A 50,663-nucleotide genomic window follows, 5' to 3' on the forward strand; every position below is an offset into this window, starting at 1 on the left:
ACCGATGCCGAGAAGTTTGGCACCGCAACCTCCTGGCAGATTCTGCTGGCTGATTACGTGACCACCACCGATGGTACCGGCCTGGTACACCAGGCACCTGCCTACGGTGAAGAGGACCAGAAGGCCTGCGAGGCTTACGGTATTCCCGTGATCCTCTCTATGGACGAAGGCGCTAAGTTCCTTGACCTGTTCGCCGACCCCAGCCTGGCTGAGGGTGCGCCCCTGGCAGATATTGCCGGTGTGCAGATTTTTGATGCCAACCGCACCATCATCAACGTACTCAAGGCCGACGGCACCCTGATTCGTGAGAAGTCCTACGTGCACTCCTACCCGCACTGCTGGCGCTGCCGCACCCCGCTGGTCTACCGCGCCATCACCTCCTGGTATGTGCGCGTCACCGACTTCAAAGACCGCATGAGCCAACTGAATGAGAATATCAACTGGATCCCCGAGAACGTCAAGCACGGTCAGTTCGGTAAGTGGGTAGAGAACGCCCGCGACTGGTCAATTTCACGTAACCGCTTCTGGGGCTCACCAATCCCTGTGTGGGTTTCCGATGACCCCAACTACCCCCGCACCGACGTTTACGGTTCACTGGCTGAGCTAGAGGCAGACTTCGGTCGCCTGCCCCTGAACAAGGACGGCCAGGTTGACCTGCATCGCCCCTACATTGACGAGCTAACCCGCCCAAACCCCGATGATCCCACCGGTAAGTCCACCATGCGCCGTGTAGAGGACGTACTGGATGTTTGGTTCGACTCCGGCTCCATGCCTTTCGCCCAGTTCCACTACCCCTTTGAAAACAAGGAGTGGTTCGAGGCTCACTACCCGGCTGACTTCATTGTGGAGTACATCGGCCAGACCCGCGGCTGGTTCTACACCATGCACATTCTGGCAACCGCGCTCTTTGATCGTACTGCCTTTGAGAACGTCATTGCTCACGGTATAGTGCTGGGCTCAGATGGGCAGAAGATGTCTAAGTCCCTGCGCAACTACCCCGATGTGTCCGAGGTGCTGGACCGCGATGGCTCTGACGCTATGCGCTGGTTCTTGATGTCTTCCCCCATTCTGCGCGGTGGCAACCTGATTGTGACCGAACAGGGTATCCGTGAGGGGGTCCGCCAGGTCATGCTACCCCTGTGGAACGTCTACCACTTCTTTGCTCTCTACACCAACGCAGCTCACCAGGGCACTGGCTACGAGGCAAAACTGGTCTCCGAGGCCGAGCACGTCATGGACCGCTTTATCCTGGGCAAGACCCGCCAGCTGGTCGCCCAGGTCACCGAGGCAATGGACGCCTACGATGTGTCTGCCGCCTGCGATGCTCTGCGTTCCTACACCGATGCTCTGACTAACTGGTATGTGCGCCGTTCCCGCGAGCGTTTCTTCAACGAAGATACCGCAGCCTTTGATGTGCTTTACACCGCCCTGGTCACTATGGTCAAGGTTGCCGCCCCCTTGCTTCCGCTGACCAGCGAGGAAATCTACCGTGGCCTGACCGGCGAGCGCTCGGTTCACCTGACCGATTTGCCCACCCCTGGGGACTTCAAGAACGAAGAGGACCTGCTTGCTCTCATGGAGACTACCCGGGCAGTTGCTTCTGCCGGTTCGGCTTTGCGTAAGGCTAAGAAGTTGCGCGTACGCCAGCCCCTGGCTCACCTGACTGTTGCTGTTGCTGGCGGTAAGGAACTCGCCGGAACCTTCGAGAGCATCATCGCTGATGAGCTAAATATCAAAACCGTTGAACTGATGGATGCCGCAGAGGTGGCCCCTGCTGACTTCGGTATCTCTCAGCAACTCAAGGTCAATGCGCGTGCCGCTGGGCCCCGCCTGGGCAAGCAGGTTCAGGTCGCTATCAAGGCTTCCAAGAGCGGTGACTGGAAGGTTGCCGAGGACGGTACTGTGGTCGTTGGCTTCCATGCTGTTGAGGGTGGTATGGCTCTTGAGGCCGGTGAATATGAGCTTGAAACCGTGGTCGCTGAGGCCGATGGGGCCGCCGAAGGCGCGGTTTCTGTTCTGCCCGGTGGAGGATTCCTAGTTCTTGATACCGCCCTGACCGATGAGCTCCTTGCAGAGGGCACTGCCCGCGATGCAATCCGCGCAATCCAGTCCGAGCGTAAAGAAGCCGGCCTGAACGTCGCTGACCGTATCAAGCTCACCGTCTTGGCACCTGCTGCTGACCTTGAAGCGATTCGCGCCCACGAGCAGCTGGTTGCAGGTGAGACTCTGGCAGTGAGCATCTCCTACGCTGAGGGAACTGAGTTCTCAGCCATCGTAGAGAAGGCCTAAATGACGGACCAGTCCCTGAATATAGATCCTGTCTTCACCGAGGTTCAGGCTCAGGGCGTCCTTGCGGATGACGCCCCCGGCCTGGCAACGGTCTACGCGGAGCTTCTTGGCCGTGCGCCCGAGAACAAGATGGAACCCCGTCTTGATGCAGTGCGTCGGGCTGTGGATATCCTGGGGGAGCCTCATCGCTCTGCCCCGGTGATTCATGTGACCGGAACGAACGGGAAGACCTCTACCGCCCGCATGATTGAGCGTCTGCTCATGGCCCACGATATCCGTACCGGCCGGTACACCAGCCCTCACCTGGCACGGGTCACCGAGCGCATCAGTATTGACGGTGCGCCGGTGGCAGATAGCACTTTTGTGCGTATCTGGGGCGAAATCAAGCCCTACCTGGATATTGTGGATGCTGAGCTTGAAGCCGCAGGTCAGCCCCGTATCACCTACTTTGAGGCCTTGACCATTCTGGCTTTCGCTATCTTTGCCGATGAGCCGGTTGACGTCATGGTTCTTGAAGTAGGTATCGGGGGCACCTGGGATGCCACCAATGTCGCCGATGCTACGGTTTCAGTGGTGACCCCCATCGGCCTTGACCACACCGACATACTGGGGGAGACCCTGGCCGAAATTGCCGCTGAAAAGGCCGGCATCATCAAACCTGATGGTTTCCTGGTTTCTGCCGTTCAGGACCCGCAGGCGGCACAGGTCTTACTTGAAGCAGCCCAGGCCCAGAACGCCGACTACCGTTTCGAGGGTGTTGAATTTGGGACGACCCAACGAACCGCAGGTGTGGGGGGCCAGCTCATCACTATTGAGGGCCTAGCTACCCGTTACGATGACATTGCCCTGCCACTCTTTGGTGCCCATCAGGCTCAGAACGCCTCGGTGGCCCTGGCAGCGGTGGAAGCATTCTTAGGTGGTGGGCAGAAAGAACTGAACCTTGAGCTGGTTAAACTGGCTTTTGGTGAGGTTCGTTCACCCGGTCGCCTGGAACTTGCCCGTACTGAGCCGCCCGTGGTGCTTGATGCGGCCCATAATCCTCACGGTTTGCTTGCATCGGCTACCGCTTTTAAGGAGTCCTTCAGCTTCCAGGAACTGCATCTGGTGGTAGGTATTCTGGGTGAGAAGGATGCTGCTGGCATGTTCGAGATCTTGCTCAGCGAGTACGTCGATCGTCAGGACTTCCGCACTGTTCTGCACCTGACTGCCTCTGATTCGCCGCGTGCAATTGCCCCGGAGGCTCTTGTGGAGCTGGCCCTTGAAGCAGGCTTTGATGAGGATAAGGTCGAGACCCACGAAAATGTGGCCGATGCTCTTGCTGCTGCTGCTGTCACTGTTGCGGCTGATGTTCCCAACCTGAACTCTGCTGTGCTGGTCACCGGTTCTATCACCGTAGTGGGCCAAGCCAGCACCCTGCTAGGTCTGTAAGGAAAGGAATACCGATGGCTCGTATGACACGCGCTCAGCGGGAGTGGAAGCCCGGGCAAGCCCCCAAACGGCGGTCTATCAAGGTTTTGTTTACCTCCATGGTGCTTTCTTTGGAAGCTCTGGTTGCTTTCTTTGCGACCCTGGCTATTTTTGGCCACCATTTCAATGACCCTACCTGGATCAAAGTCCTGATCTGGGTGCTGGGTCTTTTCCTGGCAGGTGCCCTGGTACTTACTCCGGCTCTGCTCCGTAAACCCTGGGGCTACCATCTGGGGTACCTCCTACAGGTCCTGCTGATTGCGGTTGGCTTTGCTCTGCCTTCCATGTTCTTGGTGGGTGCCGCTTTTGCGGTGGCCTATTGGTTTGGAGTGACTCGCGGTAGCCGCCTTGACGCGGAAAACGAGATTCGTGCCCGCGAACAGGAAGAATGGGAGAAGGCTCAGCGAAATAGATAAAGACTGAAACCTCTTCTAGCTACAACCTTTTCAAGCGGCCCGGTGCCCTCGCCCGCCCTGTGCGGTTCGGGGGCACTGCGCTTATGTCTGGTAACTCTAAGATTGATCCTCCTACTCTGGTAGGGTGAGAATAAACTTTTCCCTGACTACTAAAGGAGATCTTCATGTCTGAGCGCACCCTAATTTTGGTTAAGCCCGATGGCGTAGAACGCAACCTGACCGGTGAAATTTTGGCCCGTTTTGAGCGTAAGGGCTACCGCCTGGCTGAGCTAAAGATGCTGGTCCCCTCCCAGGAGCTTTTGGCCCAGCACTATGCAGAGCACGAGGGCAAACCCTTCTACGAGCCGCTGGTTTCTTACATGGGTTCCGGGTCTGTTGTTGCTCTGGTACTTGAGGGCGAGGGCGTTATTGAGGGTGCCCGCAGCCTGATGGGTTCCTCTAACCCCACCACTGCGGCTCCCGGCACTATCCGCGGTGACTTTGCCCGTGACTGGGGTCAGAGCGTCCAGAAGAACCTGGTTCACGGGTCCGATTCAGCTGAATCGGCAGCCCGAGAAATCGCCCTCTGGTTCGCCTCCTAAGGGTTTGAGGCAGGTGCCTAAAAGCTGTGGCCTCCACCGGTTGAGTGGAGGCCACAGCTTTTCTGATGGTGAGGCTGGGTTTAGAACATTCCCACGATCACGTCAAAGAAGCGGATAAAGACGATACCGAACACTAGAATTAGAATCAGTGTGATGGAGAACCAGGTCCAGGTGGGGGCGGCCAGACGGATTGATTCGGGAGCCGGGATGAGACCGGCCTGGAGGTTACGGGCTGTCACCCTAACAAAAATCATGGTCTGCATAACCCACACAATCATGCAGAACAGGCACAGGGCATTGATGTCAAAAGTAGTGTTGTACCAGAGCCAAAGAACGAAAGCCATAGCGAGCGTGTGCCCTACCTGCATACCGATCCAGTACCAGCGCTTGAAGCGGGCTCCAGCTATGAGAGCGGTGGAGATAGCGAGAACAATTCCGTAACCCACCAGACCGATGAAGGGGTTGGGGAAGCCGAATACTTCAGCCTGCCAGGTACGCATAACCGTTCCGCAGTTGAGAAGGGCGTTCAGGTCGCAGACAGATTTGTGGGCCCCGTCCATATAAATTTGCAGGCGCTCATAAACTAGCATCGAGGAAGAAGCTAAAGCGATGAGGCCAGGGAGTAGAGTGAACCAGCCCAGACGGCGGTCTGCTCTGGCATGTTCTTCTTCCGGTAGGGTATCAAGCCTGCTAACGGGTGTAGACACAGCGAATCCTTAGGTTTTATCTAGCGCTTACCTCTCCATAGTACGCGCAGGTTTCCCGGAGCAAGGGGGTAAGTGCCACCGTCGGGGTTTCTTTACGAAAGTTCACAGGTGCTGTATGGCTGTGGCCTTGATGGTCCTTGGAGCGGGCTGGTTTTGTGCTCGGTCTGCCGTGAAAGGCTCACCTACTTTAATGGGGCTAAATATCCCTGTCTGTGAGAGAATGAGTGTGGTAGTTTGCCGTCCGCATACGGTCTCACTACCCAGTAGGCACCCTGATAGGAGACCGCTACGCCGCTAGCTTTGCGCTGTCGGAGCGGTTATTCCCTGCAAAGAGTGGCCCCGGATGGGCTGCCTCGGAGGTCGCCGCTGGCCCGGTTTTCACTCGGTACGGAGCATAGAAGCCTTGACCGACCGAGGATAAGCCTAGGTGCTCTAGCGAACCGGGTAGACAGGATTTCGGTGGACACCGCGTTAGTAAGCGGTGGGATCATCGACGAACTATAAGTCCGCTCATGCGGTGGCGGCACATGTACTTAAAGGAGAGTGGACGCTGATGAGCAGCGAACAGAACGAGGCCCCAGAAAACCTCGAACCCCAGTCTGTGGAGGAACCTCAGACTGCGGTTAAAGATCAGCCTGAGACTCAGGAGGCTCCGGCCGCTGAGAATAAGCCCGTCAAAAAGCGGACTCGCACCCGTCGCCCTGTCACGAAGGCTCAACCCCAAGAAGTCGCGCCGCAGGGTGAATCCGATTCGGAGCCCGAAAGTCCTACAGTAACCAGCGAAGTCGACGAGTCTGCCGAACCCGCTGAGCCGTCATCTACCGACAGTGGCTCGGAAGCCACCGAAGGACCCTCAGGGCAGACTGAGGAAGAGGTAGAAGAAGCTGTTGTCGCCGAGGAAGAGGACCAAGCTGGCGGGCTAGACCCGACCATGACCGCCGAGGAACAGGCCGCAGAAACTGCCCGCCAGAAGACCCTGCGTGAACAGAAAGAAGAAGAACTGGCCCGTATTGCAGCTGCTGCCAGCGCTAATAGCCTGCTCTTCTACTCACCCGACCTTGATTCCATCAAGGAACAGCTCCGCGCTGAGGAAGAGGCCCGCCGTGCGGCAGAAGAGGCTGAGCGACGCGAGCGCCGTCTGGCTGATCTTGACCCTGAGGTTACTTCCCGCCGCCGTCGTCGTCGCCGCCGCGGCGACGCTGACCTTGAGTTTGAGGGTGGCACTGAGGGTGATCCCGAGGACACCGTTGTTAAGGTGCGCGCACCCCGCCTGCCTGATTCTCACAGTAGCAACCGGGTCACCGGTGTTCGCGGTTCTACCCGCCTTGAGGCTAAGCGCCAGCGCCGCCGCGAAACCCGCGCAACCGGCCGTCGTCGCCAGATCATCACCGAGGCTGAGTTCCTGGCCCGCCGCGAGTCGGTGGACCGCCAGATGCTGGTGCGTCAGAAGGACGATCGTATCCAGATCGGTGTTCTTGAAGACGGTATTCTGGCCGAGCATTTTGTCTCTAAGACCCAGCAGGATTCCCTGATTGGCAACGTCTATCTGGGCAAGGTCCAGAACGTTCTGCCCTCTATGGAAGCTGCTTTCGTTGACATTGGCCGTGGCCGTAACGCTGTGCTGTACGCGGGGGAGGTCAACTGGGATGTCAGTGGCCTGGATGGTGCCCCCCGCAAAATTGAGAACGCTCTCAAAGCTGGGGATTCGGTGCTGGTGCAGGTAACCAAGGACCCCGTGGGGCATAAGGGTGCCCGTTTGACCAGCCAGGTTTCGCTACCTGGTCGCTACCTGGTGTATGTACCCGGTGGCTCTATGACCGGTATTTCTCGTAAGCTACCCGATGTTGAACGTCAGCGCCTGAAGAGGATTCTTAAGGACAAGCTCCCCGAAGATGCGGGCGTTATTGTGCGTACTGCCGCTGAGGGCGCTAGCGAAGAAGAGCTGAGCAACGATATCAACCGTCTGCGTGTTCAGTGGGAGGAAATCAAGGGAAAGAGCGAGTCCCGCAAGGTACTTGCCCCTGAGCTTCTCTACCAGGAACCCGATCTGACTATCAAGACGGTCCGCGATGTCTTCAATGAGGACTTTACGTCCATGATGGTCCAGGGGCAGGAAGCCTGGGACTCGATTGAGGCCTATGTTACCTATGTTGCCCCCGACCTGCTCGATCGCCTCAAGCAGTGGGAAGAGGACGATGACCTCTTTGACCACTACCGTATTGAGGAACAGCTCCAGAAAGCACTGGACCGTAAGGTCTACCTGCCCTCCGGCGGTTCGCTGGTGATTGACCGCACCGAAGCTATGACCGTAGTCGATGTGAACACGGGCAAGTTCACCGGTAGCGGTGGCAACCTGGAAGAAACCGTTACTAAGAACAACCTGGAAGCGGCCGAAGAAATCGTCCGTCAGCTCCGTCTGCGCGATATTGGTGGCATCATCGTGGTTGACTTCATTGATATGGTCCTTGAGTCTAACCGCGAGCTGGTATTGCGCCGTCTGGTGGAGTGCCTGGGCCGTGACCGCACCAAGCACCAGGTCGCTGAAGTGACTTCCCTGGGTCTGGTTCAGATGACTCGTAAGCGTATGGGAACCGGCCTGCTTGAGGTTTTTTCGGAGCCCTGCGAGGCCTGTGCAGGCCGTGGTCTGCTGGTGCATGACCAGCCGCTGAAGGGCCGTAGCGGCGGCGCGTCGGACTTCATTCACCGTTCTGAGCGCGATGACCGCAAGCGTTACCGCAACCAGAAGAATCAGGTTCGCCGTGCTGACATCGCCGAAATTGATGAGAGCGATGAGCAGAAGGCTGAGGCCCGTAAGGCGGCTCTTGCCAATCTGGTAGCCGCTACCAGTGGTCAGCACGAGGATGAAGAGGGAGAAGCCGAATCTAAGTCAGCTCGTAAGCGTAAGCGCCGCAAGCGTAACCGCCGTGCCGAAGCTGGTGCAGAATTTGATGTTAGCCAGCAGGGTGCAGAGCAGGTCCTTACTATCGGTGATGATGTCATTGAGCTTCCCACCGGTGGTGAGCTTGAGTCTCTTGAAGAGGGCATGGGGGAGCAGGGCTCCTTCACGCTTGAAACTCTGGCCGCTGTGTTCGACTCTGAGGCCCCGGATCAAGAGGACAACCGCCCCGTAGGCCGTGCCCGCAACCAGGGTAAGCGCCGTGGGATTTCTGCCGATGCTCTGTCTGCGAACTCTGATGCCAGTTTGGAAGTTGACCCCGAGGCTGACTCTCGCTTTACGCAGAGCTCAACCAGGCTCGATGCTATCCGTGCCGCTGAGGCTAGGGCCCGCGCCTCCCAGCGTGCTGGCCGTGAGTACCAACCTCGCGACGGCGAAGAGTCTAAGGACTCTCCTCAGCGCGGTGGCGACCGTACGGGTCGTAGCTCCAACCGCCGTAACTGGAATGAGCGGGATAGCTCACCTGAAGGTGGTCGGGGCCGTGGCCGGCGTCCACGCAGGGCTACCAGCTCGGACGTCAAGTATGTCGCTCCCCTTGAGGTTCCTGCTGAACCCGGTGTCACCGGTGTGGCAACCCCAGGTAAGAAAGCTGCTGAGCCTGTTGCTGAGGTAGCGCAGGTCGAAGCTATCGCTGAGCCGGTAGCTGAGTCTCCGCGTAAGAAGCGCCGCCCCCGCCGTGCTGTCAGCTCAGGCGCCGGATCTTCGGCTGTCAAGACTGAGCAAGTTGCAGCTGCCCAGGGTACTTCGGTTGTTGCCAGCCTTGAGCAGGTTCAGAAGCCGGTAACCGCGGCTGAGAACGGCCCCGTTATGTTGGGTGTTGGTGTCTCTGCCGCCGATATCAAGCGTCAGGGCCGCTAAGCCCTAGCCGGTTGGCCCCCGCCCCTTCGCCGGGACGGGGGCCTATTTGCGTTTTGAGCTACCGCGAGATTGAGGGTGAGTGCTTGCCCACACCCCTGCTCTCTGCTTGCCCAACGCAAGGTTAAGGCGTAAACTTGTGAGCTGGTGCTGTTCTCACAAGCAAGCGTTAGCGTGAGTTCAGCTAGGGCATGAACATCCTCTAGGGTATTTCAAGGCCAAGCCAACAGAGGATAATTCATCACTGAAAATACCCGGTGCAAACTGTGGTAACCGGGTAAGGCACCTTGCTGTTGAGCCGGTGAAGCTTTCAGAGATGGTTATCTTGCAATTATTAAAATGACGTCAAGAGAAGTGAGTTCCCAAGTGGCATACGCAATTGTTCGCGCTGGCGGCCGCCAGGAAAAGGTCTCAGTAGGAGATCTCGTTACCCTTGACCGCGTCGCTGGTGAGCCTGGAAGCACTATTGAGCTTCCTGTACTGCTGCTAGTTGATGGGGACAAGGTCACCGCTGATGCAAAGACCCTGGCTTCTGCCAAGGTAACTGCTGAAAAGATCGAAGACCTCCGCGGTCCCAAGATCGTTATTCAGAAGTACAAGAACAAGACCGGTTACAAGAAGCGTCAGGGCTTCCGCGCCGAACTGACCACCGTTAAGATCACTGCGATCAAGGCGTAAGTTCGCACTAGACTGGTTTTAAAACAACCCATTCTTTTTACCTAAGGTAGGCATCAATGGCACATAAGAAGGGCGCAAGCTCCACCCGCAACGGCCGTGACTCAAACCCCCAGTACCTCGGTGTTAAGCGCTACGGCGGCGAGACCGTCAATGCCGGCGAGATTCTCGTTCGTCAGCGTGGCACCCACTTCCACCCCGGCAACAATGTTGGCCGCGGTGGCGATGACACCCTGTTCGCTCTGGCAGCAGGCAAGGTCGAGTTCGGTACCCGCAAGGGCCGCAAGGTAGTCAACATCCTTGCAGCCGCTGAGTAAGGTTTTATAGCTTTTTCAGTGTAGAGGGCGACCACGCTAGACGTGGTCGCCCTTTCTCATGTTTTTGGGTAAGGTTCGCAATAACCAGACCTGCTCTTTTTTGAGCCTGTAGACTTATACCCACACTATTTTTTATTTTTAGCTTTAAGGAGCTTTATTTCGTGGCAGAATTTGTAGATCGCGTGGTCCTGCACGCAACAGGCGGGCACGGTGGGCACGGCTGTGTCTCGGTTCGCCGTGAAAAGTTTAAGCCTTTGGGCGGTCCTAACGGCGGTAACGGGGGCAAAGGCGGTGACGTTATCCTGCGTGTGGACGGTCAAACAACCACCCTCCTGGAGTACCACCACAGCCCTCACCAGCACGCCCCTAACGGCGATATTGGCCGTGGCGACATGTCGCACGGCTTCAATGGGCAAGACCTTATTCTGCCTGTTCCCCAGGGCACCGTGGTTAAAGATAAAGACGGTAACGTGCTTGCAGACCTGATTCGCATGGGCGATGAGTTCGTTGCGGCTGAAGGTGGCATGGGGGGGTTGGGTAACGCGGCTCTGGCCTCGACCAAGCGTAAGGCACCTGGCTTCGCTCTGCTGGGCATTCCCGGTTCACAGCGAGATATCGTCCTTGAACTCAAGTCAATTGCCGATATCGCTCTGGTGGGCTACCCCTCAGCCGGTAAGTCTTCGCTGATTGCCGCTATTTCTGCTGCCCGCCCCAAGATTGCCGATTACCCATTCACCACCCTGATTCCTAACCTGGGTGTTGTGCAGGCAGGCGATACCCGTTACACCGTAGCCGATGTACCCGGCCTCATCGAGGGAGCCTCAGAAGGAAAGGGCCTGGGCCATAGGTTCCTGCGTCACGTAGAGCGCTCAAGCGCACTGGTACATGTCATTGACTGCGCCACCTTGGAACCCAACCGCGACCCCATCTCTGACTTCGATGTGATTCGTGCTGAGCTGGAAAACTACGAGGTTGACCCCACCGCCGGTGTGACCGTCCCCCTCAACGATCGCCCCCAGATTATCGCTCTGAACAAGGTCGATGTCCCCGAAGCGCGTGAGCTTGCCGAGTTCGTGCGCCCCATGTTTGAAGAGCGCGGCTACAAAGTCTTTGAGATTTCTACCGCCTCTCATGAGGGCCTGCGCCAGCTCACTTTTGCCATGGCCAAGCTGGTGGAGGAAGACCGCGAGGCACGCAAGAAGAGCAAAGAGACACCTGCTGAAGATGTCACCATCGTCAAGCCCAAGGGCTTCCGCTCGCGTAAGCGCCAGGAGTTCATTATCCGCAAGGAAGAACGTAACCTGGAGCCCCTGTTCCGCGTGATGGGCGAAAAGCCTGAACGCTGGATCAAACAGACTGACTTTAACAACGATGAGGCCGTGGGCTATCTGGCCGACCGTCTGAACCGTCTGGGCGTGGAGGACGAACTTTTCAAGGCCGGTGCCGTTGCGGGTGATGCCGTGGTCATCGGTGAAGAAGCCGATGCAGTGGTCTTTGACTGGGAACCCACTATGGTTGGTGGCGCAGAGCTACTCTCCTCACCGCGCGGTACCGATGCCCGCCTTGAAGAGCTGATTCGCCCGACTCGTGCCCAGCGTAAGGCTGAGTTCCACGAGCGTATGGATGCCAAGGCTGAGGCTCGAGCAGAGCTTGAAGCTGAGCGTAAAGCCGGTATTTGGACCGAATCTGTTGCCCAGAAGAATTCAAAGCGCTCTCAGGATTCCTCGGACCAGTAGGGCGCCGGGTATAAATCTGCGATTAGGGTTTCATAATGTGCAATGAGTCGCCTGCCAGCGTGAGTTGGTGGGCGACTCTGCTGTATATTCAAAGAGCTAAAGACGATTCTTTAAGGGAGCTAAGCAATGGATTTGAAGGACGCCTTTCAAGCGAGTGCTGAGTCTCGGGGCAAACACCGGCGTAGCCCGATTCTCCATCGCTCGGATATGCCGCTGGCTCAGCGCATTGTGGTGAAAGTTGGTTCCTCATCCCTTACCTCTATTGAGAATTCGCTGGACGAGCTGGCTATTGCTACCATCTCCGATGTCCTCGCCAAGAAAAAGCGGCAGCACCCCAACATTGAGCTGGTTTTTGTGTCTTCAGGTGCTATTGCCGCCGGGTTGGCACCGCTGGGGCTGTCACGCCGTCCTAAGGATTTGGCGACCCAGCAGGCTGCGGCATCGGTGGGGCAGTCGCTGTTGATGAGCCGCTATACCGATATTTTCTCTCGCTACGGCGTGACTGTTTCACAGGTGCTCTTGACCGCTGAGGACCTCATGGCCCGTGACCGCTACCAGAATGCCCACCGCCAGTTGGAGCGCCTTTTGGATTTGGGAGTCATGCCCATTATTAACGAGAACGATGCGGTGGCGACCACTGAGATTAAGTTTGGCGACAATGACCGGATTGCGGCGCTGGTTGCCCATACGGTCAAAGCTGATGCTCTACTCTTGCTATCCGATGTTGATGCGCTCTACACACGTCACCCTGACCAGGGCGGTGAACGTGTCAGCCACGTAAAAAATGAGCAGGATTTGGCTGGGCTGAGTATTGGCTCGGTGGGTTCTGCCGGTGTTGGCTCAGGCGGTATGGTTACTAAGGTCAAGGCGGCCCAGGTGGCCGCCGCCTCAGGCATTCCTGCCCTGGTCACCAGCGCGGCTCTGGCCCGCCAAGCCTTTGCTGGTGAGGACGTGGGCACCTGGTTCTACGCTACCGGCGAGCGCCGGCCCGTCCAGACCCTGTGGTTGGAACATCTGGCCGACATTGAGGGAACCCTGGTCGTGGACAAGGGAGCCGCCGCAGCTCTGCTCCGCCGACGCTCGCTTCTGGCTGCTGGGCTGGTGCGTGTTTCCGGGAACTTTGAGGGCGGTAGCCCCGTAGCGATTGCCGATGAGTCAGGCACGGTTCTTGCCCACGCTTTGAGCTCCTACTCTTCTGATCAGACAGCGCAGATGGTGGGGCTACATACCGGGCAGATTCAGCAGGCTATGGGTGAAACATACGACGGTACAGTCGCCCACGCCGATAATATTGCCCTGGTTGCTAGTGCCGTGCGTTAGATAAAGTTTTCCTGGCTGATGCCCTGATCTGTCGCTAGCATGGGGTGTAGGTTTTGAACGAGTGAAGGAGTTAGGGTGATGGCAGAGCAACTGCTTGTTCCAGAAGACGTGATGTGTCAGGTAGCCGATATGGCTGAGGATGCACGCATTGCCTCGCGTAGGCTGGCGAAGGCTGATACCCGGTGGAAGAATAAAGCCCTGCTTGCGGTAGCGGATTCTTTGGAACTTCACGCCGAGATTATTACGGAGCAGAACGCTCTGGACCTTGCCCGGGAGCGGGATAAGGGCATGAGCGAGGCCATGCTGGATAGGCTTGCCCTGAACCCCAAGCGTGTGAGTGAGCTGTCAGCTGCTCTGCGTGAGCTGGTTGCCCTTCCAGATCCCGTGGGCCAGCTGGTGCGGGGTTCAACCTTACCCAACGGTCTGCGTATGCAGCAGGTTCGGGTGCCCCTGGGCGTTATTGGTGCCATTTATGAGGCAAGGCCGAATGTCACGGTCGATATTGCTGGCCTGGCTATTAAATCCGGTAATGCGGTCATGCTTCGTGGCGGCTCAGCTGCTGCCAAAACCAATCAGGTCATTGTTCGAATTATCCGTGATGCTGTGCACGCTACCGGGCTACCGATTGACTCAGTGCAGTCTGTTGATGAGTTTGGTCGCGACGGCGCCAATGCGCTCATGCAGGCACGTGGCCTGATTGACGTCCTGATTCCGCGCGGTGGCCACCAGCTGATTCAGTCGGTGGTAAACAAGGCCCGTGTTCCCGTCATTGAGACCGGTGAAGGCAACTGCCATATCTTTGTCGATGTTTCAGCCGACCCTGCTCAGTCAGCTGAGATTTTGGTGAACGCTAAGACCCAGCGCCCCGGTACCTGCAACACGGTCGAGACCCTTCTGCTGGCTGAGGGCTCCGAAGCATCCTCTGCTGTCCTGGCCGCACTGGTCAAGGCAGGGGTAACCCTGCACCTTGATGAAGCGTCACGAGCTCACCTGCCTGCCGGTGCTCAGGCACTTGATGCAAGAGAAGAGGACTGGGCTACCGAGTACGGTTCTCTCGACCTAGCGGTTAAGACCGTCCCGGACCTGCCAGCCGCTATTGAACACATCCGCAAATACTCAACGGGCCACTCCGAGGCGATCCTGACAAATAGCGTGAGCAACGCAGAAAAGTTTATCCGTGATATCGATTCGGCTGCGGTTTATGTGAACGCTTCGACCCGCTTTACCGATGGTGGTCAGTTCGGTCTGGGCGCAGAAGTCGGCATTAGCACCCAGAAACTGCACGCTCGCGGTCCCATGGGTCTTGAACAACTGACCACAAGCAAGTGGATTGTGCGAGGTGACTGGCACACCCGCGACTAAGTGAGTAAAAAACTTGTCGGCTATCGGGGAAAGACCAGCAGAAGCCGGCTCTAACCGGTAGCATGGTGTTAGCTCCATACTATGCCCGCGCTGAGGGGAGCATACGCCCCTAAGGTTTGAAAGGTACACACATGATCTCATCTGCTCTTGCAGCAGGCACCGCAGTCCTTGCCTCCGAAGAAGGTAGCCACCAGCTCCATGTTCTGGGTATGCCTACCTACATGTTTGCCATTTTTGGCTTTGTCTTCTTCGGCCTGCTCTTTTTCATTACTATTTCTTTCTCTGGCCGCGGCATCGTTCGCCCCGATCATGCAGCTGACCATCTCTCAGAGGATGAGGCCAAAGCTCTACGTGATTACACCAGCAAGCACAAGCACTAATTAGCCTTTAGTAGATTCGGCGCGGTTGCCTGCAGTGACCTTTCGGGGCGCGGGGCCCGCGCCGAATCTGTACCCCGAACCCGCTTCCCAGGAGTCCCGTGATTCGCCCTGCCCAAGATATCCGTAAAGCCTTGAGTATCCCTGAGCCTGACCCCTCAGCAACGAGGTTAGGTGTCATGGGCGGCACTTTTGACCCGATCCACCACGGGCACTTGGTGGCCGCCAGCGAGGTAGCTGCCGTGCTAGGCCTGGATGAAGTTGTTTTTGTGCCTACGGGCAACCCCTGGCAGAAGGCTAAGAAACGGGTATCTGACCCGGAGCACCGTTACCTGATGACGGTGATTGCCACAGCTTCTAACCCGCGCTTTAGCGTCAGCCGGGTCGATATTGACCGTGGGGGACCGACCTACACTATCGATACTTTGACTGACCTGCATAAAGATCGACCGAATGTTGAGCTTTTCTTCATCACCGGGGCCGATGCTATGAGCCAGATCGCTACCTGGAAAGACGCAGACAAAATGTGGGATTTGGCTACCTTCGTTGCGGTGACCAGGCCCGGTCATGAGCTCACCGTACCGCCCCAAGCGGAGGGTAGAGTCCGTGTTATTGAGATTCCGGCTATGGCGATTTCGTCAACCGATATTCGGGATCGGGTGCGGTACCGTCTGCCGGTGTGGTACCTGGTGCCCGACGGGGTGGTCCAGTACATCAACAAGTATGACCTCTACCAGCACACCGCCGATGAAGAGGGGGGCGGGCGATACAGCGATGGTTTGCCGGCCCACAAATAGGTAACGGCCCAGGTTGGCTGATGGGGACTTTAAGGCTGACTTGGTACTATTGAGTCAAGATTTAGGCACTTTCGTGAGGAATGAAACTGTGAGCAGCACACCCAAGAAGGCAGAGGGCACCAGTAAAAATGTCGCGCCCAGTTATCTCTCCGATACTTTCATCACAGATGATGGTATTGAGGTGCCACCTCCTACGCGGCCGATGGGTCCTCGTCGTCTTTCTCGCTACTATGATGAAGCTGCCAATTACCTGCGGGCCGTGGCGCGCGGGGATGATGAGCTACCCCCTCCTCCTATGTTTATGGGGAAGGTTGAGGGGCTGACCGTCAAAGCTGACCCGAGTGCTACCCTGGTGGGGCTTTCGCAGATGGGGAGTATTAGCACTGATGAGGGAGAGCTTGACATTGATTATGACCATAACCAGGTCACTCTTGTTGAGGACCCCCTGGGGCATATTGGCCAACAGATTCTTGGCGAACCCGATGATGGGCAAGCTCTAGGATCTGACCAGACTGACTTTGCGGCAGCACCGATTGAGATTGGTAGCGACAGCGATTTCATCAGTATTGAAGATCTTGCATCAGGGAGCGACGCCCACGAAACAGCCCATGAAAATTCTGAGGCTAACGATGAGCCTGCTGCCGGTGAAGAGGCCCAGGAAGAAGCCATCAGCCCTGAAGAAGCAGAAGTTAAAACGAATGAAACTGCCGACCAGGCCGATGATGCTGTAGCCCAAGCGGTCTCGGCTCCCCTTGCGACTCCTGCTCTAGAGCTACCTAGCCCCGTTCGTGCTATCGATGCCCAAGGCCTGGACTTGACTGAACTCGACACACCTGCCCAGCCTGCACCGAGTGAGCGTGCCCTAGCCAGCGAGACGGCTCATGCTGTAGAATCTGATAGTTCTGAAGAAAACACTCAGGTTCCTGAGGGCAAGCTTCTTGCTGAATCGGAGAGCGATACCTCAGATGAACCGTGCCAGGCAGATTTGGTTGACGGACCTGATGCTTCTGTCATCACAGGTCAGCAACAGGGTGGTACCGGTGCTCTTGACCTATCAGCAGATGCTGAGGCGACTGATGCTGTTGAATCGGCATCTTCGGAGAAGCCCGGCAAGGGCGGCACCCTTGTCGCTATGGGGGGCATCTTCCTGTTTCTGGTTGCCTTGGTTCTTGTCTGGGTCGTTTTTTACAATTAGATTTTAGATGAATAAAACCCCTCAAAAAGTTTGGGGGAGTGAAGTGCTCGGAAAGGGCGAAATGACTGCTGCTGCAGAGTCTATTGAAGCATTGAAGGTAGCCGCACGCGCGGCTGATCAGATGCAGGGTACTAACCTGCTGGCGGTCGATGCTTCGGATATCATGGGTTTGATTGACGGTTTCTTGGTGGTCTCGGCCCACAACGAACGACTGGTCAACGCGATTGTTGATGAGGTGGAGGACGAGCTCTGCGAAGAACTGGGCCTCAAGCCCTTGCGCCGGGAAGGCCGCGCCGAGGGCCGCTGGGTCTTGCTGGACTTTGGGGATATTGTGGTTCATGTTCAGCATGAAGAAGACCGCGCCTTCTATGCTTTGGACCGCCTGTGGGGCGAAGCGCCCCGTATCGACCTTGGCCTGGAAAGTGAAGCTGGTAGGGTTGATACCCAAGGGGCTGAAGCTGATTTCAATATCATTACCCCTGAGGCTGATCTGATGAACCAGCGCGAGGACTAAATTTTTTGCTCTAGCTAGCCAGGAAGGTAGCTTACTTTTTGAGGTGCCCTGCCCCGAGTGGGCGGGGCACCTTTTTCTGTAACTCCCAATAGGCGCAGGGTGTGGCACAGTTCATAAATGTTGCCGGTCGGTGAATTTGCCTTAGCGCTTGGGTGTGCCATAAGATGGAGAGGTCGCCAAGAGCGGCACATAACTTTATAAGGGGCTATGGCGCAGTTGGTAGCGCGTCTGCATGGCATGCAGAAGGTCAGGGGTTCGAATCCCCTTAGCTCCACGGGGGTATGGCGCAGTTGGTAGCGCGTCTGCATGGCATGCAGAAGGTCAGGGGTTCGAATCCCCTTACCTCCACCAAGAAAGGCGGTCTTCGTGATGACATATCACGGAGACCGCTTTTTCGTGCCCGATATCCGTTTCAGCCGAAGGGCTAGAGGGAGTAGAGCCGAGCCTGGGTAGCCAGTAGCGTGGGCAGGAAGTCCTCGTCCCGCAGGGCTGATATGTCATCCACCATCTGCTGCAGATACCCAGCAACCTGGCGGGCGAAGAGACCTGCATCCAGTTCAGCTGTCGGGCTTTCGGGCAGGTCGGTTTCCAGTAGCAACCGCTCAGCAGGCACCTGGCGCACATAGGTCCGCCCGCGCTTGGTTGCCAACATCTGCGGGTGCACCGAGATATAACCGCCCAGCTTGATTAGCCGGGTTAGCTCGTCGCTGCTGCCCCCAAAACGGTGCATGACCGGGACGACAGAGCAATCAGGTGAGGTTAATTGATCAAGAAGGTCAAGCACCGGGCTGACCGCCCGAACGGCATGCAGAGAAAGCACATAGGTTTGATCTGCCGGACATCCTGTAGCGGCTTGCTTGACTGACAGCAAGATACGCGCCAACACCTGCAGTTGGAGGTCAGCACTGGCTGTTTCTAAGCGCCGGGGGAGGAAGTCCAAGCCAATTTCACCGATAAACCTGGTGCTCATGACCTCTTCCTCAAAAATAGCGAGCTCCCGCTCTGCCTGCTCCGGTGAGGTAATCCACCAGGGGTGAAAGCCCAAAGAAAGCAGGGGAGCCTGACCTCTTAGACTAGAGCTGGGGGAATAAGCTGCTAGCTCTTTATAGGCTGACGGTAGCAGGGTTTGGGCAACAACCTGTGCACCCTGAGCGATCAGGGAATCCATAAAAGGTTCGCGCAGCTTAGGGGCCAGAAAATCAAGGTGAAAATGAGAATCCAGAAGCAGACTAGGCATGCTGGTTCCCTCCTCTTCGACAGAGTTACTCACCGGGCTGAGGAGCAAGGTAGGGCGGTGCCTGAATCTCTTCCATGCCAGCTAGCTGGCGGATGACCCTACCTGCCAGCATCTGACCCATAATAGGCGGCATATAGCTCATGGACCCCAGGGTTTCCCCCTTGGTGTTTCCACCGGTCTTTTCTACGGCAAAGGGTAGCTCTGTGGAGAAAAGAACCTCTAGACCGTAGATACCACGTTTCTTGCACTCCGAGCGAATGACCCTGGACATGGAGCAGTTATAGGTCTTACGGATATTGGCGAACTCCAGCATGGTCGGGTCAAGCCGGTTGGCTGCACCCATAGAGGCCAGCAGGTTAAGGTTGTTCTCTGCCGCCCAGCGGTAGACGGCCAGTTTCTGGGAGATAGTGTCGATGCAGTCAATGACGTAATCAGGGCGCGGGAACTGCCCAAGGGTCTCAGCAATGTTCTGCGGTGTCAGGAAAATCTGCTCGGCAATCACTTTGCAGTCGGGTTGAATCTCCTTAATCATGCCCTCCATGACCTGAGCTTTGACCTTGCCCAGGGTAGAGGTAAACGCCAGAGCCTGACGGTTGATGTTGCTCTCTTCAACCACATCTCGATCGAGCACAATCAGGTTACCTACCCCGCCCCGTGCTAGGGCTTCGGCGCAGGCAGAGCCTACCCCGCCCAATCCAAGAACCATGACGGTCGCATCCTGCAGTTTTTGTAGACCCTCATCTCTAAGGACCAGTCTTAGCCGGGCAAAGCGTTCACTCTCAATTCCCACGGTGGGGCCCCTCTCATCTCGCACCAGGTTATTATCGCATACTTGAACCTTATTGCTCAGCGTGAGATCTACCAGCCCGTTGGGTGCATCTGGTCATCTACAGGTTCATCTGTTAGGTTGACTTTTAGGCTCCTTATCTTTCAGATTACAAATAATTCTTTATTCGGAGTATCTTATGAACCTCGACCACATAACGTTAACTCGCATTGATCCAATCGCTGAGAGAGAAGACCTTATTGACTTTATAACGGGTAACCACTGGCCTTTTCATGTGACTCCACAGATGTCGCGTGAGCAGATTGAAAAAGCCATTGAATCCGGAGCCTACCGGAGTGATGAACGTGATTCTTACTGGGTTGATCATGCTGACCTTGGTCGAATTGGCCTTATTCGCTTTGAGGATTTGGAAGATGACACCCCGGTCTTTGATCTACGTCTAGCTAGCCGGTATCGCGGCAGGGGCCTGGGAGTTCAAGTTCTTAAGGTAGCGACGGCTTGGGTATTTGAGCACATGCCAGCTACACGCCGCTTCGAGGGGCAGACTAGGGACGATAACCTGCCCATGCGCCGTACCTTTGTCAAAGCCGGCTGGGTTAAGGAAGCATACTACAGACAGGGTTGGCCGGTCACCGGCGCTGAACCCCGCGATTCGGTAGCCTACGCTATCTTACGCAGTGACTGGGAAAGCGGAACAAGCACTCCGGTGCCGTGGGGCCAGGACTAACCGGCTCAATAGTTTTTAAGTAGACGCTCCTCAGCTCTGGCAATGAGTGCATCAACTTGCTCTTTGGGGTGCTTATGTAGAATAGAAAAGGCTATCACCTGCAAAGGGTGCGAGAGCCTAAAAAGCATGGCACGCTCGGCCTCCTCGCGGGTACGCGCGAGCAACCGGATGAACTGGTCCCCATGCCATGCAGCCAGGCAGGCGATATCTACTGCTGGGTCATCCACAGTTGCGAGGTCCCAGTCTAAGATTCCGCTGACCTTGCCACCTTCAAACAACATATTGGTTCCGGCTAGGTCAACATGTGAAAACACAAGTTGAGATGTGTCTAAAGTTGCTTGGAGGGCACTGAGGTCGTTAATAATAGCCAGCGCTCGCTCTTGGGCTGCGTAGCTCAGAAGCGGTATCACCTGCTCTAACATCTCATTCCGCCACCGTTTACCGCCGCAGAAGGCTCGGGGCTCTGCAAGATAAGGTCGGATATGGCTGGTGGAGGTAGCTCTAATTTCTTGAAGAACCCCGTATAAAACTGCTGTATTACCTCTCCCGGCGGCGTGAGGCTCTCCCCATAATCGTAGGGTTGGTACAGCTGTAACCCTCTCTTCTTGTAAGGGCTCTCCGGCGGAGCGGGGGAGGCCGAAAGAATACTCGGGTAGGGCATCAACTAGCTTCTGGGTCCGCAGAATTGATTTTGCCACTTCGGTGTTGCGGGCAATACGTATCGCCAGATCTTCAGTCAAGGCCACGACCGAACTTGTCCCCAGATGTACGACCTGATCCAGAGTTTGCTCTGGGGCAACTGCGCCGATGACCTCGTGGATTAGTTCTTGGTCTATAGTTACCGCGTCCATTGTTATCCCTCCGCTATCTGGCTAGAGTTTAGCGCATTGGTGCAGAAGAAGTCGCTACCTGGACGAGTTGGGCTCGAGACAAGACGCTTGACAACTGGCGCGAAGCTAGCGTTACCTAGATATGGTTATCAGGAGAGAAAGTTGAGATGGGGCAAGGGCTGATATGGGCGCACTACCTGTCGGGGAATATGGAACTCCCGGGCCGCTGCGGGACCGGCTTGTCGCCGCAATTCTTAGCGGGCAGAAGACCGCGACCTCATCCCTATACGAGGAATACCGGCGCTTTGGGGAAGACCTGCCCCAGGTGGGCCAGCGCGAAATCGTTCTTGATTCACACCAGCATCCGGTCTGTCTAACCGAAACCGTAGCCGTGGAGGTACTGCCGGTGAGCGACATGAAACTTGACTTTGCTCTGGCAGAAGGTGAAGGGTTTACCTCGGTTGACGATTGGTGGGCGGCTCACCGTACTTTCTGGGGATCAGAAGTCTACCGAACCCACTTGGGGCAACCGGAGATTGAGCTTGATGAAAATACCCTGGTGGTCTGCCAATGGTTTCGGATGCTCCCGCTACCGTCTAGCAGGTAATGGGCCAGAAGAGCTTGGCCCTTAGTGGATAGCAAAAATCATCAGGAGGGCCACCAGCACGAAGAGGGAACCAAAAATAAGGTTAAGAATCTTCTGCCCGCGCGGTGAATGGCTCAGCCGGGTCAGCGGCTGAGCCACCACAGCAAAACCGCCCCACATCACCGCAAGATCGATAGCCACCATGGTCACGGCCAGAATCAGATACTGGGGAAGTTGCGGCTGATCGGGTCTAATGAACTGCGGCATAAAGGCAAGCATAAAAACAATAGCCTTAGGGTTAGACATATTCACCCAAAAGCCCCGACCAACCAAAGTCAGAGGGCGAAAGTCATAGCACTATCCTAAATCGGAGGCAAGACCCAAGCCGAAAGAACAAACAACAAAAAGAACAAACAACAAATGGACACCCCCATCCCTGTAAACCCCTCATACAATGGTTGCTATGACTGCCCCCGCTTCGCAACGCCGCACCCTCCTAGCCCTAGCCCTCACTCAGGTCTTTGGAACCATCGGGCTAGGAGTCGCCCCTACCATCGGTATTCTGCTTGCCAGCGAGATGACCCACAGCCAGGCGCTCGCAGGAGTGGCGAGGACGGCTTCCACTTTTGGTGCGGCCCTGTTCGGTATTCCGCTGGCCAACCTGGCAGCACGAACATCACGCCGGTGTGCTCTCTCGGTGGGCTGGCTGGTCGCAAGTCTGGGGGCTGCTCTTCTGGCATTCTCTGCAGGGGGCGCCTACCTTACCCCGGTTATCCTGGGTATGCTCATGATTGGTGCGGGGAGCGCAGCTAGCTACCAGGCACGGTTTGCAGCGACCGACCAGGCCTCAGAGTCTCAGCGTACCTCAGCCCTGAGCTTTATCGTGTGGGTGGGAACCATCGGTTCTGTGCTCGGGCCTAACATCGGTACGCCAGCCCGCCTGCTCTCTGAGCGGTGGGGTACCAACCTCTACGGCACAGCCTTCGGGCTAGCTGCCCTTGCTCTCTGCTTAGCTACAGCGATGGCCTACCTGTTCCTGCCTGCCCCCTCCCTTACATCGAATGTGACTGACCCGCCGGGAGTCAGCCCCCACCGGCCTTCTTTTGGTGCCCGGTGTGCAGCGGTTTACCGGCATATTGTTGGTAACGCTCAGGCACGGTGCGCTGTTCTTGCTCTGCTGGGTGCCCATACTGTGATGGTGAGCGTGATGACCATGACGCCGGTTCACATGAACCACCAGGGCGCCAGCATTGAAGTCATTGGCCTGACGATCAGCTTGCACGTTCTGGGCATGTTCGGCCTGTCCCCGCTCATGGGAATTGCCGCTGATAGGTTTGGGCAACGACCGGTTATTATGGCGGGGCTGATGACACTTGTACTTTCACTCGCACTAGCCATAGTTGCACCCGAGAACCAGCCTGTGATGGTACTTTCCCTGACCCTGCTGGGCTTGGGCTGGTCGGCGGTGTTTGTCGCCGGATCGGCGCTCTTTGCGGCCTCGCTCCCGCAGAAACAGAGAGTTGAAGCCTCAGGCGGCCTAGATGCGCTCATGAACCTGGGGGCAGCTATGGCAGCACTGGCATCAGGCCTTGTACTGGCGGCTGCATCCTTCCCTGTCCTTGCCGGGCTAGCTGGTCTGCTCCTTGCCCCCGGGGCGATAGGGCTGTGGGCTAGCAGACGCTAATTCCTGGGGACGGTCTACCTAGCTGACCTTAAAGTTCCTTATCTAATGCTTGACGTAGGTTCCTCGTGATAGCGGTTGCCTGCCCCATCACAAAGTACCTCACGGCAGGTTTAGCAATAAGGCCAAGTGGCTTGCGCACCAGGCCTTGGAGGGTACCTATCTTCTTGCTGTTGGGCCGAACCCATACGAGAGATAGCCGGCAGATGCACCCATTTGAGTCCTCGGTGAGCTGGACTGAAACCTGTTGAGTGTTCAGCTGCGGTTCATGGGGGAACTTGAGCTCATACTCAATGCGCTTACTTTCTGCGTCTTTTCCTATGAGAGTGACTTCTTGAACCTGCCGGCTTGGTTTGCTTGGAACCTTAGAAAATTTTCCGGTGGGAGCAGCTGAGCGACCAAGCCAGGGTCCGGTGGATCCTGGCTCTACCTCGAGAGACTCGATAGCAGGTAGCCAGTTGGGGAGGTTGCTGGGGTTACTGACGAATTCCCAGGCCTTTTGCGGGTTGGTCGGAAGGAATACCGTGTGACTTGCACCGATACGGTTCTGATGTGAAGTGTCAACAACCTGCCTGGATGTAGAGGAGGGCAGCTGTTCTAGGGCCGTTACAAGCGCTGAATGCTCTATCTTGGCTTCGCTCAGGATCTCTTGGATATACCCACTGGACTCTTGGGCCAGAGCAAGGGCTAGCTCACGGGATGTCTTTACCTGATTGAGAATTCTCCTTGCGCGGTCAGTCAGCTGGTAGCCAGCAAGCTCCGGGAGTGACACTGGGGCTGGTGCGCTGATACCGAGTTCTTTGAGTAGCTTGTTATCAACTGCTCTGGTCGCGCTAGCTAGGACTCTTGGGTGTGCTCTGTGACTGCGGAGGGTGACCCCTACTTGGCCAGCATCGAGTGCGAGAGCCATGAGCAGATCAGGCAGGTCGATGATATTTTTGCCGCGCTCTGTTGCAATATCCCGGGCTAGGGTAAGGGTTGCGATGTAATCAGTTAATGAAGGCGCCTGCTTCTTCTGTAGGGTCATGATTTCCTCCGTGGGAGAGGGATAGATGGGTCTATCCGTTTGGCGTATTTTTTGTGCACAGCCTGCCGGCTAACCCCTAGGCAATCTGCAATGGCCTGCCAGCTCATGCCGCTCTTGAGCGCGGCTTCGACTTGCTGATGTTCAAGAGAGTCGGCAAGAGCTTTCAGTGTTGCTACTGCACGCAGACCCCGTCTAGGGTCACTGGTGTTGGCTGCCTGATGGGTGGCTGCTTCTGGATCCATGATGTCAACCTTAGTTGCTAATGGTGGATAGTGTCAATATATGTTGACAATTGTCTAGATAGTTTTCCGTGCAGTCCCATGCTGACTCCGTGAGATAATAGGTCGGTGAATACCCTCCTGAGCAAGCAAATACTAGCCCTGGCTGACTCCCGTGGCACTGCCCTTGACCGACTCATTCTTGCTGACTCCAAAGACATGCGCCAGATTACTAAGGGGCCGGGGCAGGATATCTTGATTCTCGATGACCCCACCGGTGCTTTAACTTTGGAGTCACTAGCCCTAGTGCTTGCTCGCGGAGGGCGGGTGCTCAGCCGTCAACGCTCCTATGACCTAGCGCTAGAGCTCTTCCACACGGCTCACACCCTAGGGGAGGAAGCGTCCGCCCGCCTCCTCATAGCCGGCCTCGATAACAAAGGAGAGATAGACCCAGGCACCTTTGGCCTCACCAACTTTTTGGTAGCCCACAGCTTTCAGGGCAACTTAGCTTTGGGGCACCTACCTAAGAGCCACTCTGCACTAGCGGACACCAGCTACGATTTTTCCACCTACCAACAGGCCAAGGGAGCCGGGGCAACTCTGCTAGTAGGCGGTAATACTAAACACATGGTTCACACCTTTAACGAGACACTGGGGCAGAGCTTCGCCAGCGTTCGTGGACTGCGCGGCAAAGGCAAACACCGGTGCCTCTTAGCAACCGAACCAAAACCCCAGGGGAGTCCACCTAAGCTGGCTGGTGCGCTCGCCGCTTTTGGTGGGGTGTTCTCCGGCGGTAAGCCCGATGCTGGTGGTCAGCTCTTAGCCCGTGCCTTCCTTAGCGACCTTGCAAGCTCCGATAATGAGCTTGTGAACAAACGACCATTAACTCTGCTCGATTTAGGGTGCGGTAATGGCTCTGTGAGTTTGGACATCTTGGGTAGCTTACCTGTGGGGTGCCGGGTATCAGCGCTCTATGCCACTGACCTGGACCTTGACGCTATTCGCTCGGCTAGAGTTAACCTCACTAAGAACCCTGCCGTACAGGTGAGCTGGGATGATGCTGCGAGTAGGTTACCTGATGCCAGCGTAGATGCTGTCCTGCTCAACCCGCCCTTCCATCTAGGAACAGCGGTGGACCTTACTTTGATTGGTCCTCTCCTGAGAGCCGCTTACCGTGTGCTGGCACCCGGTGGGCGCTTATATCTAGTGCATAATTCGCACGCTCGCTATCGCCAGCAGGTAGAAGAACTCTTCATCAATACCCGCCAGCTGGAACGTACACCCACCTTTACCGTCTTGAGTGCCAGCAAGAAATAGGCAGAAAGAAACTATGACTATCAAAATTATTGCCATCGGTAAGAAGCACGAGAAATGGGTTGCGGACGGAATTGATCGCTACGAAACCCGCCTGCGCAAGCCCTGGGACCTGACCTGGCAGTATTTACCGCACTCATCTTTGGCAGAAGAAGCCGCTCGTGCCGAAGAATCCCGGCGCATCCTGGAAAAAATTGACCGTGATGATTACCTGATTCTGCTCGATGAGCGGGGCAAGATGCTCAGCTCCCCGGGGTTATCTCGGGTTCTTCAGGCACAGCTGGGTTTTAAACGGATCGTCCTGGTGATCGGTGGGGCCTACGGGGTAGATGAGACAGTGCGTTCCCGCGCCAATACTGTATGGAGCCTTTCGGAGCTGGTCTTTCCCCATCAGCTGGTCCGACTGATTATTACCGAGCAGATTTACCGGGCCGGTGAAATTGCGGCTGGGCGCCCCTATCACCACCAATAGGGTCGGGTCTCAGAGGTTAATGTTACTTAGCTTTCTAGGGAGCTTGAGACAGTTTTGAGCACAAACTGTCAGCTCCCGGCGCGTAGCATTACCTCAAGAGCCTGCCAACCGGCTATATTTTTATGTATGGCAAAGAAAAAAGTTACCGTAGTATCCGCGCTTGCGGCGACCGCCCTGCTCGCTGGCTGTGCGCAAACCACTGTTCCCGGCCTGGGCTTCGAAAAAACTGACGGCTGGGGTGGCCGTGACGACATCACCTTTGAGGTAACTGCCGAACATAACGGCGCCGAAGTACCCGCAACCGTCACTGTTTACCAGGACCAGATTAGTTTTGAGGGCAACAGCACAGAATTTGAAGGCGAAAACTTCTACAAGCTGACCTTCGACGACCTGGCAGACCTCTCAGGTTCCCAGCTCCGTATTTCAGTTTCAGCTCAGGATGCTGAGGCCGAGGTCTCCTGCGCTATTAAGGGTACCGGCTACTCTCTTAAAGAAGGCGAGCATGTTAACCACAACAACGCGGCTGAGGGCACCGGTAGCGCAACCTGCGTTCTCAATGTTGCATAACCAATAACACTCTCTCATCACACACAGGTGGGCGCCGCAGACGGTGCCCACCTTACGCTTTAAGGCCGAGCCAAATATGCGTTGAGAGCAAGAATATGAAAAACTAGCCCTATGAGCACTCCCGGGGCGCACGAACTAAGAACCATCGTTGCAGAAGCAGCTGACGAAGCCGCCAACATCGTTTACCGTGTTGGCGATAACATTCACTCATTCCGAGCCAAACGTGCCCGCCAAACCGGGCTTGAACCCGTCCTCGTTCCCAGCGTTGGGTACGGTGGGCAAGGTTGGGTCCGGATACTCGGACGGGCACTCTACAAAACAAACCTGTTTGAGGAGTTCTTTGACTCTGTTGAAAAGGGCGACCCCTCCGTGGACCCTGTGCGGGGCTGGCGGTCCTTTACCTCGGTAGCGATTTCTCACGCCCCGATTAACGTCACCATTGACGGTCTAACCCACACAGTTTATACAGACCGAGGGGGAGTAATTGATGAGAAGCTCAAGCTGGACCTTGCACCCGGTCTGCACGACGTCACGATGTCCACAGAGGGGAGCCAGCCGGTAACCACCAGCGTCTACATCGTACCCGAAGATCAAACCCTGGGCGTTATCTGCGACGTGGACGATACTGTCATGAACACGGCCCTTCCCCGGCCTTTCGTGGCAGCTTGGAACAGTTTTGTGCTCAACGAGCACGCCAGGAGTGCGACCCCCGGCATGGCGGTGATGATGGATCGCCTACACCGAGCTCACCCCAAGGCACCTTTCATGTATCTTTCCACCGGTGCCTGGAACGTTACCCCCACCCTCCGCCGCTTTCTGCACCGTAACGGCTACCCCAAAGGCACCTTCCTGCTCACCGACTGGGGACCCACCCCTGATCGCTGGTTCCGCTCCGGATCGCTCCATAAAGTAAACGCCCTCAAACGCCTTGCCGGTGAGTTCCCCAATATACGGTGGATTCTCATCGGTGATGATGGTCAGCGGGACCCCGAAATCTACAATGGGTTTGCTGTGCGCTACCCCCAGAACGTAGAAGCAATCCTGATTCGTAACCTCACCTTTGGCGAATCGGTCCTTTCCTCAGGCCGTGTCTGGGGCGATAATCGAGCCCGCGATATCATCAAAGGTGACCTCTGGCTGGAAGGCAATGACGGTACTGCCCTCTACGAGCAGTTGAAAGAACGCGGCCTAGTGTAGCCCTTGTCCCCCAAAACCTTAAAAAGCACCCTTGTCAAGCCTGGCAAGGGTGCTTTTTCGATGACACACCTTGGTAAAAAAATCTCTTAAATCTTGGTGAACAAGCCTTAAAGGCTCAAGGCTCAATTTAGGGTTAAGCGCCATTCCCTTGTAAATACGCGGTAGCTTTAGCCACCCGGTGCGAGCCCGGGAACAGAGCCTGCATCGTAACTCACATGATGGGGCAACTGAGCTACGGTAACCGATAAATATGTGGATAACCCCCTTAAAGCGCGGAAACCCGCGGAAGGCCCTGTGGATAGACGTCGACCAAAAATTTTTTCGTAACAGACCACACTATGTTGGGCTAGGTGCGTGCTTTGAACACTAGATGTAGTATTAAATCCCGGTTCGGGGGATAAGGGAGATTCCTCCCCAGAACACCCCCACACAGCTCGCAAGGGCTGTTCGCTTCAGTCACTTCCTGCGCAAGCGGGATACCAAGGAGAGACCCCACCATGACCGTAACGGTGTACACCAAGCCAGCATGCGTTCAGTGCAACATGACCTACCGCGCACTCGATAAGCTCGGAGTCGAATACAACACCGTTGATATCACCGAGGACCCCGCAGCGCTAGAACTTATCAAGGGCATGGGTTACCTGCAGGCACCCGTTGTGATCGCCGGCGAAAACCACTGGTCAGGTTTCCAGCCCGACCGCATTAACTATCTAGCCGAACTCGCCGCTTAAAAATCTTCTGGGGCTCTAGAGGACTGTACAGCCAGCAAGGGCCCCTTGAACTGCCTCCGTATAAGAGCAGGCAAGAACCCAGTAACTACAACCTCAGGCCAGGCGACTGCGCTCATGGAAAAACCCCAGTACACACCAGAACAGATCACGAGCCAACCCACTATCGTTTACTTCTCATCAGTTTCTGAAAACACACACAAGTTCATCCAGAAAATCGGGATAAACAGTGTCAGGCTCCCCCTGAAAACCAAGGACGAGCCACCCCTAGTAGACCACCCCTACGTCCTCTGTCTACCAAGCTACGGGCGTCCAGGAGGGGCCGGATCTATCCCACCTCAGGTGCTGAAGTTCCTCAACATCCCAGAAAACCGCCGTTTCCTACAAGGAGTCATTGGAGCCGGGAACACAAACTTTGGTGACCTTTACTGCGTAGCAGCAGACAAAGTCGCCGCTAAATGTCAGGTACCGGTGCTCTTCAAATTTGAATTGATGGGCACCCAAGAAGACGTAGACACCGTACGAAAAGGACTAGAAGAATTTTGGACTCAAAACTCCCTGTACCCGGTCTCAGCCTAGAACCAGGCCACGAGGACCCAAGCACCCCCGAAAAATACCAGGGCATGGGGTACCACGAGCTCAACGCCCTGCTAAATCTATACGATGAGAAGGGCCAGATTCAGTTCGAGGCTGACCGGCAAGCAGCCCGCCAGTACTTCTTGCAGCACGTCAACAACAACACTGTTTTCTTCCACGACCTAGAAGAAAAGATTGACTACCTCATCAAGCACCAGTACTACGAGCCAGAGATCTTCGAAAAGTACCCCTTCGAGTTCGTCAAAGAGCTTTCTAAACTGGCCTACTCCAAGAAGTTCCGCTTCCCCACCTTCCTGGGGGCCTTCAAGTTCTACACCTCCTACGCGCTCAAAACTTTTGACGGTCAGCGCTACCTGGAACGCTTCGAAGACCGCGTGGTCATGGTAGCCCTGCTGCTAGCAGAGGGCGATCAGGCTCTTGCCACCAAGATTGTTGAAGAGGTCATCGCAGGTCGTTTCCAGCCGGCGACCCCCACCTTCCTGAACGCCGGTAAGAAGCAGCGTGGCGAACTGGTTTCTTGCTTCTTGCTGCGCATCGAAGACAACATGGAGTCCATCGGACGCTCCATCAACTCGGCCCTGCAGCTCTCCAAGCGCGGCGGCGGTGTGGCTTTTGCGCTCACCAACCTGCGTGAAGCCGGCGCACCCATCAAGAAGATTGAGAACCAGTCCTCGGGTGTTATCCCCGTGATGAAGCTCCTGGAAGACTCCTTCTCCTACGCCAACCAGCTAGGTGCCCGTCAGGGTGCAGGTGCAGTCTACCTGCACGCCCACCACCCAGATATCTACTCCTTCCTGGACACCAAACGCGAAAACGCTGACGAAAAGATCCGTATTAAGACCCTGTCCCTGGGCGTAGTCATCCCCGATATCACCTTCGAACTGGCTAAGAAGAACGAGGACATGTACCTCTTCTCGCCCTACGATGTTGAGCGTATCTACGGCCTACCTTTCTCAGATATCAACGTCTCTGAGAAGTACTACGAAATGGTCGATGATGCTCGCATCAAGAAGACTAAAATCAAGGCCCGCGAATTCTTCCAGACCCTGGCAGAAATCCAGTTCGAGTCCGGCTACCCCTACGTCATGTTTGAGGACACCGTCAACAAGGCCAACCCCATCGACGGCAAAATCATTATGTCCAACCTCTGCTCCGAGATCCTGCAGGTTTCCGAGCCCTCGGTTTACAACCCCGACCTGGGTTACGCAACCGTTGGCAAGGACATCTCTTGCAACCTGGGTTCACTCAACATTGCCCTGGCAATGGACGGTGGTGATCTGGGCCAGACCGTGGGAACCGCAATTCGCGCGCTCACAGCAGTCTCAGACCAGTCTGATATTCGCTCCGTACCTTCCATCGAACGCGGTAACTCCATGAGCCACGCCGTTGGCCTGGGACAGATGAACCTGCACGGCTACTTGGCCCGCGAGCATATCTACTACGGTTCCGAAGAAGCACTTGATTTCACCAACATGTACTTCTACACCGTCACCTACCACGCAATCCGCGCCTCTATGGAAATCGCCCGTGAACGCAAGGAAACCTTTGCGGGGTTCGACAAGTCCAAGTACGCCAGCGGCGAGTACTTTGAGAAGTACATCAACGGAACCTGGGACTTTGAGACCGAACGAGCCCGTGAACTCTTTACAGGACACTCTGTACCCACCGCTGATGACTGGAAGCAGCTGGCTGCCAACGTCGCCGAGTACGGTATGTACAACCAGAACCTGCAGGCCGTTCCGCCCACCGGCTCAATCTCCTACATTAACGGGTCAACCTCATCGATTCACCCGATTGCCTCCAAGATTGAGATCCGCAAGGAAGGCAAACTGGGCCGTGTCTACTACCCCGCGCCCTACATGAACAACGAGAACCTGGACTACTACCAGGACTCCTACGAAATCGGGTACGAGAAGATCATCGACACCTACGCTGTTGCCACCCAGCACGTAGATCAGGGCCTGTCGTTGACCCTCTTCTTCAAGGACACCGCAACTACCCGCGACGTCAACAAGGCCCAGATTTATGCCTGGCGAAAGGGCATTAAGACCATCTACTACTCGCGTATCCGCCAGATGGCTCTTGAAGGGACCGAAGTCGAAGGCTGCGTGTCCTGCATGCTCTAAAGGCTTGAAGCTTGCTGGGCTGGACTATGAAGCCCAGCAAGCTTTTTCGAGCCCGGCGGGGGAGCACCCCCAAACCCGCCTCAAGGTCACCATGCTTTTTACCCGGTAGGGTGACAGAATAGAAACAAAAGTGCCCTCACCGGCACACATACCACCCCCACGCGAGGAGAACCCATCACCATGAGTGAGAAGGTCGAACTGGTCCATCACGTTGAAGCAATCAACTGGAACCGTATCGAAGATGAAAAAGACCTAGAGGTCTGGGACCGCCTGACCGCCAACTTCTGGCTACCAGAAAAGGTGCCGCTCTCCAACGACGTCCAGTCCTGGAAGACCCTCACCGAGGAAGAAAAGCAGCTCACCATGCGCGTCTTCACCGGCCTGACCCTGCTGGACACCATCCAGGGAACCGTTGGCGCTGTCTCCTTACTGCCAGATGCCGTAACTGCCCACGAAGAAGCCGTGTACACCAACATCGCTTTCATGGAGTCCGTACACGCCAAGAGCTACTCATCCATCTTCTCCACGCTCTGCTCCACCAAGGAAATCGATGAGGTCTTCCGCTGGTCCACCGAGAACGAGCACCTGCAGAAGAAGGCCCGCATCGTCATGGACTACTACCAGGGCAGCGATCCCCTTAAGAAGAAGGTAGCTTCAACCTTGCTGGAATCCTTCCTCTTCTACTCCGGCTTCTACCTGCCCATGTACTGGTCCTCTCGTGCCAAGCTCACCAACACCGCAGACCTGATCCGCCTGATTATCAGGGACGAAGCCGTGCACGGTTATTACATTGGCTACAAGTTCCAGCGCGCCCTTGAAAAGGAAACCCCCGAGCGCCAGGCAGAACTTAAGGAATACACCTTCGACCTGCTCTACGAACTCTACGAGAACGAAGTGGCCTACACCCACTCACTCTACGACGGGGTTGGCCTGAGCGAGGACGTTAAGAAGTTTCTGCATTACAATGCCAACAAGGCACTCATGAACCTAGGCTACGAGGCTATGTTCCCGGCAACCGTCACTAACGTGTCACCGGCAATCCTGGCAGCCCTGTCACCCAACGCTGATGAGAACCACGACTTCTTCTCTGGCTCCGGCTCATCCTACGTGATCGGCAAGGCCGTTAACACAGAGGACGAGGATTGGGACTTCTAAGCTAAGCCCCAACGTTTAACCTGAAGAAAGCTGCCTCTCCACCGCACACAAGCGGGGGAGAGGCATGACAGGTGCGTTCACCAGTAGCTGCCCGCGCCCCAGGAGACGAGCCAGATAGCCAGAGAAAGAGAGCTATGCCTGCCGCCATCACCAGCTATGTAGCTGTAGAAGAAATTTTGGCCGCCCAACTGTCGGTAGATTTGTGCCTACCTGAACAGGCCATTGCCATAGCTCGTCAGCACGGTTCCACCCAGCTTTCTGCGCCTCGACTACCGCTGGACCAAATGCACCCGGCCCGTCGCCGCTACCGTGACCACTGGGAGCTGAGGCTAATAAACTTTCGAGGGCTGACGGTGATTTGCGCCCAGCACCCGCGAGTCCGCGAGGCCGCCGATAACCTACTAGCAGGGGACAACGGCAACTGGGTGGGGGACTACTCCGAACTGCGCAAACTCAACGATTACCTGACCCCCTATGCGCTACAGCTAAGCGGTACCTCGCTCTTCTATACCCCCGGCAAAGATTTTTGGCAGGAACAGAACCTACAACGGTCTGCCCCCGCAGGCTTTGAGTACCGGTGGCTTGAGCCGGAAGAATTCGAGAAATTCCGGGGCGATAGCCGCTTCGAAAATGCCCTGGGTTTCAAGGAGCTCCGCCCGGATGTCCAGGTACTGGGGGCCCTTGCCGGGGGCGAAGTGGTTGCTCTTTCAGGGGCTAGCGAAGACTCCAACTGGTGCCGGCAAATTGGGATTGATGTGCTCCCCGAGTACCGGGGTAGGGGGCTGGCTTCTTATCTGGTGCGTGAACTTGCAGTTGCTATTCTGCTGGAAGGATTCGTTCCTTTCTACGGTACAAGCCCCTCACATATCCTGAGCCAGCAGGTAGCCCTGAAGGCCGGTCTGCGCCCGGCCTGGTGGGAGTTTGTCTCGACCAGTCTTAATGAAATTTCGGTGAGCTAATGGTAGAGATTCGGCGGCCTGGCCGAGAGGTGTCGAGGATGGCCAACACGATTGAGCGTGCTTTAGAAACCGTCAGGGCTGTGGGCAGGGGGGAGGAAGAATCACATATCAGGCTTTACCGCCCTGCGGCTGCTCTTGCCTTTGGACGTAGGGATCAGCTCAATCCTGGCTTTGAAGAGGCAGCGCAGCTAGCGCAAGCACACGGTTTTGAACCCCTTGTTCGGCGGGTGGGCGGACGAGCTGCCGCTTACCACAGGGGGTGCCTGGTCATTGACCATTTTCAGCACGACCCGGATGCGGTCAGTGGCAACCACCTGCGCTACCGGCAGTTTGGGGACTTACTCGCTCAGGCGCTCGAAACACTGGGGGTAGAGGCTGGCCTGGGAGAGATAGCGGGGGAGTACTGCCCCGGTGAGTATTCGGTCTGGGGTCAGCTGTCCAAGGGTAAGAAGGTTAAACTGGTTGGAACAGCTCAGCGGGTTGTCGCTGGTGCCTGGTGGTTTTCAGCGGGGATAGTAGTGCAAGATTCAGCACCCCTGCGCGCGGTCACTCGCGATGTTTATAAGGCTTTAGAGCTACCGTTAGACCCTGCAACAGTCGGTGCAGTCCAGGACATTGAGCCTTTAGTGACCGTTGATGATGTCGAAGATGCCCTCCTTGAGGCCTACGAAAAGGGGGGGTTCTCATGTGTGGCCGCTACGCCCTAGAGCTTGCTATGGAACACCCCCAGTATGTGGCCGGTGTTGAGCTAGCTGAACCCGTCCTTAATTACAACGTTGCACCCACAGCCTCCGTGCCTATTCTGGTCGATAGGCTTGAGAACGGTAGCTTTGTGCGCGAACTGCACAGTGCCCGTTGGGGTTTGCTACCTGCCTGGGCTCAAGACCCGACGCAGTCTTCCCGTGCCTTTAACGCCCGGAGCGAGACTATTTTTACTAAGCCCACCTTCCGCGATGCCGCTGTAGCCGGGCACTGTGCAATCCCTATGAGCGGCTACTACGAATGGAAGACCGAGACCACTGCCGGCGGTAAACAGGCCAAGACACCCTACTTTGTGCACCGTTCTGACCGCAGACCCATTTATTGTGCGGGGCTGTATTCCTGGTGGCGGATTCCTGAAGACTTTGCCGGTCCCGGTCAAGTATTTGAGGGTCGAGCCAAGAGCTGGTTGCTGTCCTGCTCCATTATCACCATGGATTCACCAGGCAATGGTGAGTTTGACACCGGAATTGTGGCTGATGTGGGAGGGAGCCCCGCCTATGCCAGCCCCATGGAAGAGGAACTGGGGAAGCTACACAGCCGGCTACCGGTGCCTCTCTCTGTCGCCGATGATAAAGCTATCAGCCCCAGTGACAGTCTCACCCGCTGGTTGCAGGCAGGTCGGCCCGCTGGCGGGCAAGCACCCTCAACCTCTGCCCTCAAAGCGCAGTATCGACAGGCCGCGGAAGCCGAGCTAGACTCAATTCGCCAAGAAGCCTTCGCCCAGCTCTCTGCCTGGACCCTGCACCCGGTCAGTAAGGACGTGGGTAACGTGCACAATAAGGCCAGCTACCTGATCGAGCCAGTTGAGGACCTACTGACCGGATTGTAAAGGCAGGCTGCGGGAGGCCTAGATAATATCCTCGGGCTCAGGGAACCAGCGGTTAAAGTCCAGGGTCAGGTAGAGAGCTAGCGCGGCAGCGTTATTATCGCTAATACATACCGATACCTGCTGGTAGCCGTCTGCAAACATCTGATCCAGGCTCCGGCGAATCAGCTGCTCAGCCAGGCCCTCACGGCGGCGTGAGGCCGCAGTGAACAGCTCGTAGATGGTCGGTATATTTTTGGGCTCGGTCACGATGCGGTTTTTGAGGCAGAGCGCAGCGGCGATGATCCTGCCGTGGTCATCTAGGATGACGGGGGAGGCTTCAGCATAGAAGTCCCCGTGCTCACCGCGCAGGATGCTCGATATTTCTTGCTCAGCTTCTGACTGGGAACCAAAGCGGTTCTCGTCATAGGAGGCAAAGTACAAACGAGCCAAATCCTGAGCATCCTGTGGCTGCGCCCATCGAGTGTTTACCGTTAGAGGCTTATGTGACTTAGAGGTCTGCGATACCAGGGTAATTGTTCCGCTCATCTTCTTCTCTCCTCCTCAGGGGATGTCAAGTTTTGTACTTGTGATTTATAGAATACCGTCTTGAGGGGGTATTGCCTACTTATCCTCAGTAAACCGGGAGCCGCAGGATAATTTTATCCTGCGGCTCCCGGGGGGCCGCCTGTGGCGTTCTCTGTAGGTGCTCTATGGTCCGTAGACTGCTTGCTTTTTAGGCTGCGTGCTGGCAGGTGGAGCAGCTGCAGTTATCGCAGAGGCAGTTGGCGCAACTGTCACTGCACTCTGCGCACTGGCAACTCTGGTGGTTGCAGGTGGGGCAGTCGCAGTTACTGCATTCGCAGGTGGCGCAGATGTCTGAGCAGTCCTGGCATTGGCAGGTGCTGCATTCATCGTAGTGGCCCTCGTGCTCACGGTGGGCGTGACCATCGTGCAGGTAATCTACATGGTCCAGGTGGATGATAGCCTGGTGGCCGCAGTCTGGGCCGTGGGTGTGGGCGTGGGCTTCTGATTCGCGGTGGCTAAGGGTGCTCATCTTTGTTCCTTTGTATGTTGTTGGACATCTTGAATGATGTGTTTGATATGTTGATCAGCTAGCTGGTAAAAGGTTTTGCGGCCCTCTTGCCAGCTAGTAATAACCTGGGCCTCTTTGAGGAGCTTGAGGTGGTGGCTGGCCAGGGGCTGGGAAACCCCTAGGCAGTTATGAATCTCACTGACCGTATGGGGTTGGTCCATAATGTGGTGGCACATAGCTAGCCGCAAGGGGTGAGCTAGAGCCGAGAAGAGCGCCACTGAGGGCTCGTAGGTCTCTAGTGGGTATTCTTCAGCGGTATCCATAAGAGATATTTTATATAAAGAAATTTTTATAAGTCAAGGGCTTCAAACCGCTCATCAGGAAGACTGGCTGGATCCCGGTGGCGGGGATACCCTAAGGGTAGGGAAGCTCGTGGGGTATCCTATAGCTTGTGTCAAAACGTTCTTTGTGGTCAGTAGATAGTTCCAGCATGGTGGTTCACGGCGATAATCTTGCCGTGCTCAAAAACCTGCCCGAAGAGAGTTTCCAACTCATCTACATTGACCCGCCCTTTAATACGGGTAAAACCCAGAAGCGGCAGAGCATCAAAACCGTGCGTGCTGAGAGCGGAACCCGGGTCGGCTATAAAGGCCAGACTTACGAGACTATTAAGGGCGATATCTACGGCTATTCAGACTCATTTGAGAACTACTGGGAGTTTCTAGAGCCCCGGCTTATGCAGGCCTGGCGACTACTCAAACCCAGCGGCACGCTCTACTTGCACCTGGACTACCGCGAGGTGCACTACGCCAAGGTGGTACTCGATGCGCTCTTTGGCCGTGAATGCTTTTTGAACGAGATTATCTGGGCTTATGACTACGGTGCTAAGTCAAAGAAAAAATGGCCCGCCAAGCACGACAACATTCTGGTCTACGTCAAAGACCCCCAAAATTACTACTTCAATTCATTGGCTGTTGATAGGGAGCCCTACATGGCGCCCGGGCTGGTTACCGCAGAGAAAGCCGCGATTGGCAAACTGCCCACTGACGTTTGGTGGCACACTATTGTCTCACCCAGCGGTAGAGAAAAAACTGGCTATGCCACCCAAAAACCCCTGGGTATCCTGCGCCGTATAGTGCAGGCATCGAGTGCCGAGGGTGACTGGGTGCTGGACTTCTTTGGTGGCTCCGGTACAACCGGGCACGCCTGTGCGGAGCTGGGCCGTAAATTCCTGATGATTGACCAGAACCCCGAGGCCATTAAGGTCATGCGCAAGCGCCTGAGAGCTGTGGACGGTCTGGACGTCACCTTTAAGAAATCACGAGCTAAAGCTTCACAAAACCTCCCAAAGGCTGTCTAAAAACAGCATAATTGTTGGTGCAACCATGTCTCCCAGAGAAAGTGCAGATTCATGGCTCAGAACCAACACACCTTTGAGGTAGGCCCCCGCCTTTCACAATTCCTCACCGAGACTCAGGAGCTGTGGCGGGCCTCTATCCAGCACAGGTTCGTTGATGAACTCTTCAATGACACCTTGGACCCAAAAGTCTTTTGCCGCTACCTGATTCAGGATTACCAATTCTTCGAGGCTTTCATCTGCATGTTGGGCTCTTGCGTTGCCCGGGCTGACAGCATGAAAGCAAAGATCCGCTTCTCACAACAGCTAGGCTTTCTGGCTAGCGATGAAGACTCATACTTCCTGAAGGCCTTCGGGCAGTTCGGAGTGCCCGAAGCGGACTATTCGCAGCCTGAACTGGATGCAACAACCAGGCAGTTTCAAGAGCTGATGTACTCAGTGAGCCGGGAGGGTAGCTACGCGGAGCTCCTGGTCATGTTGGTTATCGCTGAAGGGCTCTACCTGGACTGGGGCTCTCTGCAGAGGGAGCTTCCAGAGAATGACCTGTACCGGGGGTGGATTGACTTACACCGTGGCAATTCTTTCAAGGAGTGGGTGAACTTCTTGGCAGGGGAGCTGGAGCGCCAACTTCTTGATGGTGAGCAGGTTCAGACCCTTCTGCCGCTGTGGAGAAAGGCTCTTCAGCTTGAATATGACTTCTTTGAACTGGGGTACAAGGCACTTTCCTAAGGTCGCTTGCCCCGCAATTTCTGCACGGAGGTCTTGTGCCCCACCCCCCCCTATCTGTATTATTAAAACTAATACAGATAGGGGGGGAGACCATGAACATCACCCTTAGGGATAATTCGCCGCTACCGGTCTACCAGCAGATACACGATGCGGTGGTCCAAGCAATTGCTACCGGCCAGCTGGCCTACGGCGACCAGCTTCTTTCCGTGCGAGCCGTGGCCCAGGAACTCAGCATTAACCCCGCCACGGTGCTCAAAGCCTACGACCTGCTTAAGGCAGAAGGCCTGATTGTTAGCCACAACCGAGGGAAAACAACCGTCGCCGCCGACCCGCACCATACGGCTACAGACCTGGACAGTAGCAATTGGGAAGAAGCCCTCCTGCACCTGTTGGCCTTAGGGCGCGCCCAAGGCAGAGACACCGAAGCCATTCTTCTCACCGCGCGCCAGCAACTGACCTGGCTCGAATCCCAGCAGGAGGCTAGCCATGTCTAACGCATTAGCATTGCCCATACTTACCTTCATCACGGGGCTCTTTTTACTAGCCGTTCTGCTGACAACCCCGAATCTCGCAGCGGTCAACAAGCCCTACGGGGTGAACATCCCCCTGAGCTACGTCCACACACCGGAGCTCAAGCAGGCAAACCGCGTCTTTACTCTCTGGACGGTAGCCATATCTCTACCACTTATTCTGGGGGCAAGCCTTTTAGCGGTTCTCAGCCAGCTGAACGGGCTGGTGGCTCTCACCCTGCTCCCTTTTCTACAGCTAGCCGGAACGGCCTACGCTATTGCCAAAGCACGCAGGGTGGTTGCAGACCTTAAGGAGCGGGGCAAGTGGTACGCCGGGGTAGAAACCGGAAAGACCTTTAACATCAAGGTCAGCCAAGGCTCACCCCTGAGCATGCCAACCGGCTGGTTTGTGGCCTCTCTGCTCCTGGTAGCCCTGTGGGCTCTCGCCCTTGCTCTGCGCTACCCCCAGCTGCCCGACCCTTACCCCGTTCACTTCAATGCGGCAGGTGAAGCCGACGGCTGGGCGGCTAAAACGGTGTGGTCTGTCTTTATGCCTCTTTCCAGTGCCCTCTTTACCCTCGGCACGGTATGGCTGTGCGGCTGGTTTGTGGCCCACCAGATGAACGGCCAGGCCAAACCGGGGGAGGCCAAGCTGGCTGGTCTTCCTGCCAAGCCGCCCCAGAGCCTTGACCTACTCAGCGATGCCCTTGGTGTCAGTGCCGCAGACTACCAGGGACTCCGCACCAAGGTTGCGGCTCAGAAAACCTTGCATTCCTTGGGGCTACTTGCTTTTACGCTGACGCTCGGTATCGGGCTGCTGGACCTCTCCGCACTGATTACTCTGCCCGGTTGGTTCCAGGCCGCCAAGCTCTGGATCTTCTTAGTGCTGGTCTTGGGAGCCACTCTGCTGGTCAGCTTGGCCGGCGTCAAAGCTACCCGGTCGCTCGATAAGGCCGTCCTTGCGCTTGCCCAAGCCGGGGCAGTGGACCCCACCGAACTCGAACTACCCGACGAAAGCGACCACATCAAGTACGGGATTTTCTACTACAACCGGGATAACCCCAACATCATGGTGCCCAAACACATCGGTGTTGGCTACTCACCCAACTGGGCGCACCCGGCAAGCTGGGTCTTTGGCATCATCTTTCTGGTCATTGTGGTCTCCAGCATTCTGCTGCCCTTCCTGCTGGCAGGGTAGAATTGATACTGTTCTGCACCCTCGTACCGTGCAGATGTACACTTTAGCCCACCCGTGGTAGGGGTGGGCACTACCCTTTAGGAGACTCCTTGTCATCCCTTTCCATCACCCTAGCCGGCGCCGCTCACACCGTTGAAGCAGGCACCACCGCAGCCGACCTGTTCGCCGAGAACCCCGAGATTGTCGTTGCCCGTATCGACGGCACCCTGGTAGACCTCTCCACTGAACTGACCGACGGTTGCACCCTTGAACCTGTCAGTATCCATGAGGAAGACGGCCTGAACGTGCTCCGACACTCAGCCGCACACGTCATGGCGCAGGCGGTGCAGGAATACCGCAAGGACGCCAAGCTGGGTATTGGCCCCTACATCACCGACGGCTTCTACTTTGACTTTGACGTTGAAGAACCCTTCACCCCCGAAGATCTGAAGAAGATCGAGAAGAACATGGTGAAGATTATTAAGAGCGGCCAGACCTTCCGCCGCCGCGTGGTCACCCAGGCTGAGGCCGAAGCGGAGATGGCAAACGAGCCCTACAAGCTGGAACTGCTGACCCTCTCCCAGGGCCCCGGCTCCGGTGCCGACGCCGCCGAGGGTGCCTCCGTTGAGGTAGGCGCTGGTCAAATCACCATCTACGACAACGTCAACAAGAAGGGTGAAACGGTCTGGAAGGACCTCTGCCGCGGCCCCCACCTGCCCAACACCAAGCTGATTGCTAACGGTTATGCGCTCATGCGTGCCGGTGGCGCCTACTGGCGCGGTTCTGAAAAGAACCCCATGCTCCAGCGCATCTACGGCACCGCCTGGCCCACCAAAGAAGAACTGGTGGCCTACAAGGACCGCATTGCTGAGGCTGAGCGCCGTGACCACCGCCGCCTGGGCGAAGAACTGGACCTCTTCTCCTTCCCCAAGACTATCGGCCCCGGCCTGCCCGTCTTCCACCCCAAGGGCGGCGTCATCCTGCGCGAGATGGAAAACTACGTCCGCACCCGCCACATTGAGGAGGGCTTCCAGTACGTCAAGACCCCGCATATATCCAAAGAAGACCTCTTCTACACCTCCGGCCACCTACCCTACTACGCAGACGGCATGTTCCCCGCAATGGAGGACGAGGGCCAGGCCTACCGCCTTAAGGCCATGAACTGCCCCATGCACAACGAGATTTTCCGTTCTCGTGGCCGCTCCTACCGTGAGCTACCCCTGCGCCTCTTTGAATTTGGCACCGTCTACCGCGATGAGAAGTCCGGCGTTTTGCAGGGCCTGACCCGCGTGCGCATGATTACCCAGGACGACTCCCACTCCTATGTGACCAAGGAGCAGGCACCGGATGAAATCCGCCACCTGCTCAAGTTCATGCTGTCCCTGCTAGAAGACTTCGGCATGACCGACTTCTACCTGGAACTGTCCACCCGCGACACCGAGGGCGATAAGAAGGACAAGTTCATCGGTACTGATGAGCAGTGGGAAGAAGCCACCGCTGTGCTGGAACAGGTAGCCACCGAAACCGGCCTGGAACTGGTCGCTGACCCCGGTGGTGCCGCCTTCTACGGCCCCAAGATTTCTGTTCAGGCTAAGGACGCTATTGGCCGTACCTGGCAGATGTCTACCGTGCAGTACGACTTCAACCAGCCCAAGCGTTTTGGGCTGGAATACCAGGCATCGGACGGCACCCGCCAGGAGCCTGTCATGATTCACTGTGCAAAGTTTGGTGCTTTTGAGCGTTTCTTGGGTGTACTCATTGAGCAGTATGCCGGTGCGTTCCCGGCCTGGTTGGCCCCTGTTCAGGTGATTGGTGTGCCGGTTGCTGAGGCTTTCAACGATTACATGGGCCAGGTTGCCGCTAAACTGCAGGCCGCCGGTGTGCGCGTTGAGGTGGATTACGGTACCGACCGGTTCCCCAAGAAGATCCGCACCGCCTCCAAGCAGAAGGCCCCCTTCATTCTGATTGCCGGGGGAGAGGACGCCGAGAACAGTGCGGTCTCCTTCCGCTTCCGCGACGGCTCCCAAGAAAACGGCGTGCCCGTTGATGAGGCTGTCCGCAGGATTGTGGAGCACATCGAGCAGCGGGTGAATGAGGACCCTAAGTAGGTGGAGTTTGAGAATAAAAACAATGGATTAAATTTCGGTCCAGAAAGTATCGATTTAGTAAATAGTCAATTTTTGCTAGATCAAATAACCTCAATTCAGATAAACTTTCCACATGATGAAAATAAAGAAACTGGTGATAGTGTAAATAAGATCTCTACAGGATTTGAAAAATCAGAACAGCGGGCTCCGTTAAGCGGAAAGGGGGATTCTATTTCTAATTTTTTCTCTGGAATTTTTAAAACTGCTTCTAATTTTATTCCCATTTTATCCCTAGTAGTTGCGTTTTTTGGGATAGTAATACCTTTGCATGCCAACAATACTTTGCTTGAAAGAACTCAGGCGGATAAAATATTCCACTATATTGTCAAGGGGAATGAATCTTGCGGTCCAGGGGATGATATGAATCCCGAGAGTTCAGAAGCTGCAAATAGATGGAAGATTTGCATTAAGAACCCGTCGGAGGCCCCGATTTATGAGGTTAAGACAAGAGGCAATAGGAGTGATAATTATAAGATTATGCACAATCAGACTGAGTATGGTATGCAGTACGGCATCGCAGGTACATCTACCGTATGGCAAATCATGCCTGGTGAGAGTAAGAGTGTTTGGGAGCTTGATCAGGGTCTATTGGTGGATGGCCAATCGATACCAGGTAAGACTTATGAAATTGATGTCGAATACCAGTTTAAGGATAATAAAGGGATTATCTGGAATGGAAAATATTCTTTCAAAAATCTAGACGATGAAGATAATGGTGCGAAATTTATCAGGGATTCACCACTTAATAAAGGGGAGTCTATGGTATTTCTTGATAAAGGTGCATCTCCTGCAAATACAGTTAAATAATTAATATTATTCCATATATTCAGAGATTCATTTGTGAGGTTTATTATTGCTCAAATCTCTCCAGCTGCAGTTCCTGTCGCCTGGTTAGCTGACAATCACCTGATGATTCGCGCCAAACTTGATTGATGCCAGTCAGTATGATTGGTCGGATAACCTCGGGCGTTGCGCTAGGTGTAATAAATCTATTTTTATTCTGCTTCTCTAGCCCTCTTATATCAGTCTATTTAATAAGGTTTCGAGTTTTCCAAGTATTAATATATAGTGAAGATTTCATTAGTCTTGACGGATTTATTTACATCAGCAATAAACGATGTGCAGACTTTCCTTTTCGATAGTTTGCACCTCTTTTATCTTTACAGTCCCATCAGCTGCTGCAAGAGCTGCTGGCCGTAAGCCTCCCGGCAGTCGTTCACGTACCTTTGGAAGTTTGAAGGCTCTTCGTCCTGGAACTCAACAATATGGGTACCGTTCATAGCTCGGGAAAGCGCAATGTAGGGAACGGTGCTGTTCCAGACCCTTGAATCTTCAAACTGAGTATTGGCCGCAATCAAATGAGGTGCAAACAAAATGGTTCGGGTAGCCTGCAAACCGCGTGAAGAGTGAACCGTTACCAAGCGAATATGGCCGGGTTCCAAACGCTCACGCCGGTTATCCGCAATCACCTGGTCAAGATAAGGAATATCCAGATTCTTGAGCGCCTGAACAACTAGCTCACGCCCCGTCGCATCCCGATCAGTTCTTGGAAAGAGGAGCATCAAATCATGCGGCGCACCAAGCTCCTTAACCTTTTGTAGTTCCTCCGTCAGCAATTTTTCGTACTCTTCGACAGCGGTCTTACGAGAAAACTTAGTCACTTTAATGGACTGCATAGCCTGCTTATAGGTGCTATCAGACAGGGTCTCATCACCCTGAATCCTGCGTAGCATCTCCTTGGCAGCGGTCTCGGCCCGGGCCGGGTCAAAGGAATAATCAAAGCCAACCTGAGAGAAAACACTCTCACGGAAGCTATCCGTAGCGCTTCGTGCAGGACGGCGCAGCTCCTGTACTTTTTCTGGGACTTTCAAGGCAGCAAGTACACGTTCAGGTGCTGTACCATAAAGCTCCTGGTCACGCCCATAAGCGAAGAACCATTCGGCCCCATCCGCTACCACACCGTCAATAAGGTCTAGTAGATCCTGCCGAACCCCGGCATGGTATAAATCTTGGGACTCATCAACACAGACTGTTTCAAAAAAGTTCGTGTAGGTAACCTGTGTAAATTCGTCCTTCAGCGCATTGTGCAAGTCATAAATATCGGCAATCAGCACACGCCCCTTGGTTTCTGCTGACACGGTATCTAGAGCTTCCATGTCCTGACGGAACCGGGTAGCCAGTACCTTATTGAAACAGACGAAAAGGGCGTTACGGCCGGCTTCAGCATGGCTGACAGCAATATCGAGTAAGGCCTGGGTTTTCCCTGCACCGGGAAGCCCATTGATAACAACAGCGCCCCGACGGCCGGGACTTGTGAAGTCTTTGATACTGTCTTTGCGCGGTCTATTGGGCTGAATCTGGAACTGGCTAATTAGCTTAGATTCATTTTTCTGGGTGCCCAAGACCTTTGCAAGATTCTTCAAAGTCTCATCAAAATCAAAGGTGACCTTAGCCGGTGCTGAGCCAATGGGGGGAGTTGCCACCATACGTGCCAACAAATCCTCTAGATGCTCGGCACTGCGTAAATCTTCGGAGAAGATCATGCCGCTAATCTGGTCCCCAATAGCACTCTTGAGCTCAGGTGACCTATTAAACTTTCGAGAAAAATCCGTCCGCGAGATAAGGGGTAAAGCTGCGGTTGAACGAATCCAAGGGGCCCTCAGGCCATAGTCCTCAAACTTTTGTTTTAACGGGTAGACGGCCTGGATTGCCTGCCGTAGTGGGTGGATGAAGCTACTTTGGCCCTCAAGTTCGCAGGTATGAATATCAAAATGCTTGACCATAGTCAGAGGCTTGGACTTGACTTCAATGAGTACGCAGCCGTAGGTGGGGTGTAAGAGCAGGGCATCAATCTCTCGGCACCCTGGAAGTTGTAGGTTAAACCACACCTTTGACTGTTCGGGGAGGCAGGGGAGCAACTGCTGGGCAAACTCGCGTTCACCGCGATGTTCAGGAAGTTCTGTTTGAAGGACTTCGGCAAATAGCTCGGTCTGGTGGTTCATGGCTTCACCTCGTAGGTAGCTGCAGTCTGTACTACGTTTATGGTAGCCAATCACGGGTTTGGGGTCTTGGACGGAAGCAAATATGACAAAAAATAAAGAAGTTCTGCGCGTAAACTGCAGAAGGTGGTGGGGGCTCGTCGCTCTCGGTTTAGCTTTACGATGGCTAACTACCACATTCAAGGTGTACGGCCGGTACGCTCAATAAATGTCTGAATCGTAACAAGTAGACACAAAATAGGGTTTTGCACAGCGCCAGCACTACTTGCTTGCCTGGGCACTTCTACAGTGGTAGAAACTGTGTAACAGTCCATCGCCCCACGTCACACAGGAGTAGCACATGGCACCCCGGAAAACACTTGCAACCCCCATCACACTGGCCGCTCTAGCAACCCTCGTTTTTACCGGTTGTGGGGAACAGAAAACCGGATCTATTCCTGAACCATCAACTTCTTCTAGTAGCGTGGTTTCTTCAGCGAGTGGCTCTGCGACTGTCTCAGAGTCTGGGGACGCTGAACATTACTCTGGTGGGTCTAAGGCTCCTGAGGGGGAATACAGGCCTGCTGACGAGCAGGGCCCTGCTCAGAACGTACCGAAGCCGGTTAAGCCGGAGGGTATGAATGTTGAGTCAGAAGACGGACTCTTTAAGTTCATCGGTTACTGGAACGACTGTGTGAATTACGGGATTCAGACCGGTGACTTTTCATATGCACAGCCCCTCGTGTCTGATGAATATACGAGTGAACGAGAATTTTATATTTGGTCTAATGAAATCTACAACCGAAAGGGCTGGATTGAAGGTGGCCGACGAGAAGCAATCTTTGGAGAGGGCCTGCTAGTTGCTCAAGGGGATGGGATTTACACCTGGGGTGGGAACCTAAATATAGAGGATATGAGAGTCCAGCTGGACGGCCCTGGCGATTTAGTGGACTGGTCTCATACTCGCGGCCAAGGAATTTACTTTGTCGCGAAGTTTGAAAAAGGGTTCTGGACTCTTAAAGGGGTCGAAGTGGTGGAGGGGCAGTAAAGGTTGCTAAAAAATCTGAAGAGTTCAGCACGTGTAATAGCATTGCCACTATTTTGCGTGGTCACGTTAACAAGTGCTCCGGGCTTTGCTGTCGAAGGAACTATCGACGAGTCAACTATTAAAGTGTGGAGTAATCAGGAGTTTAAGAATTTGCCGCCTGGGTATCCCGACAGAGTAGTTGGGAATAAAGACTCCGTTCAGCCTATACCAAGGGCAATTGATGAAGATGTATCTAGCTATTCCCTCAACTCGTCTGGTGCTTCAAAATCTTCCCCGTCCCACGTTCCCTGTAGTAGCCCTGAGGCCTCACAAAATTTGGTACTAGCCCCACCGGATGCACCTGGTGTTCAGCGAGGGCAGTTCGGGCAAACTTACCTCTGCCTACCTAAAACCCCTCACGGGCAGCTAGCTGACCCAATCGAGTACACCCTGCCCAACGGCGAAACCGTCACCGCCCCCGAACCGATCATCGTCACCACTGAGGACTTCCAAAACCTCGGCATCCTCCCCTCAGAAGCCCACCAAGAACGCGCACCCCACACCCTCAAAAACTACAACACCAACTTCTGGGCCAGCCCCCAAGAACAAACCTTCGACATCGAAATGGGTGGCGTGCCGGTACAGGTGCGTGCTATCCCCATTTCCTATACCTTCACCTACGGCGACGGCCAAACCCTGAACACCACCAGCCCCGGTTACCAGCTAGGCGAAGACGTCTGGGATCAAGAAACCCCCACCAGCCACAAATACGCAGAGCCGGGCGACTTCAACTACAGCGTTACCACCTACTATCGGGGCGAATTCAGCGTAGCCGGAGGGCCCTGGCAAGTCATCGACGGTACGGGCGACGCAACTAGTGAGCCCCAGCTCATCCGCGTATGGAGGGTCAAAACAGGCCTGGTCGCTGATGATTGCGCTACCAACCCCAGCGCCTGGGGCTGCCCTGGGTAGTAAAGAAAAATAACTTATGAAGCACCGTACTATAGGAGCATGAACAATGAGCGCGAGCACCGGCCAGTTTCCCCTCAGCAAGGGCAGAGCTCCAGTCTGCCTTTCAGCCCCGTAACCCGGAACGGTATCAACTACTTTTGGGGTATCCCCTACGCCAGCGCGCGCAGGTTTAGCTACCCTGAACTCGCTCCGCTAGAAAACCTCCCCATGGGTTTTACGGCAGATACTCCCGCCCCCGGTTGCCCTCAGCCCACAGGACTCGCTGGGCCGGACATCGGCCAGCCCGTCAGTTTTTCGGAAGACTGCCTAAAGCTCAGTGTCATGACCCCTGCTCATGCAGAGGGCACAAAACTGCCCGTTATGGTCTTCTTCCACGGAGGTTCCTATCTCACCGGCGGGGGAGACGCTCCCGCCTACGACCCCCACAAGCTGGTGGAGGAGCAGAACCTGGTGGTTGTCACGGTCACCTACCGGCTTGGCTTGCTGGGGTTTTTGGGTGGCACCGCAACGCGCCCCGCCAACCTTGGGCTACTGGATGCCTTGACGGCCCTGCGCTGGGTCAAAGGAAATATTGAGAGGTTTGGCGGTGACCCGGAATGTGTCACAGCCTGGGGACAATCCGCTGGCGGAGACCTAGTTGCCCGCCTCCTAGCTACCCCCGAGGTGGCGGAAGAGAACCTCATCCACAGGGCTATCATCCAGAGTGCCCCCTTGGATCTGGGCTACGGCAAGCAAAAGCTGGCCAAGCACCTGCTGGCGGCCACCGAGCATTTAGATAGGCGAGCGCCCGCCCAGGTCTGGGCGCATCAGGGCGGCCGCTACTTCTTCGCCAACCCCCTACGTTTTGGCTGGTCCGGTTTCCTGCCCCTGGGGTGTCAATTTGGTGCTTACCCACTACCGGCAGAGGAAGAAGAACCCGTCCAACTGGCACAGCTAGCGGCTAGGGTACCGCTGTTGGTGGGCAACATGCCCAGGGAGGCGGCCGGGCTGACTCCTGAGTTCCCCACCGCGCTGGGGAAATTCCTCTTTGCCTGGGGCGAGCCGCTGACCCGTTGGCTCACCGAGCGGATCTACACGCGGGCAAGCCGGAACTTTGCCGACAAATACAGGCGGGCCGGTGGGCAAGCGACTGTCTATTCGCTGGAAACTGGCTCGGGCTGGCACTACCGGCGCTCAACCCACAGCTCAGATCTCAGCTTGCTCTTTGACAATCCGGCCTGGGAAGGCTCAGCGCTCCGAGCAGGTGCGGGGCCATCAACCCGTACTCAACAGGGGCGGGCGCTGCGCGCTGTCTGGGCTAGCTTGGCACGAACCGGCTCAGTGCCCGCACAGTATGCCGATGCGGCGCGAATCAGTCTTGCCTAGATTAGCTTTAGCCAGGTCTTAAAAGTCAATATTTCTCAGCTAAGGGGCGTTTGCGGTTTTGCTCATTCAAGAGGTTCATTCGGTTAGATAGAGTTGGCTCTGTACCTGCCTAATTTTGTAAAGGATGAGGAGTTATGGTTTCCCCACTGTTTGAACCTTTCACTCTTGGCTCTATGAGCACCCGCAACCGGCTCTGGGTGCCGCCCATGTGCCAGTACTCTGTGACCGAAGGCGACGGGCTTGCCACCGCCTACCATGTCGGCCACTATTCCGCGCTGGCACGCGGTGGTGCCGGGGCCGTCATTGTTGAAATGACCGATATTGAGCCCCAGGGGCGTATTAGCCCCAGCTGCCTGGGCCTGTGGAGCGATCAGCACACCGAGGCCTTCAAACCTGTGGTGCAGGCTATCCAGGCAGCGGGCGCTAAGGCCGGTATCCAGATTGGCCATGCGGGGCGCAAAGCCTCAACAGCCGGTGAGATTGCGGCTCGTGGCGGTCACAAGGGGACGCTTAGCCCCCAAGAAGGAGGCTGGCAAACCCTAGCCCCTTCAGCTATTGCCTACCCGGGCTATGATCAACCCCAGGCGCTGAGCCTGGAGAAGATTGAGGAACTGGTTGAGGCCTTTGGGGCTGCCGCTGAGCGCGCCCTTGCCGCTGGCTTTGACTTTATTGAAATCCACGGCGCCCACGGCTACCTGCTGACCCAGTTCCTCTCGCCCCTGTCCAACGAGCGTACCGATGAGTACGGCGGTAGCCTGGAAAACCGTGCACGGTTTATCCGCAGGGTAGTCCGGCTTATGCGTTCACGCATCCCAGAGACTATGCCCCTGCTGGTGCGTCTGTCGGCCAGTGAGTTTGTGGAGGGCGGTATCACGCCGGAGGAAACCGTTCAGGTGGTGCAGTGGCTCAAAGAGGATGGCCTTGACATGGCCGATGTGTCTGCTGGCGGTAACTATCCGGCTAAGATTAGGGTCTTTGCCGGCTACCAGACCCCGCTGGCACACCAGATTAGGCAGCAGGCCGAGATTCCTGTGGCGGCTGTTGGCATGATTAACTCACCCCGTCTGGCTGAATACATTGTGGGCTCTGGACAGGCCGATATTGTGCTGGTGGGCCGTGAGGCCCTGCGTCGCCCCTCCTTCGCACTGGAGTGGGCGCAGGAGCTTAAAGAAGACATTGACTACTACCCGGCCCAGTATCAGCGGGCCTGGAACACTCGGCGCTAACAAACCTTTGCGAGCCGGAGCTTCCTCTCTTGGGTGCTCCGGCTCCTGCACTTGCTCGAGATGGGCAGTAGACTAGAGAAGGTGACGACTACGCCCGATTACACCACCGATTCTTTTGAGCTACCCGGCGTACCCGACGCTTTCCAGCGCCTGTGGACGCCCCACCGCCGTGCCTACGTCAAAGGCGGTCAGAAGGACTACACCGAACAGACCTGCCCCTTCTGCGAAGCACCGGGCCGCAGTGATGATCAGTCACTGATCGTACACAGGGGTCAGCACGCTTTCGTCATTCTAAACCTTTACCCCTACAACCCCGGGCATCTGCTGGTGTGCCCCTACCGTCACATTCCTAACTACGATGACGCCACACCCCAGGAAACCGCTGAAATTGCGGCGCTGACCCAGCAGGCTATGGGCCTATTGCGGTCGGTCAGTAATGCCGCTGGCTTCAACATTGGTATGAACCAGGGTAAGGTCGGCGGGGCCGGTGTTGCCGATCATCTGCACCAGCATCTTGTTCCCCGCTGGAGCGGTGATACTAATTTTCTGCCGATTGTTGCCGGCACTAAAACTGTTACCCAAACCCTGGATGAGATTCGTACCTTGCTGGCCGATCACTGGGCTCAATCAAGGCACTAAATGCACTGTACTGTGCGACAAAAATCGTGCTAAAAGTCTAGAAGAGGCGCGGTTCGCTACTTTCCTTGTGAATGAGCCCGCCCACTCTGGCACAGGCTTTGTTTGAGAGCGTGGCGGTATTGACTAAGAAGGTTTCTTCCGGGTTGCCGGTGTGGGCTGTTA

At 55.7% G+C, this 50,663-nt stretch carries 51 protein-coding genes and 2 tRNA genes; 43 read left to right on the forward strand and 10 right to left on the reverse strand.

From position 1 onward, the window contains the following. The 4 genes from ACN080_RS07750 to ndk all read left to right on the forward strand — a co-directional run. Positions 1 to 2,289 (forward strand): class I tRNA ligase family protein (locus tag ACN080_RS07750; RefSeq protein WP_419113472.1); only part of this gene is annotated, 2,289 nt, incomplete at its 5' end. Further along, positions 2,290 to 3,717 carry a bifunctional folylpolyglutamate synthase/dihydrofolate synthase gene (locus tag ACN080_RS07755; RefSeq protein ID WP_419113473.1) on the forward strand — a complete coding sequence of 476 codons (1,428 nt, stop codon included), beginning with the start codon at positions 2,290 to 2,292 and terminating at the stop codon, positions 3,715 to 3,717. A gap of 14 nt (positions 3,718 to 3,731) precedes the next feature. Further along, positions 3,732 to 4,172, forward strand: a complete 441-nt coding sequence (locus tag ACN080_RS07760; protein WP_419099572.1) for a DUF4233 domain-containing protein — start codon at positions 3,732 to 3,734, stop codon at positions 4,170 to 4,172. Positions 4,173 to 4,336: 164 nt separating this feature from the next. After that, on the forward strand, positions 4,337 to 4,753 hold the full coding sequence (ndk, locus tag ACN080_RS07765) for a nucleoside-diphosphate kinase (RefSeq protein WP_419105316.1): 417 nt from the start codon (positions 4,337 to 4,339) through the stop codon (positions 4,751 to 4,753). Between the two features lie 80 nt (positions 4,754 to 4,833). On the opposite strand, the gene ACN080_RS07770 is transcribed toward ndk, so the two are convergent. Beyond that, positions 4,834 to 5,460: a vitamin K epoxide reductase family protein gene (locus ACN080_RS07770; RefSeq protein WP_419099574.1), complete on the reverse strand. Its 627-nt coding sequence runs from the start codon at positions 5,458 to 5,460 to the stop codon at positions 4,834 to 4,836. A 553-nt stretch (positions 5,461 to 6,013) separates the two neighbouring features. Between ACN080_RS07770 and ACN080_RS07775 the strand changes: the two genes are divergently transcribed. From ACN080_RS07775 to ACN080_RS07830, 12 genes are all read left to right on the forward strand, one after another. Further along, complete coding sequence (locus ACN080_RS07775) at positions 6,014 to 9,274, forward strand: Rne/Rng family ribonuclease (RefSeq protein WP_419113474.1); 3,261 nt, start codon at positions 6,014 to 6,016, stop codon at positions 9,272 to 9,274. A gap of 363 nt (positions 9,275 to 9,637) precedes the next feature. Further along, positions 9,638 to 9,949 (forward strand): 50S ribosomal protein L21, encoded by a 312-nt coding sequence (gene rplU, locus ACN080_RS07780; protein WP_419099576.1) that lies wholly within the window; start codon positions 9,638 to 9,640, stop codon positions 9,947 to 9,949. A gap of 56 nt (positions 9,950 to 10,005) precedes the next feature. Continuing rightward, positions 10,006 to 10,263 carry a 50S ribosomal protein L27 gene (gene rpmA / locus ACN080_RS07785; protein ID WP_135013898.1) on the forward strand — a complete coding sequence of 86 codons (258 nt, stop codon included), beginning with the start codon at positions 10,006 to 10,008 and terminating at the stop codon, positions 10,261 to 10,263. Positions 10,264 to 10,424: 161 nt separating this feature from the next. After that, positions 10,425 to 11,999 (forward strand): GTPase ObgE, encoded by a 1,575-nt coding sequence (gene obgE, locus ACN080_RS07790; RefSeq protein ID WP_419099577.1) that lies wholly within the window; start codon positions 10,425 to 10,427, stop codon positions 11,997 to 11,999. A gap of 126 nt (positions 12,000 to 12,125) precedes the next feature. After that, entirely contained in the window at positions 12,126 to 13,319 is a 1,194-nt protein-coding gene (gene proB, locus ACN080_RS07795; RefSeq protein ID WP_419099578.1) for a glutamate 5-kinase, read from the forward strand. 78 nt (positions 13,320 to 13,397) lie between these two features. Beyond that, positions 13,398 to 14,681: a glutamate-5-semialdehyde dehydrogenase gene (locus ACN080_RS07800; protein WP_419113475.1), complete on the forward strand. Its 1,284-nt coding sequence runs from the start codon at positions 13,398 to 13,400 to the stop codon at positions 14,679 to 14,681. Positions 14,682 to 14,812: 131 nt separating this feature from the next. After that, on the forward strand, positions 14,813 to 15,061 hold the full coding sequence (locus tag ACN080_RS07805; protein WP_419099580.1) for a hypothetical protein: 249 nt from the start codon (positions 14,813 to 14,815) through the stop codon (positions 15,059 to 15,061). 98 nt (positions 15,062 to 15,159) lie between these two features. After that, positions 15,160 to 15,855, forward strand: a complete 696-nt coding sequence (gene nadD / locus ACN080_RS07810) for a nicotinate-nucleotide adenylyltransferase (protein WP_419099581.1) — start codon at positions 15,160 to 15,162, stop codon at positions 15,853 to 15,855. A gap of 88 nt (positions 15,856 to 15,943) precedes the next feature. Then, complete coding sequence (locus ACN080_RS07815) at positions 15,944 to 17,050, forward strand: hypothetical protein (protein WP_419113476.1); 1,107 nt, start codon at positions 15,944 to 15,946, stop codon at positions 17,048 to 17,050. A gap of 61 nt (positions 17,051 to 17,111) precedes the next feature. Beyond that, positions 17,112 to 17,564 carry a ribosome silencing factor gene (rsfS, locus tag ACN080_RS07820; RefSeq protein ID WP_419113477.1) on the forward strand — a complete coding sequence of 151 codons (453 nt, stop codon included), beginning with the start codon at positions 17,112 to 17,114 and terminating at the stop codon, positions 17,562 to 17,564. A gap of 201 nt (positions 17,565 to 17,765) precedes the next feature. Beyond that, positions 17,766 to 17,838: transfer RNA gene (locus ACN080_RS07825), tRNA-Ala, on the forward strand. Between the two features lies 1 nt (position 17,839). After that, positions 17,840 to 17,915 (forward strand) — tRNA-Ala (locus ACN080_RS07830). Between the two features lie 73 nt (positions 17,916 to 17,988). On the opposite strand, the gene ACN080_RS07835 is transcribed toward ACN080_RS07830, so the two are convergent. Then, positions 17,989 to 18,801: a TatD family hydrolase gene (locus ACN080_RS07835; RefSeq protein WP_419105311.1), complete on the reverse strand. Its 813-nt coding sequence runs from the start codon at positions 18,799 to 18,801 to the stop codon at positions 17,989 to 17,991. Between the two features lie 25 nt (positions 18,802 to 18,826). After that, on the reverse strand, positions 18,827 to 19,591 hold the full coding sequence (locus ACN080_RS07840; RefSeq protein ID WP_419105310.1) for a ThiF family adenylyltransferase: 765 nt from the start codon (positions 19,589 to 19,591) through the stop codon (positions 18,827 to 18,829). Positions 19,592 to 19,766: 175 nt separating this feature from the next. Here ACN080_RS07840 and ACN080_RS07845 point away from each other — a divergent pair, with 175 nt between their 5' ends. Further along, positions 19,767 to 20,315, forward strand: a complete 549-nt coding sequence (locus ACN080_RS07845; RefSeq protein WP_419099587.1) for a GNAT family N-acetyltransferase — start codon at positions 19,767 to 19,769, stop codon at positions 20,313 to 20,315. A 5-nt stretch (positions 20,316 to 20,320) separates the two neighbouring features. On the opposite strand, the gene ACN080_RS07850 is transcribed toward ACN080_RS07845, so the two are convergent. Continuing rightward, positions 20,321 to 21,166, reverse strand: a complete 846-nt coding sequence (locus ACN080_RS07850; RefSeq protein WP_419105309.1) for an aminoglycoside phosphotransferase family protein — start codon at positions 21,164 to 21,166, stop codon at positions 20,321 to 20,323. Between the two features lie 163 nt (positions 21,167 to 21,329). Between ACN080_RS07850 and ACN080_RS07855 the strand changes: the two genes are divergently transcribed. Beyond that, complete coding sequence (locus tag ACN080_RS07855; protein WP_419105308.1) at positions 21,330 to 21,752, forward strand: ASCH domain-containing protein; 423 nt, start codon at positions 21,330 to 21,332, stop codon at positions 21,750 to 21,752. Positions 21,753 to 21,773: 21 nt separating this feature from the next. Here ACN080_RS07855 and ACN080_RS07860 read toward each other — a convergent pair whose 3' ends face one another. Continuing rightward, positions 21,774 to 22,064 carry a LysE family transporter gene (locus tag ACN080_RS07860; RefSeq protein ID WP_419105307.1) on the reverse strand — a complete coding sequence of 97 codons (291 nt, stop codon included), beginning with the start codon at positions 22,062 to 22,064 and terminating at the stop codon, positions 21,774 to 21,776. Between the two features lie 130 nt (positions 22,065 to 22,194). Between ACN080_RS07860 and ACN080_RS07865 the strand changes: the two genes are divergently transcribed. Continuing rightward, positions 22,195 to 23,415 carry an MFS transporter gene (locus ACN080_RS07865; protein WP_419113478.1) on the forward strand — a complete coding sequence of 407 codons (1,221 nt, stop codon included), beginning with the start codon at positions 22,195 to 22,197 and terminating at the stop codon, positions 23,413 to 23,415. A 28-nt stretch (positions 23,416 to 23,443) separates the two neighbouring features. Here ACN080_RS07865 and ACN080_RS07870 read toward each other — a convergent pair whose 3' ends face one another. Together ACN080_RS07870 and ACN080_RS07875 are read right to left on the reverse strand one after the other, a co-directional pair. Beyond that, complete coding sequence (locus ACN080_RS07870) at positions 23,444 to 24,439, reverse strand: SRPBCC family protein (RefSeq protein WP_419105305.1); 996 nt, start codon at positions 24,437 to 24,439, stop codon at positions 23,444 to 23,446. Further along, entirely contained in the window at positions 24,436 to 24,681 is a 246-nt protein-coding gene (locus tag ACN080_RS07875) for a hypothetical protein (protein WP_419099593.1), read from the reverse strand. The genes ACN080_RS07870 and ACN080_RS07875 overlap by 4 nt, the downstream gene beginning before the upstream one ends. A gap of 105 nt (positions 24,682 to 24,786) precedes the next feature. On the opposite strand from ACN080_RS07875, the gene ACN080_RS07880 reads away from it, so the two are divergent. The 11 genes from ACN080_RS07880 to ACN080_RS07930 all read left to right on the forward strand — a co-directional run bounded on the left by ACN080_RS07880 (position 24,787) and on the right by ACN080_RS07930 (position 35,363). Further along, a complete protein-coding gene (locus tag ACN080_RS07880) occupies positions 24,787 to 25,974 on the forward strand; it encodes a class I SAM-dependent methyltransferase (protein ID WP_419099594.1) in 1,188 nt (395 codons plus the stop codon). Positions 25,975 to 25,987: 13 nt separating this feature from the next. Further along, positions 25,988 to 26,443, forward strand: coding sequence for a 23S rRNA (pseudouridine(1915)-N(3))-methyltransferase RlmH (locus tag ACN080_RS07885; RefSeq protein ID WP_419105304.1), 456 nt, complete (start codon positions 25,988 to 25,990; stop codon positions 26,441 to 26,443). 126 nt (positions 26,444 to 26,569) lie between these two features. Further along, positions 26,570 to 27,010 carry a hypothetical protein gene (locus tag ACN080_RS07890; protein ID WP_419105303.1) on the forward strand — a complete coding sequence of 147 codons (441 nt, stop codon included), beginning with the start codon at positions 26,570 to 26,572 and terminating at the stop codon, positions 27,008 to 27,010. A gap of 111 nt (positions 27,011 to 27,121) precedes the next feature. Further along, positions 27,122 to 28,207, forward strand: coding sequence for an App1 family protein (locus ACN080_RS07895; protein WP_419105302.1), 1,086 nt, complete (start codon positions 27,122 to 27,124; stop codon positions 28,205 to 28,207). A 497-nt stretch (positions 28,208 to 28,704) separates the two neighbouring features. Continuing rightward, positions 28,705 to 28,938, forward strand: a complete 234-nt coding sequence (gene nrdH, locus ACN080_RS07900) for a glutaredoxin-like protein NrdH (protein WP_419113479.1) — start codon at positions 28,705 to 28,707, stop codon at positions 28,936 to 28,938. 114 nt (positions 28,939 to 29,052) lie between these two features. After that, positions 29,053 to 29,514 carry a class Ib ribonucleoside-diphosphate reductase assembly flavoprotein NrdI gene (gene nrdI / locus ACN080_RS07905; RefSeq protein WP_419113480.1) on the forward strand — a complete coding sequence of 154 codons (462 nt, stop codon included), beginning with the start codon at positions 29,053 to 29,055 and terminating at the stop codon, positions 29,512 to 29,514. After that, on the forward strand, positions 29,478 to 31,658 hold the full coding sequence (nrdE, locus tag ACN080_RS07910) for a class 1b ribonucleoside-diphosphate reductase subunit alpha (protein ID WP_419099600.1): 2,181 nt from the start codon (positions 29,478 to 29,480) through the stop codon (positions 31,656 to 31,658). The genes nrdI and nrdE overlap by 37 nt, the downstream gene beginning before the upstream one ends. Positions 31,659 to 31,838: 180 nt before the next feature. Next, positions 31,839 to 32,813 (forward strand): class 1b ribonucleoside-diphosphate reductase subunit beta, encoded by a 975-nt coding sequence (nrdF, locus tag ACN080_RS07915; protein WP_419099601.1) that lies wholly within the window; start codon positions 31,839 to 31,841, stop codon positions 32,811 to 32,813. A gap of 134 nt (positions 32,814 to 32,947) precedes the next feature. Further along, on the forward strand, positions 32,948 to 33,772 hold the full coding sequence (locus tag ACN080_RS07920) for a GNAT family N-acetyltransferase (protein WP_419105301.1): 825 nt from the start codon (positions 32,948 to 32,950) through the stop codon (positions 33,770 to 33,772). A gap of 38 nt (positions 33,773 to 33,810) precedes the next feature. Further along, complete coding sequence (locus tag ACN080_RS07925) at positions 33,811 to 34,479, forward strand: lipoate--protein ligase family protein (RefSeq protein WP_419113481.1); 669 nt, start codon at positions 33,811 to 33,813, stop codon at positions 34,477 to 34,479. Then, a complete protein-coding gene (locus tag ACN080_RS07930; RefSeq protein ID WP_419113482.1) occupies positions 34,458 to 35,363 on the forward strand; it encodes an SOS response-associated peptidase in 906 nt (301 codons plus the stop codon). Before ACN080_RS07925 ends, ACN080_RS07930 begins: the two co-directional genes overlap by 22 nt. Positions 35,364 to 35,381: 18 nt before the next feature. On the opposite strand, the gene ACN080_RS07935 is transcribed toward ACN080_RS07930, so the two are convergent. Continuing rightward, positions 35,382 to 35,888 carry a GNAT family N-acetyltransferase gene (locus ACN080_RS07935; protein WP_419099605.1) on the reverse strand — a complete coding sequence of 169 codons (507 nt, stop codon included), beginning with the start codon at positions 35,886 to 35,888 and terminating at the stop codon, positions 35,382 to 35,384. A gap of 196 nt (positions 35,889 to 36,084) precedes the next feature. Between ACN080_RS07935 and ACN080_RS07940 the strand changes: the two genes are divergently transcribed. Both ACN080_RS07940 and ACN080_RS07945 read left to right on the forward strand, forming a co-directional pair. Beyond that, positions 36,085 to 36,222: a hypothetical protein gene (locus ACN080_RS07940; RefSeq protein WP_419099606.1), complete on the forward strand. Its 138-nt coding sequence runs from the start codon at positions 36,085 to 36,087 to the stop codon at positions 36,220 to 36,222. Between the two features lie 12 nt (positions 36,223 to 36,234). Continuing rightward, positions 36,235 to 36,372, forward strand: coding sequence for a hypothetical protein (locus ACN080_RS07945; RefSeq protein WP_419099607.1), 138 nt, complete (start codon positions 36,235 to 36,237; stop codon positions 36,370 to 36,372). A gap of 20 nt (positions 36,373 to 36,392) precedes the next feature. Here ACN080_RS07945 and ACN080_RS07950 read toward each other — a convergent pair whose 3' ends face one another. After that, positions 36,393 to 36,698 carry an ArsR/SmtB family transcription factor gene (locus ACN080_RS07950; protein ID WP_419099608.1) on the reverse strand — a complete coding sequence of 102 codons (306 nt, stop codon included), beginning with the start codon at positions 36,696 to 36,698 and terminating at the stop codon, positions 36,393 to 36,395. 167 nt (positions 36,699 to 36,865) lie between these two features. On the opposite strand from ACN080_RS07950, the gene ACN080_RS07955 reads away from it, so the two are divergent. From ACN080_RS07955 to ACN080_RS07980, 6 genes are all read left to right on the forward strand, one after another. Then, on the forward strand, positions 36,866 to 37,735 hold the full coding sequence (locus ACN080_RS07955) for a DNA-methyltransferase (protein WP_419099802.1): 870 nt from the start codon (positions 36,866 to 36,868) through the stop codon (positions 37,733 to 37,735). 51 nt (positions 37,736 to 37,786) lie between these two features. After that, the gene (locus ACN080_RS07960; protein WP_419113483.1) at positions 37,787 to 38,461 is read left to right on the forward strand and encodes a TenA family protein; all 675 of its coding nucleotides are present in this window, start codon (positions 37,787 to 37,789) and stop codon (positions 38,459 to 38,461) included. 92 nt (positions 38,462 to 38,553) lie between these two features. Then, a complete protein-coding gene (locus ACN080_RS07965; RefSeq protein WP_419113484.1) occupies positions 38,554 to 38,955 on the forward strand; it encodes a GntR family transcriptional regulator in 402 nt (133 codons plus the stop codon). After that, on the forward strand, positions 38,948 to 40,168 hold the full coding sequence (locus ACN080_RS07970; protein ID WP_419113485.1) for a DUF1648 domain-containing protein: 1,221 nt from the start codon (positions 38,948 to 38,950) through the stop codon (positions 40,166 to 40,168). The genes ACN080_RS07965 and ACN080_RS07970 overlap by 8 nt, the downstream gene beginning before the upstream one ends. A gap of 89 nt (positions 40,169 to 40,257) precedes the next feature. Continuing rightward, on the forward strand, positions 40,258 to 42,255 hold the full coding sequence (thrS, locus tag ACN080_RS07975) for a threonine--tRNA ligase (RefSeq protein ID WP_419113486.1): 1,998 nt from the start codon (positions 40,258 to 40,260) through the stop codon (positions 42,253 to 42,255). After that, positions 42,256 to 43,101: a hypothetical protein gene (locus tag ACN080_RS07980; RefSeq protein WP_419113487.1), complete on the forward strand. Its 846-nt coding sequence runs from the start codon at positions 42,256 to 42,258 to the stop codon at positions 43,099 to 43,101. Positions 43,102 to 43,454: 353 nt separating this feature from the next. Here the strand turns inward: ACN080_RS07980 and ACN080_RS07985 are convergent, their stop codons facing one another. After that, positions 43,455 to 45,296 carry an NERD domain-containing protein gene (locus ACN080_RS07985; RefSeq protein ID WP_419113488.1) on the reverse strand — a complete coding sequence of 614 codons (1,842 nt, stop codon included), beginning with the start codon at positions 45,294 to 45,296 and terminating at the stop codon, positions 43,455 to 43,457. A 337-nt stretch (positions 45,297 to 45,633) separates the two neighbouring features. Here ACN080_RS07985 and ACN080_RS07990 point away from each other — a divergent pair, with 337 nt between their 5' ends. The 5 genes from ACN080_RS07990 to ACN080_RS08010 all read left to right on the forward strand — a co-directional run bounded on the left by ACN080_RS07990 (position 45,634) and on the right by ACN080_RS08010 (position 50,501). Next, positions 45,634 to 46,320 carry a DUF6318 family protein gene (locus tag ACN080_RS07990; protein ID WP_419113489.1) on the forward strand — a complete coding sequence of 229 codons (687 nt, stop codon included), beginning with the start codon at positions 45,634 to 45,636 and terminating at the stop codon, positions 46,318 to 46,320. Between the two features lie 315 nt (positions 46,321 to 46,635). Continuing rightward, entirely contained in the window at positions 46,636 to 47,271 is a 636-nt protein-coding gene (locus ACN080_RS07995; RefSeq protein ID WP_419113490.1) for a hypothetical protein, read from the forward strand. A gap of 39 nt (positions 47,272 to 47,310) precedes the next feature. After that, positions 47,311 to 48,636 (forward strand): carboxylesterase family protein, encoded by a 1,326-nt coding sequence (locus tag ACN080_RS08000; RefSeq protein WP_419113491.1) that lies wholly within the window; start codon positions 47,311 to 47,313, stop codon positions 48,634 to 48,636. Between the two features lie 134 nt (positions 48,637 to 48,770). Continuing rightward, positions 48,771 to 49,862: an NADH:flavin oxidoreductase/NADH oxidase gene (locus ACN080_RS08005; RefSeq protein ID WP_419113492.1), complete on the forward strand. Its 1,092-nt coding sequence runs from the start codon at positions 48,771 to 48,773 to the stop codon at positions 49,860 to 49,862. A gap of 81 nt (positions 49,863 to 49,943) precedes the next feature. Then, a complete protein-coding gene (locus ACN080_RS08010; RefSeq protein ID WP_419099620.1) occupies positions 49,944 to 50,501 on the forward strand; it encodes an HIT family protein in 558 nt (185 codons plus the stop codon). Positions 50,502 to 50,663 lie beyond the last annotated feature (162 nt).

The sequence above is a fragment of the Rothia sp. CCM 9416 genome (assembly GCF_048513535.1).
Taxonomy (GTDB): Bacteria; Actinomycetota; Actinomycetes; order Actinomycetales; family Micrococcaceae; genus Rothia.

Excerpts from the sequence above, each read along its gene's own strand:
- ACN080_RS07755 (WP_419113473.1), top strand. The coding sequence starts at position 2,290 with ATGACGGACCAGTCCCTGAATATAGATCCTGTCTTCACCGAGGTTCAG.
- ACN080_RS07760 (WP_419099572.1), top strand. The coding sequence starts at position 3,732 with ATGGCTCGTATGACACGCGCTCAGCGGGAGTGGAAGCCCGGGCAAGCC.
- ndk (WP_419105316.1), top strand. The coding sequence starts at position 4,337 with ATGTCTGAGCGCACCCTAATTTTGGTTAAGCCCGATGGCGTAGAACGC.
- ACN080_RS07775 (WP_419113474.1), top strand. The coding sequence starts at position 6,014 with ATGAGCAGCGAACAGAACGAGGCCCCAGAAAACCTCGAACCCCAGTCT.
- rpmA (WP_135013898.1), top strand. The coding sequence starts at position 10,006 with ATGGCACATAAGAAGGGCGCAAGCTCCACCCGCAACGGCCGTGACTCA.
- proB (WP_419099578.1), top strand. The coding sequence starts at position 12,126 with ATGGATTTGAAGGACGCCTTTCAAGCGAGTGCTGAGTCTCGGGGCAAA.
- ACN080_RS07800 (WP_419113475.1), top strand. The coding sequence starts at position 13,398 with ATGGCAGAGCAACTGCTTGTTCCAGAAGACGTGATGTGTCAGGTAGCC.
- ACN080_RS07805 (WP_419099580.1), top strand. The coding sequence starts at position 14,813 with ATGATCTCATCTGCTCTTGCAGCAGGCACCGCAGTCCTTGCCTCCGAA.
- rsfS (WP_419113477.1), top strand. The coding sequence starts at position 17,112 with ATGACTGCTGCTGCAGAGTCTATTGAAGCATTGAAGGTAGCCGCACGC.
- ACN080_RS07835 (WP_419105311.1), bottom strand. The coding sequence starts at position 18,801 with ATGCCTAGTCTGCTTCTGGATTCTCATTTTCACCTTGATTTTCTGGCC.
- ACN080_RS07845 (WP_419099587.1), top strand. The coding sequence starts at position 19,767 with ATGAACCTCGACCACATAACGTTAACTCGCATTGATCCAATCGCTGAG.
- ACN080_RS07850 (WP_419105309.1), bottom strand. The coding sequence starts at position 21,166 with ATGGACGCGGTAACTATAGACCAAGAACTAATCCACGAGGTCATCGGC.
- ACN080_RS07855 (WP_419105308.1), top strand. The coding sequence starts at position 21,330 with ATGGGCGCACTACCTGTCGGGGAATATGGAACTCCCGGGCCGCTGCGG.
- ACN080_RS07865 (WP_419113478.1), top strand. The coding sequence starts at position 22,195 with ATGACTGCCCCCGCTTCGCAACGCCGCACCCTCCTAGCCCTAGCCCTC.
- ACN080_RS07870 (WP_419105305.1), bottom strand. The coding sequence starts at position 24,439 with ATGACCCTACAGAAGAAGCAGGCGCCTTCATTAACTGATTACATCGCA.
- ACN080_RS07875 (WP_419099593.1), bottom strand. The coding sequence starts at position 24,681 with ATGGATCCAGAAGCAGCCACCCATCAGGCAGCCAACACCAGTGACCCT.
- ACN080_RS07885 (WP_419105304.1), top strand. The coding sequence starts at position 25,988 with ATGACTATCAAAATTATTGCCATCGGTAAGAAGCACGAGAAATGGGTT.
- ACN080_RS07890 (WP_419105303.1), top strand. The coding sequence starts at position 26,570 with ATGGCAAAGAAAAAAGTTACCGTAGTATCCGCGCTTGCGGCGACCGCC.
- ACN080_RS07895 (WP_419105302.1), top strand. The coding sequence starts at position 27,122 with ATGAGCACTCCCGGGGCGCACGAACTAAGAACCATCGTTGCAGAAGCA.
- nrdH (WP_419113479.1), top strand. The coding sequence starts at position 28,705 with ATGACCGTAACGGTGTACACCAAGCCAGCATGCGTTCAGTGCAACATG.
- nrdI (WP_419113480.1), top strand. The coding sequence starts at position 29,053 with ATGGAAAAACCCCAGTACACACCAGAACAGATCACGAGCCAACCCACT.
- nrdF (WP_419099601.1), top strand. The coding sequence starts at position 31,839 with ATGAGTGAGAAGGTCGAACTGGTCCATCACGTTGAAGCAATCAACTGG.
- ACN080_RS07920 (WP_419105301.1), top strand. The coding sequence starts at position 32,948 with ATGCCTGCCGCCATCACCAGCTATGTAGCTGTAGAAGAAATTTTGGCC.
- ACN080_RS07925 (WP_419113481.1), top strand. The coding sequence starts at position 33,811 with ATGGCCAACACGATTGAGCGTGCTTTAGAAACCGTCAGGGCTGTGGGC.
- ACN080_RS07930 (WP_419113482.1), top strand. The coding sequence starts at position 34,458 with ATGTGTGGCCGCTACGCCCTAGAGCTTGCTATGGAACACCCCCAGTAT.
- ACN080_RS07935 (WP_419099605.1), bottom strand. The coding sequence starts at position 35,888 with ATGAGCGGAACAATTACCCTGGTATCGCAGACCTCTAAGTCACATAAG.
- ACN080_RS07950 (WP_419099608.1), bottom strand. The coding sequence starts at position 36,698 with ATGGATACCGCTGAAGAATACCCACTAGAGACCTACGAGCCCTCAGTG.
- ACN080_RS07955 (WP_419099802.1), top strand. The coding sequence starts at position 36,866 with ATGGTGGTTCACGGCGATAATCTTGCCGTGCTCAAAAACCTGCCCGAA.
- ACN080_RS07960 (WP_419113483.1), top strand. The coding sequence starts at position 37,787 with ATGGCTCAGAACCAACACACCTTTGAGGTAGGCCCCCGCCTTTCACAA.
- ACN080_RS07965 (WP_419113484.1), top strand. The coding sequence starts at position 38,554 with ATGAACATCACCCTTAGGGATAATTCGCCGCTACCGGTCTACCAGCAG.
- ACN080_RS07970 (WP_419113485.1), top strand. The coding sequence starts at position 38,948 with ATGTCTAACGCATTAGCATTGCCCATACTTACCTTCATCACGGGGCTC.
- ACN080_RS07985 (WP_419113488.1), bottom strand. The coding sequence starts at position 45,296 with ATGAACCACCAGACCGAGCTATTTGCCGAAGTCCTTCAAACAGAACTT.
- ACN080_RS07990 (WP_419113489.1), top strand. The coding sequence starts at position 45,634 with ATGGCACCCCGGAAAACACTTGCAACCCCCATCACACTGGCCGCTCTA.
- ACN080_RS08000 (WP_419113491.1), top strand. The coding sequence starts at position 47,311 with ATGAACAATGAGCGCGAGCACCGGCCAGTTTCCCCTCAGCAAGGGCAG.
- ACN080_RS08005 (WP_419113492.1), top strand. The coding sequence starts at position 48,771 with ATGGTTTCCCCACTGTTTGAACCTTTCACTCTTGGCTCTATGAGCACC.